The organism is Bacteroides sp. 214, assembly GCF_010501015.1.
GTDB lineage: Bacteria > Bacteroidota > Bacteroidia > Bacteroidales > Bacteroidaceae > Bacteroides.
Map to the genome: position 1 here is coordinate 1 of NZ_QVML01000012.1, position 57,671 is coordinate 57,671.

The window sequence follows — 57,671 nt, forward strand, 5'->3', positions numbered from 1 at the left end:
GAGGGTTCCACCTCTTCCCATTCCGAACAGAGAAGTTAAGCCTCGTCACGCCGATGGTACTGCGTAATAGTGGGAGAGTAGGTAGTCGCCGTTTTATGTTTCCCGTCCGGTTCTTCGATTGATAGAAGAAACAGGGCGGGAAACTTGTTTATATATAGGAGGCATGTATAAAGGAGTGAGGATGTACATGTTTGTCTGCTTAAACAAATTTAGTACCTTTGTCAACCTAATATGAGGTTTTTGAATATGAAAGGAATAGATAGGTCGCAATTGGTAAAAGCATCATTAGTCTTTTTAGCAGTGATTATTGCTGTTTCTTTCCTATATGTATCTCATTCGTTAGTTAGAGGGCTTTCGCTTGAAGAACGTACAAAAATGGAAGTATGGGCTGAAGCTATGAAAGAATTAAGCTCTGCCGATGAGGAAACAAATCTAAACTTAGTTCTTAAGGTCCTAAATTCAAACAACACTATTCCGGTAATTGTTGTTGCTGATGGAGTTGTTCAAATGTCGCGTAATGTAGAACTACGTAGCGATTCTGTTTCTTTTCTTTTGTTACAAGTAGAACGATTGGAAGATGCGGGAAAGTATATTACTATAGAAGTCTTACCTCAGGGAGCAACTCTCACTAAATTGAAGGTTTATTATGATGATTCCCTTATCTTAAAACGTCTTTCTATTTATCCCTATATACAATTAGGAATTGTATTTGCCTTTATTGTAATTGTTCTCTTAGCTTTGTTGAGTTTTAAGAGAGCGGAGCAAAACAAAATATGGGTGGGGCTTTCAAAAGAAACGGCACATCAGTTGGGAACTCCTGTTTCCTCGTTAATGGCATGGATTGAACTTTTACGTGCCAAATATCCTGCTGATGATCTCCTTCCCTCCATGACTGAAGATGTGGATCGCCTGCAAATAATTGCTAATCGTTTTTCTAAAATTGGAACTACACCCGAACTGACTGAAATAGATGTTCTTCCCTTATTAGAAGAATCAATATCTTATATTCGCCGCAGAATAACCAAGAATGTTGTGATAACCAAAGTGTTGCCTGATAATCCGGTATTGGTAAATGCAAATGCACCACTTTTGAGCTGGGTTATTGAGAATATAGGAAAAAACGCAGTTGATGCCATGGATGGGCTCGGCACATTAACCGTAAGAGTAAGTGAAAAAGACAATTGGGTGTTGGTTGATATTACAGACACAGGAAAAGGGATACGAAGAGATAAATATAACTCTGTTTTTCAACCGGGCTATACGACAAAAAAGCGTGGATGGGGACTAGGATTGTCGTTGGCTCGAAGGATAATTGAAGAATATCATTTTGGTAGGATATACATTAAAGATTCAGAGATTAATAAAGGTACTACATTCAGGATAGAACTTAAAAAGTGAAGTTTTCTTTCTGATTTGTAGAATATGCTGATTATTATTTGTAACTTTGTCGCCCGAATTCTATGTTGGTAACTGTGAATTGTTAACACATTTGATAGTTCCCAACTTTTTATTAAACGCTGAAATTGAAAACAGTGGGGAAGTTTGATATATATAAAATAGATTTGAAAGCAATGCAAGCGGACTCTATGACGTATGAGTTTAAGCTTGATGATTTGTTTTTTGCTAATATCGATAACCCCGATATTCAAAAAGGGAAAGTAAAGGTCGCTTTACAAGTGAAGAAGACCTCCAAAGCCTTTGAGTTTAATTTTCAAACAGAAGGAGTTGTTTGGGTTCCTTGCGATCGTTGCTTGGATGATATGGAGCAATTCATAACCAGTACAGACAAATTGCTAGTAAAGTTTGGAAGCGATTACGGTGAAGAAGGTGATAATATCATTATCATACCTGAGGAAGAAGGTTATATTAATGTTGCATGGTTTATCTTTGAATTTGTAGCTTTGGCAATACCAATGAAACATGTTCATGCTCCCGGCAAATGTAATAAAGATATGACCGGCAAACTAAACAAGCATTTGAGAGTAAGTGCTGAAGATAGTGATCAGGATGATTTCGGATCAATTGAAACCACACAAGAGGAAGAGTCAGATCAAATGACAGATCCTCGCTGGGATGAATTAAAGAAAATAATAGATAATAATTAAAGTTTGAAAAATGGCACATCCTAAAAGAAGACAGTCTAAAACAAGAACTGCAAAAAGAAGAACTCATGATAAGGCGGTAGCACCAACATTGGCTATCTGCCCAAATTGTGGTGAATGGCATGTTTACCATACTGTATGTGGCGCTTGCGGATACTACAGAGGTAAATTGGCTATTGAGAAAGAAGCTGCTATTTAATTAGCGCTGACACCTTATACTTAAGTAATCCATTTGTGAATACTTAAGTATAAGATTGCATACTTAAAAAGGGGTTAATGGAAAAAATAAACGCAGTAATTACAGGCGTCGGAGGTTATGTTCCTGATTACGTTTTAACGAACGAGGAAATATCCCGGATGGTCGATACAACCGATGAGTGGATAATGACCCGAATCGGAGTGAAAGAGAGACGAATCCTGAATGAAGAAGGTTTAGGTTCTTCTTATATGGCTCGAAAAGCTGCTAAGCAGCTTATGCAAAAAACAAACTCCAATCCAGACGACGTAGATCTTGTTATCGTAGCTACTACTACTCCCGATTATGTTTTCCCTTCTGTAGCATCTATCTTATGTGATAAACTAGGGCTGAAAAATGCTTTTGCATACGATCTTTCGGCTGCTTGCTGTGGTTTTCTTTATGCAATGGAAACTGCTGCAAACTTTATCCGTTCGGGACGTTATAAGAAAATAATCATTGTAGGAGCAGATAAAATGTCGTCGATAACGAACTACACAGATCGTGCTACTTGTCCGATTTTTGGTGATGGTGCAGCAGCTTTTATGCTTGAACCTACAACGGAAGAGTTTGGCATATTGGATACGGCTTTGCGTACTGATGGTAAAGGCTTGCCTTTCTTGCATATGAAAGCTGGTGGTTCTGTTTGCCCTCCTTCCTATTTTACAGTAGATAATCACATGCACACTGTTTATCAGGAAGGACGTACGGTGTTTAAGTATGCCGTGTCAAATATGTCGGATATAAGTGCTGCTGTTGCCGAAAGGAATGGTTTGACAAAAGATAACTTGGATTGGGTTGTTCCTCATCAGGCAAATATGCGCATCATTGATGCGGTTGCCAATCGAATGGGAGTTCCTTCTGAGAAGGTAATGGTAAATATTCAGAAGTACGGAAACTCGAGTGCTGCTACTCTGCCACTTTGTATCTGGGACTATGAAGATAAGCTGAAGAAAGGTGATAATATGATATTTACTGCCTTTGGTGGTGGGTTTACTTGGGGAGCTATCTACGTAAAGTGGGGCTACGATGGGAAAAAGCAATAACGAAATATCATCAAAACGATATAAAAACGCATCCTATTCCAATTTGGTGCGTTTTTTTGTCTGAATAAAGAAGAATTATGCATAAAGCTGGTTTTGTAAATATAGTAGGGAATCCAAATGTAGGGAAATCTACGCTAATGAATTTGCTGGTTGGAGAAAGAGTTTCAATCGCTACGTTTAAAGCGCAAACTACCCGGCATCGTATTATGGGAATTTATAATACGGAGGATATGCAAATAGTCTTTTCGGATACGCCCGGAGTGTTAAAACCCAATTATAAACTCCAAGAATCCATGCTCAATTTCTCTAATTCGGCATTGTCGGATGCGGATGTGTTGTTGTATGTGACGGATGTGGTAGAGACTGCGGAGAAGAATGAGGATTTTATTGAGAAAGTAAAAAGGCAAACCGCACCGGTATTATTGTTGATTAATAAAATAGACTTGAGCAATCAAGATGATTTAATCAAAACAGTAGAGGAGTGGCAGGAACTTATTCCACAAGCAGAGATTATTCCAATTTCTGCCAAATCCAAGTTTAATGTAGACTATGTGATGAGACGGATTCAGGAATTGCTTCCCGAATCACCTCCCTATTTTGGTAAAGACCAATGGACCGATAAACCTGCTCGCTTCTTCGTAACGGAGATTATTCGTGAAAAAATACTACTGTACTATGACAAAGAAATACCTTACTCGGTAGAAATTGTTGTTGACTCTTTCAAAGAAGAACCAAAGAAAATAAGCATACATGCCGTGATATTCGTTGAACGCGATTCGCAGAAAGGGATTATTATCGGTAAACAAGGAAAAGCTCTCAAAAAGGTTGCTACCGAAGCTCGTCGCGAACTAGAACGCTTTTTTGACAAAACAATTTTCTTGGAGGTCTTTGTGAAAGTGGATAAAGACTGGCGAAGCTCGGATAAAGAGTTGCGTAACTTTGGATATAATTTAGATTAATAGGAACAGACTGTGATAGTCGAAAAATATATTTTATGGGAAATTTAGTAGCAATAGTAGGACGTCCCAATGTAGGTAAATCTACATTGTTCAATAGACTGACCAAGTCTCGTCAAGCCATTGTAAATGATGAAGCCGGCACAACTCGTGACCGTCAATATGGAAAAACAGAATGGCTTGGCAAGGAATTTTCGGTAGTAGATACAGGTGGCTGGGTAGTAAATTCGGACGATGTTTTTGAAGAAGAAATTCGCAAACAGGTACTAATGGCAGTAGAAGAAGCGGACGTTATCCTTTTTGTGGTTGACGTATTGAATGGTATTACCGACTTGGATATGCAGGTTGCCACAATTCTTCGTCGCACTACCACGCCTGTGCTTGTTGTTGCTAATAAAACAGATACACATGATTTACAATATGGCTCGTCGGAGTTCTATGGACTTGGTTTAGGCGAACCTTACTGCATCTCGGCTATGACGGGAAGTGGTACGGGTGACTTGCTGGACTTGATTGTTGGTAAATTCACGAAAGAATCTTCCGAAATCTTTGATGAGGAGATTCCGCGATTCGCTGTAGTAGGTCGTCCTAACGCAGGAAAGTCTTCTATCGTCAATGCTTTCATTGGCGAAGAACGCAACATCGTAACAGAGATTGCCGGAACAACGCGTGACTCTATCTATACCCGTTACAATAAGTTTAATTTCGATTTCTATTTGGTGGACACTGCGGGTATCCGAAAGAAGACCAAAGTAAACGAAGACCTCGAATACTACTCTGTTATTCGTTCCATCCGCGCCATTGAAGCAGCCGATGTTTGCATACTTATGTTGGATGCAACGCGCGGTGTAGAAGCGCAGGATTTGAATATTTTTTCTTTGATACAGCGCAATTCCAAAGGATTGGTAGTGGTAATCAACAAGTGGGACTTGGTAGAAGATAAATCCAATAAAGCGATTAAAGAGTTTGAGAATGCCATTCGTACTCGTTTTGCGCCTTTCGTCGATTTCCCTATTGTTTTTTCTTCGGCGCTAACTAAGCAACGCATCTTGAAAGTGCTTGAAGAAGCTCGTGATGTGTACGAAAATAGAAAGATAAAAATACCTACCGCCAAGTTGAATGAGGAAATGCTACCGTTGATCGAAGCCTATCCGCCACCATCCAATAAGGGGAAATACATAAAGATAAAGTACGTTACGCAGTTGCCCAACACACAAGTTCCTTCTTTTGTGTTCTTTGCTAACTTGCCGCAATATGTGAAGGAACCGTACAAGCGCTTCCTCGAAAACAAAATGCGCGAGAAATGGGGTATGAGAGGTACGCCAATCAATATCTACGTGCGACAGAAATAAGACAAAGAAAGCGGCAATTGCCGCTTTCTTTGTCTTATTTCTCTTGTTCTTCCATGTTGTGAATCTCCAGTTCCTTGACCTTCTTGTAGAGGTCGGAAGCAAAAATGAAACTATTTAATCGTTTGTTGCTGGATGTAAAAATATCCTCTTTGCTACCTTCCCACTCTTTCTTACCTTCGAAGATAAAGTCTATTTTTTCGCCAATCGCCATTACCGAGTTCATGTCGTGAGTATTGATGATGGTCGTCATGTTATATTCCTGCGTAATACTGTGAATGAGATTGTCGATAACCAAAGACGTTTTAGGATCTAATCCGGAGTTAGGCTCATCGCAAAAAAGATACTTGGGATTGAGTGCAATGGCACGCGCTATAGCAACACGCTTTTGCATACCACCGCTCAACTCGTTAGGGAATTTGTTCTTCGCATCAATCAAGTTTACACGGTCTAAGCATTGCATCGCTTTTCTTTGACGTTCCCGCAGGGTGTCATTGCTGAACATATCCATCGGAAAGGTTACATTGTCCAGTACCGACATTGAATCAAAAAGGGCGGCACTTTGAAAAATCATCCCCATCTCTTTTTTCAACAGTTTGCGTTCTTTCTTTCTCATAGCAAGAAAATTGCGTCCGTCGTAAAGTAACTCACCTTTTTCGGGGGTTAAGAGACCTACGATACACTTCATCAATACCGTTTTCCCAGAGCCACTCTGACCGATAATCAGGTTGGTTTTTCCTGCTTCAAAAGCAATGTTGATGTCTTTGAGCACATCCTTCCCTTCGAAAGATTTATATAGTCCTTTGATTTCTATCATCCCATTAAAAGTTGAGTTAGCACTAAGTCGGCAAATAAAATGAGTACGCTGCACGATACAACCGATTTGGTTGAAGCCTTGCCCACTTCAATCGAACCACCCTCTACTGTATATCCATAATAAGAAGATACACTGGCTATAATGAATGCAAAAAACAGCGATTTAATAATGCCACACCACACAAACCATTCAACAAAGAGATATTGAAGGCCAAACTCCAGGTCGGCTGCCATGAGTACGCCGCCAAACCAGCATGTGGCAAATGCCCCTACGACTCCCGCGAATATACTAAAGGTAACTAAGATGGGAATAATGCAAACCAATGCCACTACCTTTGGAAATATAAGATAAGATGCGGAGTTTACACCCATTGTTTCCAATGCGTCAATTTGTTGGGTAATGCGCATTGTGCCCAGCTCGGACGCAATGTTGGAGCCAACCTTTCCTGCAAGAATTAAACACATGATAGAAGAAGAGAATTCCAGCAGCATGATTTCGCGCGTTACATACCCCACTGTCCAACGTGGCATCCATGGGCTTTCGATGTTCAATTTGATTTGAATTGTAATAACCGCTCCAATGAAGAACGAAATCAGGAGTACAATTCCAATAGAATCTACCCCGAGCTGGTCGGCCTCTTTGATGAATTGCTTGAAGTACATCTTTACCCGCTCCGGACGAGCAAAGGTTCGTTTCATGAGTACTACATAATTGCCGACTGTATTTAAAGCTTTAAACATACTTATATCTTTCAGGCAAAGTTACGGTATTTCAACCGATTTTACTACATTTGCCCCAAAATTAAGAAGGTAATGGAAGAAACTAAAATGGTACTTCGCTCTGAAGACTTGGTTAAGAAATACGGAAAACGAACCGTTGTAAACCATGTGTCGATCAATGTGAAGCAAGGCGAAATAGTTGGATTGCTCGGACCAAACGGTGCGGGGAAGACCACTTCGTTCTACATGACCGTGGGGCTGATAACTCCTAACGAAGGACGTATCTTTCTTGACGATCTCGACATTACCGATTATCCTGTATATAAACGTGCCCGTAATGGTATCGGTTATCTGGCGCAAGAAGCCTCCGTGTTTAGACAAATGACGGTCGAAGATAACATAGCCTCTGTTCTTGAGATGACCGATAAATCCAAAGAGTATCAAAAAGAGAAGCTCGAAAGCCTCATTGCAGAGTTCCGCTTGCAAAAAGTACGCAAAAACAAAGGTAACCAACTATCGGGAGGTGAACGCCGGCGTACGGAAATAGCCCGTTGCTTGGCTATTGACCCCAAGTTTATTATGCTCGATGAGCCTTTTGCTGGTGTAGACCCTATTGCGGTGGAAGATATTCAGCAGATTGTTTGGAAATTGAAAGATAAGAATATCGGTATTCTCATTACCGACCACAACGTGCAGGAAACCCTCAGTATTACTGACCGTGCCTACTTGCTTTTCGAAGGAAAAATACTTTTTCAAGGCACCCCCGAAGAACTTGCCGCCAATCAAATTGTACGCGAAAAGTATTTAAGTAACAGTTTCGTACTTCGTCGCAAAGATTTTCAGTTGAACGAGAAATAGTCTTTTGTCTCTTCTCCATTTTCTACTAGTCTATGTGTTTATGCAGAAATGCTATAAGCATTGAAGTATGAGCTTTAAGTCGTGTAATTTCTCACTGCATTTTACTTTGTTTCTCACTGTGTTTTTGGTCATTTCTCACTGCTTTTTGATGTAAAAAACACTGAGAAAATTAGGTGAATACCCTGTGAAGGTGAAGACCTATTCCGATAAACTGCATTAGGAGTGTGTATTAACCTGCTTGGGTTCCCGTAGATTCACCTTGCAAAGAATTCAGATTGTGGTATTGTGTGTCTCGAAGTTTGCGAATTCCTGGTATGGCGATTGATGATATTGGATTGCAACCCGATTTCTATTTGGATAAAACCATACCACAACATAAATGGGTGGAATATGTAAATGAAATATTGAATCAATAAAAAAGTAATTGGAATAGAAAAAGCCCCTCAGTTGCAAGCAACTAAGGGGCTTTAAGCAATTTCCTTATATTCTGTTAGAATTTCGGTCTAGCTTCTTTAACTACCATAGTACGTCCTTCGTATTCGGCTCCGTTCAATTCGGCGATAGCTTTAGACGCTTCTTCGTCGTTTGCCATTTCAACAAACGCAAAACCTTTAGATCTGCCAGTTTCACGATCCATAACAACTTTAACAGATGTTACTGCACCGTAATCTTCCATAACTTGTTGCAAGTCAGCTTCCCTAACACGGTAGTTTAGGTTTCCAATGTAAATGTTCATAAAATGAAAATGTAAAATAAATAAATGATAAAAACTCTCTAGACAGTGACACTAATAAGAAATAATACTAAAAACAGAGAGTTTACAAAAGCGTTGAGAAACGAAAAGTAAAAACTTGTAGTGTAAATCAACAAACTAATATGTCGTTGTCTGCCGCAAAGGAACGCATTAATTTTGGATAATCAACTGTTTTTCAATCTTTTTTCTCTTAATAAGTCTTATTCTCCAATTTGTAAGACAACTAGGACAATAGTAAAATGAAGGCCGGATGTGACTTAAAAACAACTCCCTAAAAGGCTGCGAATAAACGCGGAAAAGAGAAGACCTCGTGTGCAAATAATTCTTGTTCTAGTTTGATAATTAAAAGATTAAAGCTAATTTTGCACGCTAATTTATCCCGTAGTATATAATAATCAAATAAAAATAGGTGTCGAAATGAACGTTTCATTACAAAACATTGACAAGGTAAACGCTGTACTTACCGTAAAAATTGAAAAAGCAGATTATCAAGAGCAAGTAGAGAAGTCGTTGAAGAACTTCAGACAAAAAGCTCAAATGCCAGGATTCCGTAAAGGAATGGTACCGGCAAGCTTGGTGAAAAAAATGTATGGAAAATCAGTTCTTGCCGAAGAAGTAAACAAACTGGTATCAGAAAAAGTATACGGATATATCAAGGATAATGACCTGAATATTCTTGGCGAGCCACTTCCTAATGAAGAAAAGCAACCTGCTTTAGACTTCGACACCATGGAAGATTTTGAATTTGTATTTGACCTTGGTTTAGCTCCCGAGTTTGAGGTGAGTGTAAACGCAAAAGACAAAGTTCCTTACTACAACATTGAGGTAACGGAAGAAATGATCAACAGTCAAATCAAAAACTACACGCAACGTACAGGTAAGTACGAGCAGGTAGAAACCTATCAAGATAAAGATATGTTGAAAGGCTTGATTGCCGAACTCGACAAAAAAGGTAACACAAAAGAAGGTGGTATACAAGTAGAATCTGCTGTGTTGATGCCTGCATATATGCAAGACAAAAAACAAAAAGCATTGTTCGACGGTGCCAAAGTAAACGATGTACTGACCTTCAATCCTAACAAAGCATACGCCGGAAATGAAGCCGAAATAGCTTCAATGTTGCACGTGGAGAAAGAAGCGGTTGCCAATTTGAAAGCCGACTTTAGCTTCCAAGTACAAGAAATTACCCGTTTTGTAGATGGCGAATTGAATCAAGAACTGTTTGACATAGCTTTTGGTAAAGATGTAGTGAAAACTGAAGAGGAGTTCCGTGCGAAGATTAAAGAAAGTCTGGCAGAACAGTTTGGACCTGATGCAGATTACAAATTCTTATTAGATGCCCGCAAGGTACTTACCGATAAAGTAGGTAAACTTGAATTCCCCGATGCACTTCTTAAGCGTGTAATGTTGATAAACAACGAGGATAAAGGTGCGGAATTTGTAGAAGAAAACTATGAAAAGAGTATCGAAGAGCTTACTTGGCATCTAATCAAAGAAAAATTAGTGAAGGAGTATGATGTAAAAGTAGAACAAGATGATGTATTGGAAATGGCAAAAGGCGCAACAAAAGCTCAGTTTGCTCAGTACGGCATGATGTCTATTCCAGATGATATCCTTGACAATTACGCAAAAGAAATGTTGAAGAAAAGAGAAACCGTTGATGGTTTGGTGAATCGCGTGGTAGAAGCCAAATTGGCTAAAGCATTGAAAGAGAAAGTGAAATTGAATGCCAAAACCGTTACGGTAGAAGAATTCAATAAGCTTTTTGAATAAACAAAACCTTTGGCATAGGTTTTGTATAACTTCCTGAAAAGGGAGGCTTTTGATTAACCTTTGAGCTTTGTGCATTTGCATGGCAGTGGTATGAAATATTTTTGTACTTTTGTTAGTTTGAAGTTTATCGGGTCAATGGCCTCCTTTTTTATGTGATAACCTTTAATATAAAGTAATGATGGAAGATTTTAGGAAATATGCAACCAAGCATTTGGGTATAAACAGCTTGGTACTTAATGACGTAATTAATACGCAAGCCAATTATGTAAATCCATACATCTTGGAAGAAAGACAACTGAATGTAACACAACTCGATGTGTTCTCTCGCCTGATGATGGACCGTATTATATTCTTGGGTACGCAGATTGATGACACTACTGCTAATATATTACAAGCGCAGTTGCTCTATCTGGACTCGGTTGATCAAGGAAAAGACATCTCGATTTACATCAATTCGCCGGGTGGTTCGGTGTATGCCGGATTGGGGATATATGACACTATGCAGTTTATTGGTAGTGATGTTGCTACGATTTGTACCGGTATGGCAGCTTCTATGGCAGCCGTTTTACTCGTTGCCGGAACCGAAGGAAAACGCTCCGGTTTGAAACATTCGCGCGTAATGATACATCAACCTATGGGTGGTGCGCAAGGACAAGCATCAGACATTGAAATTACCGCGCGCGAAATACAGAAAATGAAGAAAGAACTTTATACAATCATTGCCGAACATTCGCATACCGACTTTGATAAGGTGTGGGCAGACTCGGATCGTGACTACTGGATGACTTCACAAGAAGCAAAAGAGTATGGAATGATTGATGAAGTTTTGATTCGTAAGCCGTAAGATATAGCTGAGGCAGGCACTTTTGATATATAAAAAGATGGAAGATAAAAAGAAATCAAAAAACAGTGGAAAACTAAAGTGTAGCTTCTGCGGACGTTCCGAAAACGAAGTTGGCTTCCTTATTACAGGTATGAATGGTTATATCTGTAATAATTGTGCCGAACAGGCGTATGAAATTACAACCGAAGCACTCGGTAAAAAGGGACAAAGTATACAGCAGACAAAAGCTAGCTTGGGCGAGCTGCCCAAGCCGGTAGAGATAAAAGAATTTCTTGACCAATACGTAATTGGTCAAGAGGATGCAAAGCGTTTTCTCTCGGTTTCTGTATACAATCACTACAAGCGATTGCTGCAACAAGATAGTGGTGATGATGTGGAGATTGAAAAGTCGAATATCATTATGGTAGGAAGTACTGGCACGGGGAAAACGTTGTTAGCACGTACTATTGCCAAGTTGCTGAAAGTTCCTTTTACCATTGTAGATGCTACCGTATTGACCGAAGCTGGTTATGTGGGCGAGGATATTGAAAGTATCCTAACCCGTTTGCTTCAGGTAGCCGATTACGATGTAAATCAGGCCGAACAAGGAATCGTATTTATAGATGAAATAGATAAAATCGCACGTAAGAGTGATAATCCGTCTATTACGCGCGACGTAAGTGGCGAAGGTGTTCAGCAAGGATTGTTGAAGTTGCTGGAGGGTGCCGTTGTGAACGTTCCGCCACAAGGAGGGCGCAAACATCCCGAACAGCGTATGATTGCCGTAAACACGAAAAACATCCTGTTTATCTGTGGTGGTGCATTTGATGGTATTGAGAAGAAAATTGCACAACGTTTGAATACGCGTGTTGTGGGTTATAATGCTTCGTTAAAAAGCAGCAAAGTAGATAAAGATAATCTGTTGCAATATATTTCTCCGCAAGACCTCAAATCTTTTGGTTTGATACCCGAGATTATTGGACGTTTGCCGGTTTTGACTTATCTGGAACCATTAAACAGAGGAGCACTTCGTGCGATTCTTACCGATCCAAAGAATTCAATCATCAAACAATACATCAAACTGTTTGATATGGATGGTATTAAGCTCACTTTTCAAGAATCGGTGTATGAATACATTGTTGATAAGGCGGTAGAGTTCAAACTTGGCGCACGCGGATTGCGTTCTATCGTTGAGACAATAATGATGGACGTCATGTTTGAAATACCTTCGCAGAAGAAGAAAAAGTACGAAGTGACGTTGGAGTATGCCGAAAAACAAATGAATAAGGCAAACTTGGAACGGCTGAAATCGGCTTAACACACTTCGTGACACCATTTTTCTGTTATTTGCATCTTTTTCGAAGAAAATATTGATATCTTTTTCTTGGAATATAAGAAGTTGTTTATAACTTTGTTTTGAACTCGCGTGAAAGCGTTTTTATACAGGCGAAGACGTTGAACAATAAAACACAGATATGGCAGGGAATTACAATCTGACAAGCCAATTAAAGAAACATTTTGGATTTGATAAATTTAAAGGTAACCAAGAGGCAATTATAATTAATTTGCTAAATGGGAACGACACATTTGTGTTGATGCCTACCGGTGGAGGCAAATCTTTATGTTATCAGCTACCCTCTTTATTAATGGAGGGTACGGCTATTGTAATATCTCCGCTTATTGCATTAATGAAGAACCAAGTAGATGCTATGCGCCACTTCAGCGAAGAAGATGGTGTGGCTCATTTTATTAATTCTTCCTTAAATAAAAGTGCTATTGATCAGGTTAAGTCTGATATAGTAAGTGGAAAAACAAAATTGTTGTATGTTGCACCCGAGTCGTTGACGAAAGATGAGTATGTGGAGTTTCTTCGGGACGTAAAAATCTCTTTCTATGCGGTTGATGAAGCGCATTGTATCTCGGAATGGGGGCACGATTTCCGACCTGAGTACAGACGTATTCGACCGATAATCAATGAGATAGGAAAGGCGCCTGTAATTGCACTTACTGCAACGGCAACGCCTAAAGTACAACACGATATCCAGAAAAACTTAGGGATGGTCGATGCGCAGGTTTTTAAATCTTCGTTCAACAGACCTAATCTATATTATGAGGTAAGGTCAAAGACCAATAATGTAGACAAGGATATCATTAAGTTCATCAAAAATAATACTGCTAAGTCGGGAATTATCTACTGTCTCAGCAGGAAGAAAGTTGAAGAACTAGCCGAAATACTTCAAGCCAACGAAATAAATGCGAGAGCTTATCATGCCGGTATGGATTCGGCGACACGTACCCAAAATCAAGATGACTTCTTGATGGAAAAAACAGATGTAATCGTAGCTACGATTGCTTTTGGGATGGGTATTGATAAGCCTGATGTGCGATATGTTATTCATTATGACATACCGAAAAGCTTAGAAGGTTATTACCAAGAAACAGGTAGAGCAGGAAGAGACGGTGGCGAAGGTCGTTGTATAACTTTCTACACAAATAAAGATTTGCAGAAGTTAGAAAAATTCATGCAAGGAAAACCTGTTGCCGAACAGGAAATTGGTAAACAACTATTATTAGAAACGGCAGCTTATGCCGAATCATCAATATGTCGTCGCAAGTCGTTATTGCACTACTTCGGCGAGGAATATTTAGAAGAAAATTGTGGTAATTGTGATAACTGTTTAAACCCTAAGAAACAAGTGGAGGCTCAAGAGCTATTATGTGCTGCGATCGAGGCAATCATTGCAGTAAAAGAAAATTTTAAGACCGATTACATTATTGATATATTACAAGGAAGAGAAACATCCGAAGTTCAAGCTCAAATGCATGATGAATTGGAGGTGTTTGGTTCTGGTATGGGCGAAGAGGATAAGGTTTGGAATGCTGTCATTCGTCAAGCGTTAATAGGAGGCTACCTAAGTAAAGATGTAGAACACTATGGTATCCTGAAAGTAACATCTGCCGGGCATAAATTCCTAAAGAAACCTCAGCCATTTAAAATAACGGAAGATAATGATTTCGAAGAGGTAGAGGAAGAAACACCGGCAAGGGGTGGAGGTTCGTGTGCTGTTGACCCGGCTTTATATTCAATGTTGAAAGACTTGCGGAAGAAAATGTCTAAGAAACTAGGCGTTCCCCCGTATGTAATATTCCAAGATCCTTCATTGGAGGCAATGGCAACAATCTATCCGGTAACACTAGAAGAACTGCAAAATATTCCCGGCGTAGGGGCAGGAAAGGCAAAACGCTACGGGAGTGAATTTTGTGTGTTGATAAAAAAGCATTGCGAAGAAAATGAAATAGAACGTCCGGAAGATTTGCGCGTTCGTACTGTTGCCAATAAATCGAAGATGAAAGTTTCCATTATTCAAGCTGTAGATAGAAAAGTGGCATTGGATGATATTGCCTTGTCTAAGGGTATTGAGTTTGGCGATTTGCTGGAAGAAGTAGAAGCGATTGTTTATTCCGGAACGAAACTGAATATAGATTATTTCTTGAATGAAATCATGGATGAAGATCATCTGTTGGATATTTATGATTACTTTAAGGAATCCACAACCGACAAGATAGATGATGCGTTAGAAGAGTTAGGTCCTGATTTTACGGAAGACGAAGTCCGCTTGGTTCGCATTAAGTTCATCTCAGAGATGGCAAATTAATAAAGTGTTGAGTTATAAGTTTTGATCTATGAGTTAAAGTGCTACAATAAACTCATGGCTCGTAACTTATAACTCAAATTTTATAATTATATTTGCACGCAATAAAATTTAAACATAATCTCCTATGTCATTTATTGCAGATAAAATAGTTATGGATGGGCTGACTTTTGACGATGTCTTATTGATTCCTGCCTACTCCGAAGTACTACCCCGCACTGTTGATTTATCAACAAAGTTTTCTAAAAACATTGACCTGAAAATTCCTTTTGTAACTGCCGCTATGGATACGGTTACCGAGGCGAAAATGGCTATTGCGATTGCTCGCGAAGGTGGTATTGGTGTTATCCACAAGAATATGCCGATACAAGAGCAAGCCAAATTAGTAGCTGTGGTAAAGCGTGCCGAGAATGGAATGATTTACGATCCGGTGACTATTCATAAAGATTCTACAGTAAGAAAGGCACTTGCTATTATGGCCGAATATAAAATAGGTGGAATCCCTGTAGTAGATGATGAGAAAATGTTGGTAGGGATTGTTACCAATCGCGACCTTCGTTTTGAACGGAACATGGATAAACAGATTGATGAGGTAATGACAAAAGAGAACTTAGTAACAACCAATCAATCTACCGACCTCGAAGCAGCGGCAGATATTCTGCAAAAGCATAAAATAGAAAAGCTCCCTGTTGTAGATAAAGATGGCAGACTTATTGGGTTGGTTACTTACAAAGATATTACCAAAGCCAAGGATAAGCCTATGGCATGTAAAGACTCAAAAGGTCGCTTGCGTGTTGCCGCAGGTGTAGGTGTTACTGCCGATACGATGGAACGCATGCAAGCATTAGTTGATGCCGGTGTGGATGCAATTGTTATTGACACAGCTCACGGACATTCTGCTTCTGTTATCGAAAAACTAAAAGAAGCTAAGGCTCGCTTTAAAAATATAGATATTATAGTAGGGAATATCGCTACCGGCGAAGCTGCCAAGATGCTTGTTGAGGCAGGTACTGATGGTGTGAAAGTGGGCATTGGACCGGGCTCTATCTGTACCACACGTGTGGTAGCAGGTGTTGGTGTTCCGCAACTTTCAGCTGTTTACGATGTTGCTAAAGCGTTAAAAGGAACTGGTGTTCCCTTGATTGCTGATGGTGGTTTGCGCTATTCGGGCGATGTGGTAAAGGCTTTAGCTGCCGGAGGCTGTTCGGTGATGATTGGTTCGCTGGTAGCGGGTACGGAAGAAAGTCCCGGCGATACAATTATCTTTAATGGTAGAAAATTTAAGTCATACCGTGGCATGGGCTCTCTTGAAGCTATGGAGAACGGTTCGAAAGACCGCTATTTCCAAAGCGGTGAAAGCGATGTGAAGAAACTTGTTCCCGAAGGTATTGCTGCGCGCGTCCCTTATAAAGGCACTCTAAATGAAGTAATCTACCAACTTACTGGTGGCTTGCGTGCCGGAATGGGTTATTGTGGTGCTGCTAATATTGAGAAGTTGCACGAGGCAAAGTTTACCCGTATAACCAATGCCGGTGTGATGGAAAGTCATCCACACGATGTAGCAATAACCAGCGAGGCTCCTAATTACAGTCGCCCGGTATAGAAGACAAATGTGAATCGTATTCTCTCTTTCTTCTTCCTTGTATCTTCTTCATTTTGTGCTCTTACGGCACAAACGGATGATTTAGTTTTGATGCGTATCAACGAAAAGCCTATCATGCGGTCGGAGTTTGTCTATGCTTATACCAAGAGTGTAGATGCTATCGGTCAAAATGAAAATGGCCTGAATCGCTTTGTTGATCTGTTTATCAACTACAAGTTAAAAGTTGCTGAGGCGGAAACGATGGGGCTTGATACGCTTGATTCTTTTCGTGCAGAGTTGCGTGCTTGTCGTAATGCCCTTTCTAAAAAATACTTTGCCAATAAATTGTGTGATGGTGTTGATGTGCAAAAGCTCTATGATCACCATCAACGCAAAGGGCAAACACACGAAGTCCTGATACGACAAGTGTTTAAAAAGATGGAACAAAACATATCAGGGATACAGCAACGGCAAATCGAAGCATTAATGGATTCGCTAAGTAAGGTAGTTGTGAATAATCCAAATACAGATTTTGCAGCATTGGTTTCTCAATTCTCTGATATGAAGGAAGAGCAATGGGTGGGCAGATTGGATGTTTCACAAACTACCGAACAAATTGTGTTTGCAATGGCAAAAGGCGAAATATCTAAACCATTCTACTCTTTTGATGGACTGCATGTGGTGCAGGTTTTAGATATGCGACTGCTGAAGCCTTTTGATGAAGTAGAAAGAGAACTAAGGAACTCAATGATAGACTGCACCCACGCGCAAACGACTTTCGTTGAGAGTCTTAAGAACGAGTATAATTACACAATAAATCAATCTGCCGTTGATGAACTTTTTGCTACAGGTACAACTACCCAAACACTGTTTACCTTGGATGAAAAGGTATATACTGGCAGTGATTTTGAGAATTTTGCGGCAACCTATCCTTGTGCCCTTCGTCTGCAATGGAATCACTTTGTTCGGAAATCTTTGTTAGACTATGAGGATAAGCAGTTGGAGAAGAAACATCCCGATTTTCGCCATTTGATGCAAGAATATTATGATGGTATTCTTCTTTTTGAGATTACCGAAAAGAACGTGTGGTTGCCTGCACTTGATGAAGAGCAGCAAAAGCAATATTACCTTGCGCATCGAAAAGAATACGAACAGCGTCGTACTGCCTTTGATGGTGTTGTGGTGCATGGACGACATAAAAAGGTCAAAAAACAGGTAAAAAGGCTACTTAAGAACTTACCACAAACTTACTGGGAGGATATTCTTCAATCGTACTTCAACGCAGATGGTACGCAACAAGTGCTTTATAAGGTTGGAACTTTTAAACGGGGTGATGATGAGTTTGTGGATCAGGCAATCTTCAGAGGAAGTAAAACTATCGCCCATAAAGAGTATCCATATACGGTTGTTGTTGGAAATAAAACACAACTGTCCGAGAATAGTTCAGCACTGAAAGAGCAACTTACTATGGATTATCAAAATCAGCTCGACGCCGAATGGGTTGCCCGGCTACGTAGTAGTAGCTTGGTTGAAATAAACGAAGAGGTTTTAAAAACAGTTAATAAAGAGTTACGGAATTGATTATTACATTATCTTCGTACTCTTAAATAAGTGTAATTTGTAAAGAATGCGAGCCACGTTCGTTCTGTTGCTTTTAATGCTGTTGATTTCTTCGTGTAAAAACGAGCGGAAGAACTGGGCAGATAACCTTCTTGTTGAGGTCGAGGGCAATTTTTTATATAAAGAAGAATTGGAATCCGCATTGCCACGAGGCTTATCTGCTGAGGATAGCTTGCAATTTGTGGAAAAATACATACGTAGTTGGGTGGAAAATTTATTGTTCTTTGATAAGGCAGAGTCCAATATACCCGATACAAAAGAAGTAGAAACACTCGTCGAAAATTATAGGAAGGCATTAATTGTCCATAGCTATCAGCAGGCATTAATCAACCAGAGACTCTCATCAACTGTATCCGAGCAGGAAGTAATCGATTTTTATGAAGCAAATAAGGACATGTTCATAGTAGATCGCCCGCTGATAAAGGGAGTTTACTTGAAAGTTCCACTAACTGCGCCTCAGATAAATAATGTACGCAGGTGGTATAAGACCGAAACGCACGAAGCCATTGAACATTTGGAAAAATATAGTTTCCAGTATGCTGTTACCTACGACTACTTCTACGATAAGTGGATTCAAATGTCGGATGTATCGGGTAAGATGCCATTGAAAACAGAAAATGTAGAGTCATTTATAGACAAAAACAGAAATGTTGAACTGAAAGATACAGCGTTTTATTACTTCTTGAACGTAACCGAACTTCGCAAAGCGGGCGAACATAAACCTTTTGACTTTGCGCGATTGGAAGCAAAGGAAATGTTGCTCAACTTGCGGAAAGTCGATTTTATTAAAGACATAAAAGAAGAGCTCTATCAAGAAGCTGTAAAACGAAACAAAATAATATATAACGATAAAGAATGAAAAACTTAGGACACTTTAGAACAATTGCTTTAATGGCAATACTGTTTTTTACATCGGTAGCATACGGACAAAGCAATGTCGTAGACGAAGTAATATGGGTTGTCGGTGACAATGCGATATTGAAGTCGGATGTGGAAGAAGTTCGGCTGCAATACCAATACGAAGGGCGCAAGTTCGATGGCGATCCGTATTGTGTTATCCCCGAAGAGCTAGCCATGCAAAAACTCTACCTGCACCAAGCTGTATTAGATAGTATTGAAGTTTCCGAAAATGAAATATTGCAGCGTGTGGACTATATGACCAATCAATACATTCAAATGATTGGGTCTAAAGAAAAGATGGAAGAATACTGGAACAAATCCTATACGCAGATTCGCGAAACTTTACGCGAGAATGTGCGCGAAGGTCTTACTGTTGAGAAGATGCAACAAAAGTTGGTAGGCGAAGTTAAAGTGACCCCAGCCGAAGTACGTCGCTACTTCAAAGATCTGCCCGAAGACAGTATTCCTTATATCCCTACACAAGTCGAAGTACAGATTGTTACACAACAACCTCGCATAACTACCGAAGAAATTGAAGATGTGAAGCGTCGTTTACGTGAGTTCTCAGACGACATCAATGAAGGAAAGAGTAGCTTCTCTGTATTGGCACGTCTTTATTCTGAAGATGGTAGTGCATCTCGCGGAGGCGAACTTGGCTTTAATGGAAGAGGAGAGTGGGTACCCGAGTTTGCTCGTGTAGCCTTTGAGTTGCAAGATCCCAAGAAGGTATCTAAAATTGTAGAAACTGAGTTCGGATTTCATATCATGCAGCTGATTGAAAGGCGTGGCGATCGTGTAAACGTGCGTCATATCTTATTGAAACCCAAAATAGCAGAGAAGGACTTGGAAGCGGCAACTGCACGCCTGGACTCTATTGCTGATGATATCCGCAAAGAGAAATTTACTTTTGAAAGTGCGGCTTCAGCACTTTCGCATGATAAAGATACCCGTAATAATCATGGTGTTCTACCTAATCCCCGTACAAACACCTCTCGTTTTGAGATGCAAGAACTACCGCAAGAAATTGCAAAAGTGGTAGATAAAATGAACGTAGGCGAAATATCCAATGCTTTTACCATGATTGGAATGAAAGACGGAAAAGAAGTGTGTGTCATTGTAAAGCTAAAGAATAGAATCAACGGACACAAAGCAACTATCTCCGAAGATTACCAACGCCTAAAGGATGTGGTGTTGCAGCAGCGTCAAGAGGAGAAACTGCGGAAATGGGTTTTGGAGAAACAAAAACAAACCTATGTACGCATCAACGAGAAGTGGAGAAACTGTGATTTCAAGTATCCGGGTTGGATAAAAGAATAAATATTAATGCACTGCAATATGCGGGATACGAATAAAAAAATATCTCTGAGCAGGCATAGAATTCTCTGGATGGGGATACTATGCCTGTTTAGTGTATGTATTGTTTGGGGGCAAACACCTAATGACTCGATACCCCAAAGAAAGAAAACACGTGTGGATTTGCTTCATGCCGACTTAGGTTATATGGACAAGAATAATCGTCCCGATGTACAGGTGTTGGTGGGTAATGTGCAGTTCAAACACGACAGCATGTATATGTTTTGCGACAGTGCGCATGTTTACGAAAGCACGAACTCTTTCGAAGCGTTTGATAATGTGCGTATGGAACAAGGCGACACACTTTTTACCTATAGCGATTATCTTTTCTACGATGGTATGGCGCAACTCGCCATGCTACGCAACAATGTGAAACTCATCAATCGCAACACAACTTTGCTGGCGGATAGCTTAAACTACGATCGTGTTTACGACTTGGGTTACTATTTCAATGGCGGTATGTTGATGGACGAAGAGAATGTGTTAGTGTCCGACTGGGGCGAATACAGCCCGGCTACCAAACTCTCTGTCTTTAACCATCAGGTAGAGCTTACCAATCCGCAGTTTGTGCTTACTTCTGACACCTTGAAATACAATACCTTTACCAAAGTGGCAACTATTCTCGGGCCATCTAACATTGTCAGCGATGATAATCACATCTATTCCGAACGTGGTATTTATCACACTGCCGAAGATGTGGCGGAACTGCTCGATCGTTCTGTATTAACCAATCAAGGAAAAAAACTAATAGGAGATAGTCTATATTACAATCGCAAAGAAAGCTATGGTGAAGCGTTTGATAATGTTTGGATGAACGATTCTATTAATAAGCAAATGCTCACGGGCGATTACTGCTATTACAACGAACTTACACAAAACGCTTATTCTACGCGTCGTGCTATGGCCGTGGATTATTCGCAAGGCGACAGTCTTTTTCTGCATGGCGACACGCTGAAAATGTTAACGTTTCATCTTGATACCGATTCCATGTATCGCGAAGTGCGTGCTTATAACAAAGTGCGTTTTTATCGTACTGATGGGCAAGGAGTATGCGATTCGCTGGTTTACAACATGAAAGATTCCTGTATTTCTATGTATAATAACCCTATCTTGTGGAACGAAAATATGCAATTGCTCGGCGAAGAGATAAAGGTGTATATGAATGACAGTACCATCGACTGGGCTCACATTATTAACCAAGCATTGGCGGTGGAGAATAAAGACTCTATACATTACAATCAAGTCTCCGGCAAAGAGATTAAAGCTTACTTTATAGATGGCGATGTGCGTAAGGTAGATGTTATAGCCAATGTACTTGTAATCTTCTACCCCGAAGAGGATGATGGGTCTATAACTATGATGAACACCTCCGAAACCAGTTTGCTGAATCTGTATTTATTTAACCGTAAAATGGAAAAAATGGTGATGAGCCCCAAGCCCAAAGGCACACTTTACCCCATGAGTCAGATACCTCAAGATAAGCTTTACCTACCTACATTTGTATGGTTTGATTACATAAGACCGCTGAACAAGGACGATATATTTAACTGGCGAGGCAAACGAGCCGGGCAAGAGTTGCGCACAACTACCCGAAAAACCGTAACCGCGCCAAGTCGTGAACTCATAAATCCAAGATAGTCATGGGAATGTTTACACAAAGAAAACCACGCCGTTTCAATCATCAGTATATCTACTACGATGAACGAAAGGAAAGATTGCAGAAAATGGAAGAAAGTGCTAAACGTGATCTGGGGATGCTGCCCGAGAAAGAGTTTAGTCCCGAAGATATTCGCGGAAAGTTTATTGAAGGTACTACACACCTTAAACGACGAAAAGAAAGCGGGCGTAAACCCATGAGTTTGGGAGTGGGACTAGTTGCTATTGTTTTACTCATTTATTTATTGTATTTCTTGTTGAATTCATGAGCGACATCATACATTTGCTACCCGATTCAGTAGCCAATCAAATAGCTGCCGGTGAAGTTATTCAGCGCCCTGCCTCTGTTGTTAAGGAGTTGGTGGAAAATGCTATTGATGCAGGAGCAACAACAATAAATGTATTGATTACCGATGCCGGCAAGACTGCTTTGCAAGTGATTGATGATGGCAAAGGAATGTCCGAAACCGATGCACGCCTTGCCTTTGAACGCCATGCAACCTCCAAGATAAGCACTGCCGCCGACCTTTTTGCTTTACGTACCATGGGCTTTCGTGGAGAAGCACTCGCTTCTATTGCTGCGGTGGCACAAGTGGAATTGAAAACGCGTCAGGAAAAGGAAGAACTCGGTGTCCGGATAGAGATCGCAGGTTCGCGGGTAGAATCTCAAGAGGTGGTTTCTTGCCCCAAAGGAAGTAGCTTTTCGGTGAAGAACTTGTTTTTCAATATTCCTGTTCGTCGTAAATTTCTCAAATCTAATACGACCGAGTTAAGTAATATCCTTACCGAGTTTGAACGCATCGTTTTGGTGCATCCTGATATAGCTTTTACATTGCATAGCAATGATTCGGAAATGTTTAATCTACCTATTACCTCGTTGAGGCAGCGCATTGTCGCTGTTTTTGGCAAGAAGCTGAATCAGCAACTGCTTTCTGTAGAGGTGGAAACGACTCTGGTAAAGATATCTGGTTATGTAGGTAAACCCGAGAGTGCACGCAAAAAATCGGCTAATCAATATTTCTTTGTGAATGGTCGTTACATGCGCCATCCTTACTTTTATCGCGCTGTGACCGATGCGTACGAACATCTTATCCCAACCGGTGAGCAGGTTCCTTTCTTCCTTTATTTTGATGTTGATCCTGCCAATATTGATGTAAACATACACCCTACTAAGACAGAAATCAAATTTGAGAATGAGCAGGCCATTTGGCAAATTCTCTCGGCAGCGGTAAAAGAAGCGCTTGGCAAGTTCAATGCCGTACCTTCTATTGACTTTGATACCGAAGGAATGCCCGATATTCCTGTGTTTGAACAGAATCGCCCTATAGAGCCGCCCAAAGTGCATGTGGATACAAACTATAATCCGTTTAAAAGCGAGAAACCTTCTTATACACGCTCTAAAGTAGACTGGGAGGAGTTGTATAGTGGTTTGGAACGTACAGCTACGGTTTGTCCTCCTTCTCTGATGCCCGATGAAGAAACTATTGGAGCAGAAAACACCGTAGAAAGTATACCGGCACAAACATCTCTTTATGCAACCGATTCTATAGAAAGAGGCACGCTTCATTTGCAATACAAAGGACGTTATATCCTTACCTCTGTAAAGTCGGGGTTGATGATTATAGACCAACATCGCGCGCACGTACGTGTATTGTTTGACCGCTATATGCAACAAATCAAGCAAAAGCAAAGTGCCTCTCAGGGTGTGTTATTCCCCGAGATATTGCAACTACCGGCATCCGAAGCTGCTGTTCTGCAAGATATTATGGAAGATCTCTACGACATTGGTTTCGACCTGAGCAATCTGGGTGGAGGAAGTTATGCCATCAATGGTATCCCATCGGATATTGAAGGCTTAAACCCGGTGGAACTGGTACGCAATATGCTGCATACTGCCATAGAGAAAGGTAGTGATGTAAAAGAAGAAGTACAATCCACACTCTCGTTGACTCTTGCTCGTGCGGCAGCTATTGTTTATGGTCAGGTACTGAGCACTGAGGAAATGACCTGCCTGGTTGATAACCTTTTTGCTTGTACAATGCCCAACTATACGCCCGATGGGAAAACAATATTAAGCACCATCCGCGAAGAAGAGATAGATAAGTTGTTCCGGTAAGGTTCTTTTTTTGCTTCATTTCTCACTGTTTTTTACCTCGTTTCTGACTGTGTTTTGCTTCACTTTTGACTGTGTTTTTACCACAAAAGCAGTCAAAAATTGCTGTGAAGACCCTGTGAAGGATTAAATAGGGGGTCTTCACACGCAACTTGCTTACTGTCATTCGTTTACAGCGATATGTGAATGTGAAGACCTATTTGCTAAAACTACATTTGGAATGTATATTAAGCTGTTAGGTTGGTAAAATATGCACTAATTAATTCCGCCAACGGGTATATAAAATATGATTGTTTAAATATTTAGTATTGCAGAAAGCTGTATATTTGTGAGTGGTCTAAATAATTAACGTAAGCAAATGAAATACTATCAAAAAACAATGCTGGGAATAACTCTTTGTGCGGTTTTCCTATCTTGTACGCAACAACCCCAGCTAACGGAAGTTAAAGGCGGTAGAATAGAAATAGATGCCTCGTGGAACGGAGCTGAAACTGAGGCTAACGCCATTTTTCTTGAGTACAAACAAGCCATTGATAGCATTATGACACCGGTAATTGGTGTAAGCACTCAAAACATGACTTCGGGGAGACCGGAGAGTCTGCTCTCCAACCTTATAGCCGATGTGTTGAGAGATGCAACTGTGCCTCACATAGGAAGAGCTGCGGATGTTGCTGTAATTAACTTGGGCGGATTGCGGAGTACACTTGCGGCGGGCAACATAACTTTTGGTAATGTGTTCGAGATACTTCCTTTCGAAAATGCTTTGTGTATACTTAAGATGAAAGGAAAAGACATAAAAGAACTGATGCAAGGTATTGCTGTAAACGGCGCGGGTGTTAGTAATGTGCAAATGGAAGTAAAGGACAAAGAGGTGATTAGTCTAAAGATTGGAGGCAAACCCATCAATGATAATCAACTTTACGAAGTTGCTACACTCGACTATCTTGCCGAGGGAAACGATAGAATGACTGCTTTTCTGAAGGCGGAAAAAATGAATTGCTATCCCGAGGAAACGATTCGCAACATCTTTATGCAATACATTCAAAACGAAACAGCTGCGGGAAGAAAGATAACTTCCAAACTCGATGGAAGAATAACCTTAAAATAGAATGAAACTATGATACATATCACATCACTTACCCGGCAGATATGCCTGACACTTTTTGTCCTTTGTCTGTCGTTATCTGCCTCGGCGCAAAAAACACTCACTATTCTGCATACCAATGATGTGCATAGTCGTATGGAAGCAGTAGACGCTAACTCTGCCGATACTGTTTCGGCAGATAAAGGTGGATTTATTCGCTTGGCTGCCTGCGTAGAGAGTATGCGCAAAATAGATCCCGGTTTGCTGCTTCTTGACGCGGGTGATTTCTCGCAAGGTACACCCTATTATAATCTTTTCAAGGGCGAAGTAGAGATAAAGATGATGAACTCAATGAAGTACGATGCGGGTACTATTGGTAATCATGAATTTGACTTCGGAATGGAGAATATGGCGCGTTTGTTTCGCATGGCAAATCACCCTATCGTGTGTTGTAACTATGATGTTACGGGCACAGTGCTCGAAGGCTTGGTACAGCCTTACGTTGTCATCGAAAAGAAAGGCATTAAAATAGGTGTTATCGGTGTGGGTTATCAGCTCGAAGGAATGGTGCAAGCCAATAAATGTGAAGGAGTAACATACCACATTCCTTATGAGCGGGTAACTCAAATAGCAACCGAACTGAAGGCGAAAGGTTGTGCTGTGGTTATCTGCTTATCGCACTTGGGGCTTCGTGCTTCGCGCACCAACCCTGTTTGCGACATAGAATTAGCGAAGCAATGCCGCAATGTCGATTTGATTATCGGTGGACATTCGCACACGCTGATGGAAGAGCCGCTTGTAGAAAAGAATCCGGATAATAAAGACGTATATATATCGCAAATGGGGAAAAGTGGAATTTTCCTCGGGCGGTTTGATTTAACACTCGAATAAAAGCAACAAACTCTATGAAGAAAAATGTGTTACTTGCCGTTTTATGTGGTTGTTTTCTGACCCTTAAAGCGCAGCAACAATCTGTATTTATGTGTAAAGATAACAATGAAGCAGCCAGCCGCTGGGTAAACGAAACTTTGGGGCGGATGAACTTAAAAGAAAAAGTAGGGCAACTGATGGTGTATACCATTTCTCCCTTTGGTGATGCAAAAACCAAGAAACGGGCGCAAGAAGTCATTAAGAAGTATAAAATCGGCGGGGTGCTCTACTACAAAGGCACGATAGAAGGACAAGCCAACCTCACGAACTATATGCAAGCTCTTTCTACTATTCCGCTGATGGTTACCTTCGACGGAGAGTGGGGTTTGGCAATGCGATTGCAAGATGCACCCGATTACCCTAAAGCTGCGGCACTGGGTTGTATCCAGAACAATGAACTACTCTTTGAATATGGACAGGAAGTGGCGCGACAGTTCAAAGAGCTGGGTGTGCACGTGAATTTTGCTCCTGTTGCCGACGTTAATACCAATCCCAAGAACCCCGTTATTCATCATCGTTCATTTGGCGAAGACCCCAAGAAGGTAGCCGAAAAAGTGGTAGCCTATGCACGAGGATTAGAAAGTGCCGGTATTCTCTCCGTAACTAAACACTTCCCCGGTCATGGAGACACGGATACCGACTCGCACCTCTCTGCTCCGTGGGTATCCTATCCGCGGGCACATCTCGATACGGTAGAACTTCATCCCTTTAAAACGGCGATTGATGCCGGGCTGGGTGGCGTTATGGTTGGTCATCTGAAGGTTACTGCGCTGGAATCCGACAGAAGCATTGTTTCTTCCCTTTCGCATAATATCATTACCAAATTACTCAAAGAAGAACTTGGTTTCAAAGGCTTGGTCTTTACCGACGCAATGGAGATGAAAGGTGTCTGTGATATTCCTCAATGCAACGCTAAAGCGGTAAAAGCGGGCAATGATATGATACTGGTGTCGAAGGATATTGAAACAGCGCAACGAGAGATTCTCGATGCTGTCAAGCAAGGTGAAATAAGCGAGGAGGAGATTGACGAGAAGTGTCGTAAAATACTTACTTATAAGTATATGATGGGGTTGGATAATCGTCCGGTGTCGATTAACCCCAATACTATTAAAGAACAAATAAACACTCCCACTGCCCGCAGCTTAGAGACAAGGCTACGGCAGGAAGCTGTTACTGTTTTGGGAAATCATGGAAATGTGCTGCCACTTGAGGCGGTAGAAGGTGGAATTGCTGTATTAAATGTTGGCGAAGCGGGCAGTAGTATACCGTTTATTGAAACAATGCAAAAGTTCGCGACGGTAACTACTTTTCAATTAAGTAAAGATACACCCGAAGCGCAATGCAACTCCATAAAAACGGAATTGTCTAAATATCGTCGTGTGGTAATTGCTTATACCGGTAGTGATAAAAACACGCAAGAGTACGAGGGCTTTCTCAACAATCTGGACTTGCCAAGGTCATCGGTCGTTTATGTTTTCTTTACTTCCTACCGGGCAGCAGTGCAGCTTGTTACTGCACAACGAAAATCGTCTGCTACGGTATTGGCACATTCCGGACAAACCGACATACAGCAGCATGTAGCTAATGTGTTGTTTGCTAAAGCACCTGCTAATGGCAAGACTTCCATGAGCATTGGCGATCTTTATCAAAGAGACGAAGGTGTAACTATTACCACAGACATGCTGCCTCAGTCCACCCCCGAAGATCTCGGCCTCAAATCTTATATCTTCAATAAAGGTGTAGATTCCTTGCTGCGCACTGCGGTAGCAGAAAAGGTATTCCCCGGCTGCCAGGTGTTACTGTTAAAAGGCGGAAGAGTGGTTTATGAAAAAGCGATGGGTACGCACACTTACCAAGGAACAACGCTTGTACGCTCTACCGACCTATTTGATTTAGCGGAACTGACGCAAACTACAGGTACACTCCTTGCCATAATGAAACTGTTCGATGAAGGGAAATTGGCATTAAATGATAAGGTCTCTACCTACTTACCTTTTTTACGTAGTACCAACAAGAAAGATATCACTATACGCGAGTTACTACTACATCAATCGGGGCTACAACCTTATATGCGTTTCTCGAAGGGCTTGATAGACCAGCGCTCTGTTCCGGGTCCTTTTATGCAAGGATTTGTTGACGATTGGCACTACACACGCGTAGGCTACTATACTTACGCATGTGCTACATTTAAGTTTAAAGCAGGTCTGGTTGCAGAGAACTACATGCCCAGCCACACTTTGCACATGGCAGATGGAATGTGGTTAAGTAATGACTTTAAGGCAAATATGATGAGCACTTTCGATAAATCGCAACTGGGCAAGAAGAATTATGTTTACTGTAGCGATGCCTTTATCTTGTTGCAGCAAGTTGTAGAGAAACTTGTAGACGATTCTATTGATCACTACCTTGAGCAAACGTTTTATCAGCCTATGGGGTTAGTCCGAACAAAATACTTGCCGTTGCGTTTCTTTGATAAAGATGAAATCATGCCTACAGTTGCTAATGATTACTTGCGTCGTCAGGATTTGCACGGTCACGTACACGATGAATCGGCAGCTTGCCTGGGAGGTGTTTCGGGAAATGCAGGATTATTCTCCACGGCAAACGAAGTGGGACAAGTCTATCAGATGTTGCTTAATGGAGGTGTATTGCATGGTAAACGCTATTTTAGTGAAGAAACCTGCGCGCTCTTTACTACAGAACAATCGACTCTTAGTCGCCGTGGATTAGGTTTTGACAAGCCCGATAAGCAAGATGCTATTGCTAATCCTTGTGCCCCTTCGGCGCCTGCAGAGGTGTATGGACATACCGGATTTACCGGAACGTGTGCATGGGTAGATCCTACCCGCCAACTTGTCTATGTGTTTTTGAGTAACAGCGTATGTCCCGATGTGTGGAATGACAAGTTAGTTACGATGAAGCTACGGGAGCAGATTCAAGAACTAATCTACAAATCTATGGAGTAATGATGAAGAGGCTCTTAATGATAATAACGCTCTTGGCAATGGTGTTTGCTGCGAAAGCACAAGTAGAACCATTGCTGTTGAGTAAGACCGACGACCACTGTGAGCAGTGGGTGGACTCGGTATTCGAAAAACTTACAGTAAAGGAAAAGATTGGGCAACTCTTTGTATTTACTATTGCCCCGGTAGAGAATAAACCAAATTTAGCCTTGCTACGCGATGTGGTCAAAGAGTATAAAGTTGGTGGACTCCTCTTCTCGGGTGGACAGATGGAGATACAGGCTAAGTTAACCAACCAAGCGCAACAACTTGCCGATGTGCCGTTAATGATTACTTTTGATGGAGAGTGGGGGCTTGCCATGCGATTGAAAGGCACGCCCAACTATCCGCGCAACATGATTCTGGGCTGTATTGAAGATAATCAATTGCTCTATGAATATGGCAGAGAGGTAGCCCGTCAATGTCGCGAACTGGGTGTGCACGTAAATTTTGCTCCGGTAGCCGATGTAAATATCAATCCTAAGAATCCGGTTATCAACACGCGCTCTTTTGGCGAAAATCCTCAAAGAGTGGCAGATAAAGTTGTTGCTTATTCCACAGGGCTGGAAAGTGGCGGTGTATTGTCCGTCTCCAAACACTTTCCCGGTCATGGTGATACAGAAACCGATTCACACCATTCATTACCATTTCTCTCGTTTAGCCGGGCACGCCTTGATAGTATTGAACTTTATCCTTTCAAACAGGCTATTAGCGCAGGGTTAGGCTCTATCATGGTAGGGCATTTGGAGGTTCCGGTGCTCGAACCACAGCGAGGATTACCTTCTTCTCTCTCGCGCAACGTGGTGCAAGGATTGTTGATTGATGAACTTGGCTTTAAGGGGTTGGTTTTTACCGATGCACTTGCCATGAAGGGAGTTGCTACGCATACAAATGTTTCGTTGAAAGCTTTGCAAGCCGGGAATGATATGGTATTGTCGCCACGGCAGATAAAGAACGAACTCGAAGCCGTTTACAGAGCGGTGAAGAATGGCGAACTAAGCGAGGAGGAGATAAATACCAAATGTCGCAAGGTGCTTACCTACAAATATGCATTGGGTGTGCATAAGCAAAAGCATATTCAGCTATCGGGTTTGGAACAACGTATTAATACTCCCGAAGCGCATAATCTGATTCTACGGTTGAAACAAGCGGCTGTTACTGTATTAAAGAACAAGAAAAACATCTTACCGTTGCATACCGAGTTGAACGAAATAGCATTGGTGCATCTTGGATTGTCAACAAACTGTGCCACATTTGAGCAAGCGTTAAAAAAACAAGTAAAGGTTACGACCATACAGGTGGCGGCTAATCTGCCAATTGTTGAGCGCAAGCGCATTCACGAGCAACTCGCGAATTATAAACGGATTATTGTTTGCACCGCCGAACGTCAGCTTACACCTTATCAGGCTTTCTTGAATGGGTTTATGCCCGAACAACACATCATCTACACATTCTTTACCAATGGAGCTAATATGCCGCAGATTGGCAAAGCGATTTCGGCGGCAAATAGTGTGGTGATAGCTCATAACAATGATACTGGTGTGCAAGAACATGTTGTTAATCTCCTTTTTGGTAAGGCAACTGCTCTAGGAAGGGCTTCATCGAGTATTGGAGACCTGTTCAAACCGGGCGACGGGGTAACTATCACTCCACAGACAGAACACCAGTTTATACCTGAAGAGTTTGGTATGAACGAAGATGTACTCAACGGAATAGACAGCATTGCTTTGGAAGGAATTAAAGGGAAAGCCTATCCCGGTTGCCAGATTGTGGTATTGAAAGATGGGAAAACCATGTATGATAAATGCTTCGGCACGTTCGATGGAAATGCGGAACATCCGGTAGTCCCGGAGAGTATTTATGATATTGCTTCGTTGACAAAGACTACTGCCACACTGCTTGCAGTGATGAAGTTGTATGACAAGGGACTGTTTAACTTGTCGGATAAATTGTCTGACCACCTGCCCGACTTTCAGCAGACAGATAAAGCTAACATTACCATTCGCGAATTGCTGTTTCATCAATCGGGTTTGCCGTCGAGTATCAATTTCTATTTGAAGGCAATCGATAAAGATAGTTACCCCGGACAGCTCTACAGTGCCCGAAGAACTGTAAACCATACAGTACAAATTGATTGGCGAACCTACGCGCAACCCAAGTTTAAGTTCTTACCGGGTTTAATCGCAACAGCACAAGATGACACTCATAGCCTGCAAATAACTGATAATATGTGGCTCAGCACATCTTTCAGAGACAGTATTATTACCGGAATCATTGATGCCAAGCTGCTCGATAAACGGTTCCGATATAGTTGCATCGGTTTTGTCTTGTTACAAAAACTGGTTGAGGAGAAGAGCGGTATGGCGTTGGATAATTTCCTCGCTAAAGAGTTTTATCAGCCCATGGGCTTGAAACGTACCACCTACTTGCCGTTGCATTACTTCCAAAAAGAAGAAATTGTACCGTCAACTATCGATCGCTTTATTCGTAAAACAACCCTGCAGGGGTATGTGCACGACGAAACGGCAGCTTTTCAAGGTGGCGTTTCGGGTAATGCCGGATTGTTTTCTACGGCAAACGAAGTTGCGCTCATCTATCAGATGATACTGAATGGCGGTACACTAGACGATAAAAGATACCTCAGTGAAGAGACCTGCAAACTATTTACCACTTCTGTTTCCAAGATAAGCCGGCGTGGGCTTGGTTTTGACAGACCTGATACAAAGTTCCCCGACCGTAGCCCTTGCTGTAAGCAAGCACCTGCTTCTGTATATGGGCATGCCGGATTTACCGGTACCATTGCTTGGGTAGATCCCGACAATAAGCTGGTTTATATATTCCTTAGTAACCGCATTTATCCCGACGTGTGGGTAAATCAGCTGTCCAAACTGGATATACGTAAGCGGATACAGGAACAAATCTACAAATCCATCCTATCGTAACTCGTTAAGTAAAACCCCTTACATCGCATACGACTTATTATCCGCCTCGGCTACCGCGTGCACAAATTCTTTGAAAGCATCGTACTGCTGAGGCGTGATAGTTTCAGACTTGCGTTGGAAGCGTCGTGTAATAACCATTTGGCCGGACGTTTGCGCGTCGAAAGTTAAATCATACACCGCGTTGTCGCATTCCAGATGAATATCCTTGGGAACCTCCATAAACTTGCGCCCTTCGGGGAGTATGGCGGTAACTTTCTCCTCGGTTTTGTCTTCGGGGGCAAGCATCCAGAATTCTATCGGATATTTACGGGTATCAAGTGAATACTCTTCGAGTGAGGCGAATTGGTCTGCCCAGTGAATCTTGAAGATTTTCATCCCTGCAATCTCTTGCATGATGTTTTTAGCTTCTACTTCGTAGCTGTACTCCAGCGTATCGGCAAGTGATGTTAATTCGTTGAACTGTAGGTTCGATACTTTTACCGGTGTGGTGTAGTCCGAAGAAATGGCTTGACTCATTTGTTTGAGCTGTTCCTCCGCACCCAAGTCGGCATACATATGGCGGAAGCCTGAGGCGGCGTCAGCCCAACGAACAGTTTGGGTACTAATCATCATGTCGTTGTTATTGAACTGATACTTCGAAGTACGCAAAACAGCGTTCGGCATCCGAAACGGCATATTCATACTCAGTAACTTGCCTTCCGAAACTTCGTCTCCGTAAGGAATAGGAAGAATGGGGGAGTGCAGGTCGTAAACGGGTGCGGAACCGAATGGAAGTCTGCTATCGGTAAGCTCCAGGTAATACACCTTGCTGTCTATGGTAAGTTGTGCGATACAATGGTTGAACGCATTGCTGGGTAGCGGCAGAATATTTCTGCCGTTGTCGCGCGATAACAACAATACCAGATTGGCTTTGATGCCGGCTTTGCGGCATAGTGCCACGAATAGGGTAGATACATCCTTACAATCGCCCAAACGTGTGGAAATAGTACGTGATGCAGCTTGCGGAATGTAGTTATTCTGCATAAAGGGCACGTTGGAGTATGTGATATTCTTAACAATGTACTCGTAGAATAGCTCGGCTTTCTCTAAAGGAGAAGCATTCTCTTTGCCTTTAAGTATTTCATCGAACGTATCTTGAAGGAGGTAATCGCTCTTGAATTTATTGGTGGTAAGGTCTTTATACCAATTGGCTATAAAGTGCCAGTCGGGGAAACTACTATACGCCAAGGTTGGTACCACATCAACAAAAGAACTCATGGCAGGCTCCATGCGCAAAGCAGGCTGATTATTGGATGTCCAACGATAGAGTTTCATATCGCCCATATTGGTAATAACAGGGTCTATTTTCCCATTGGCTACCACATATTGAAATTTCTTCTCTTTGGGTAATAATAAGGAGTTGCTTATTACCATGGATGGCATACTGTATTGAAAAATATCCTGCGAGTAGATATGCTTTGAAATCACATCGGTAGCATATTCCTTGATGCGATATTCCAGATAGAGCGCGTCGCCTGGTTCTATATTGGTAAAGACTACCTGTCCGCCATTGCGTTCTGCCTTTACACGTTGTCCGTTTGCTTTAATAATTTCGGATTTGTCAATAGTAACATCTTGTCCGCTGTAGGCCGATACGTTGTATTCCTTCCAGATTTCCACACCTGTCTGGTTGAGAATTTTCACGGCTATTTCCATATGATACTCCGAAGCTCCTTCCGGGTAGAACATTTGCTTGCTGTCATAAAGCACCAACATAGAGTGATCATCGGGATAAACTTCCGCCGATGGGGCAGCAGCTATCAGGCTGTCGATGTTATAGCGTGGGAAAAGATCCTCAATCTCTTTTTCCCCTTCCAATTGGCGTAGCTGTGTGCGCGCATCGAAAGCCACGGGGTTGTAGTGAATCGCTTTTTTGTAATACTCTGCCGCTTGCTTTTCGTTCTTCATCGCTTTGAGTATGTCAGCTTGCAGGGTGTAAACGGCCGATAGATAGGGCGTTTGTTTCTCCATCTGTTTGGCTATCGTTAATGCTTCGTCATAGCGTTGCATTTGGTACAGTGTGCGTGCAAAAGATTGCAAAAATCCGATGGCATAGGGCATACGGGCTATACGGTCGCGTAGTATCTGCAACCCTTTTTCTACCTCACCATCCTTGATGTAACGCCCCGAGAGTGTACCCATGGCAGCCGGACTGAAATAGTTTTCGCAATAATTCTTGATGATTTCTTCGGCAGCAGTACGATTCTTCAAGGTGTTCTCTTCTATATTATAGACGGCGTTCATGTAACCGTAGTTGTATGGGTACTTAGCGAAGTTTTCGCGCGCAATGGCTATAGATTCTTCCTGGTTGTTTTGCTTGTTGGCAAGCCATGCATCCAGCAGGCGGGTGTCGAGGCTTTCGCCGTACAAATCCTTTATCTTCTGATTCAGGCTCCGTACTTCGTTTATTTTGTTGGATGAGATAGCTTCGGAACTTAAATTTGAAAGTGCGTAGAACGATTCGGGGTCGTCACGTTTCAAATCCTCAATCTGCTTGGTGTAGTATGTTTGATTCTGGGCACGGGCATACGCTTCGGCAAGGCGAGTATGCACATACGACGATTTGGGCGCTTGTTTCTGTACCTCTCTCAATAGCAAGATAGCTTCGTCGGCTTTGTCATTGCGCAGATAGGTTTCGGCAAGTACCAAGGCATAGAGCGGGTTAGTAGCATCGGTCTTTATTCTTTCTTGCAGATAGGCTTCGGGGAAAAACGGCAACGAGTTGTTGTTGGTTTTGTTGCTTGCTTTGGTATAGCTGGCATAGTCGGCACTCTCTTGTAGTCCTGTGAGCGGGATGCCTTGTTCGTCGGTAAGCCGTGCCATAAAGTTAAGTGCCTCTATTTCGCTTTGTCCCACCTGTACTAAGATGCGGTTAACACCTTTGTTTAGATTGATTTTGTAACTGTACACATCCATGTCGCAATTACGTTCTTGCTGCACAGAACCAACGAGGGCATCATTGATCCATACTTTCAGCGAACCCGAAGTCCCTAAACGAATAAATGCCTCTTGTGGCTGTGGCGATGTAACGAAGCTTTGTGCGTAGACCACAATGTCGTTAATCATATAATAATAGGTGAAATCGAACCAACCATCGCTCTTGTTTAGTCCCGGAGCATACCATCCTACTGTTGCTCCAAGATGATTCTGGAAAATATCCTTGGTGCGTGCTTTACTCACAGCACCCCATTCTTTTTCAAAACCACTTCCCGATATGTTATTAAATGCCCCAAGTATTTGCCAGTTGCGTAGCGCACCCACCTTGCCAAAGTATTCGGCAGACTTTTCGAAGTCATTGCAACCTTCGTAGTGTTTGCCTAGTGTTTCGTAAATCATGGCACGTAGCGTACCATTGGTGGTTTTATCTACTATCTCTTCCAGAAACTTTAGCTTCTCTGGTTTTAGTATAGTGCCATCGGCAAAGGTGTAGGGGGTGGTGTATAGACCATATAAAAAAGCGTCCGGTTCGTGACACAGACGATAGAATTTGGTGAAGTCGGCAAAAGCATCTTCGAGTTTATTCTCGCTCCAGTCCAGAATGCTGAGTGCAAGGTATGCATCGGCTTGTGTGGCGGGGTCGTTCAAAGCCTCGTTAAAGCTATTTCGAGCTTGCACGCGATTGTTGGCAAAGAACTCTTCCCATGCTTTTTGATAATTAGTTGATGCGAAAGTAAATCCCGGTAACAGTAAAAGAATACCTAGTAGTAAGGTAAATAGTGTATGCTTCTTCATAATCATAACATTTTGTCTATAATACAAAGGTGCATAATGAAAGTGATTCTCACAAATAAGGCGCTGATTAATTTTATTTGTACAACGTCTATTCGCAATAAAAAGAATAGTTGAGTCACAATTTAGGAGCGGCTGTTTTTCTCAAAAGATTTTATCGTTTTGAGAATAAATTCTCAACATGGTGAGTATTCATTCTCAACAAGGCGAGTATTTGTTCTCAACAAGGTGAGAATTTCTTCTCTACAGGGTAAGAATAGACGTAAAATTCAGCTCCTACTCAAAACACTACCCTAAACCCCAAATTCCCCACCGTAGCATCCGGTTTCAAGGCATATCGTGCCGCCGAACGGCAATCAGCAGCAGTGCTATCAAACCCGCCCCCGCGAAGCACACGCTTGCCCGAGGAAGGGTCAGTGTAAACAGGATCAGTACCGGGCGAAGCAGTGTAATCGCCATACCAATCCAGGCACCACTCCCACACATTACCCATCATATCGCAAAGATGGTAAGGGTTGTAATATTTCTGTCCTACCTGCTTGGTGCCGATACCGTTGCCGGGAGCATTGTTATTGTTAGCTTCGTACCAAGCATACCGGCTTAGTAATGTATCTTCGAGGCGAATGTAATAGGGTGTCAGCGTACCGGCCCTGCAGGCATACTCCCACTGGGCTTCGCTGGGCAGGCTGCCGCCTTGCCAACGGGCAAAGGCATTGGCACCATACCAGCTAACACCCGCTACCGGATGATTTTCGTACCCATCGGCAACATGCCAGCCGGGCGAACTGCCCGTAACTGTATGTGCCAGATAAGGATGGGGAACGGCTATCAGCCTGTTGCCTTCATATAATCCCGAAGCAGGAACGCCCACCGTACTGAGAAAAGCGGCATACTGTGCATTGGTCACCGGATAGCGACTGATGCGAAATCCACTTACCGTAATCAAACGCTGCTCTTCATCTACACGACGGTCGGGGTCGGTATCCGGACTGCCCATCAAAAAGGTGCCACTTGGAATAGTCACCATCTCAATAGCAGTGGGCGTAATAGAAATGTTCTCCCAATCTGAAATAGTAACCCCGGCAAACCGAAGTCCGCTACTATCCAGAATGAAGATAAATGTATAGTCTTTACCGGTAAGGAAATCACTATCGCCGGTAATATCCCAACTCTGGCTTTCGCCCATATTGGGCGACGAAAACGTAATAGACCGTCCGGGATAATCGGCTCCCAGATGCGGGATAATGATAGCCTGATAATGGGCTCCTTCTGCCAGCATGTGAGCAGCAATCGTTCCCGTTTCGCGAACACCGACCTCGTTCCGGTGGTCGAAAGTGGCGCGACTCAGTGAGAAACCTGCCGCCAACGGCATACCGTTAATCGTAATCCGCATATCTTTCAGTATCGACGCATCGCCCCCCGCCTTGCGTTCTATCTTCACCTGCATTTTGCTCAGGCGATGGGTTAATGGCAACGCTACGGGGTTAGAGAGTTTAGTCTTGCCCGTAACCGTACCGTACAGCAGGTCGATAGCGGCAGGGTTCGACTGATTGTCCACCCGCACCGGGTAGGTATGGTTATCGAGCATCCCTCGCCCTTTGCCGGTGGCCTTGAATGGACTATATCCCACAAAGTCTACCACCGAACCATCTACCGGAAAATAGATCTCCTGTTGCGAGGTGTGCGAAAGCAAAACCGTATCGCCCGGGCTGATGGACACAATATACCGGCGATTATCGGCATCGTTCACAATATGATCGGGCAACAAACCACCACGACCAAGCATATAGATGCCAAAGGCAAGACCATCGGTAAGTCCGCTGCTGGGTATATGGGTGGTTGTTTGCTCGATACGGGGAATTAAACGCACCGCCACACGAACCTGTTCGGGATTATCCAGATCGCGCTTGGTGCACGACACCAGCAACAGCGCCGCAAATATGCAGGCTGCCAATCTGGTGAAAGGCCATTTGTTGTGGGGAGGTTTCATTAGGTTTTTAGTTATAAGTTTAAATTATGGGTTGATTATGTTAGTTTTCAATTATAAGCCCGCAGGGCTTTAACTATGATAACCTTGGGTGAGCAAAGCGTAACCCGAGGTTGGTAAATATCCACTCACAACAACCCTAAAGGGGTTGAACCCATTTAGGGTTCAGGAAATCGAGGGAGTTATATACCTCGGGTTACGCTTTGCTCACCCGAGGTTATAGAAGTGTTACCCCTATGGGGTAATTGCTTACGTCAGTTTTCAGTTACCGGCTGCTTTAGCTGCCGGATTTGGAAGAAATTTCCTATCTTGGCTTTAGCCAAATGATTTTAGTTTTGGCTAAAGCCAGAAATGAATATTGCTCTTAAACCGTCAGCTAAAGCAGACGGCAATTGATGATTGAAATACCAACAAAAAAGGTATCTAAATGTACACTTAAGCATTTATAAATTAGTCAAAGAACGATGGGGTGGGGCGAAGCCCCACCCGGGGAAATGGTTATTCGATGGAGAATGCTACGCGGAAGCCGAGATAATCATATACGCCATCCTCTTTAACACCATTACGATAATTTAAACGGGATGTAAACATAGTGCTAGAAAAACAACCTCCACGTGCATGATGATGTTGTAATCCTTCAACAGGTTCATTTGGCCCAGTGGGGTCTACTGCTATGCTACCGGCGAGGTCTTTGTAATAATCTATATAATACCAATCGTGACACCATTCCCAAACGTTACCCGCTATATCATATAAACCGTACCCGTTGGGTAATTTTTTTCCAACCGGTTTGGTGCCAGCAGGATAGCCGTCTATGGTTTCACCTGCTGCTGCATTATTAAAACCAGACCAAGCATAGTTCCAATGAGTATCTTTACTGCCTCCAAGTCCAAAAATAGGGTCATCACCAATAAAGTAATTACCTCCATAAATTGCATATTCATACTCAGCCTCGGTAGGAAGCCTGCCATTTACCCATTCGCAGAAAGCACGGGCACCAAACCAAGTTACAAACATCATGGGATAATCCGAATAATCCAGACCATCACGCACATTAGGAAGCCACAGCTTGTCATCGTCATTATATGTTATGCCCCGATAACTGGTAGCATTGACGTTTCGGGCATAGATCTGCTTAACGCCATCTACCATGTAGTATGCTCTGGTAACTGCCCCGTCAGTCTCTACACTATAATCGGGGTCATTGGCAGCTGCCAACGCATTTAGGAATGCACAATACTGGGCATTGGTAACTTCGTATTTACTCAGGTAGAAATCCTTACTAATACGAACTTCGTGTAAAGGCACTTCGCGACCATCACTATTTCTGAGTTCGTCTTCCGTTGGCGTAAAGGTTCTCCCGCTATAGGTAATTTCTGTCTGTCCATCGGATGCACCCATCCAGAAGGTTCCTGCCGGAATGCGCGCTACCGGAAATACCAAGCCACTATCGCTATCTTCCCAATCGGTAATGGTAACACCATTGAACGCCAGATTGATGCCACGCAGGGTAAACGAACAGGTATACATTTTGTTGCTTTCAAAGTCGATATTATCGGGCATCGTCCAGGTATAATCTACGCTACCGGTGCTAAAGGTAATAGTGCGCCCATTATGATCGCTACCTTCGTGCGGAAGCACAATGGCATTGAACACCGCCACAGCATTATTCATGGTGTTTTTAGCAATAACAATGGGAGTATCGTCTGAATCGGGATTTACCGTCAGCAAGCCGTCTGCCAAACTAAATGATGCCCGTGCGGGCATACCCCCGAGGGTAGCGTAAATAGACGACAGATCATCGTTCATTCCCACATCCTGCTTTAGGTTAATCACCAACTTAGATAGTTTATGGGCAAAGGTCAATGTACCCGCAGGAGTCGTATTGCTCCCTTTAGTACCGGTACTATAAAGCAAATCGAGGCTTTGTTCGCCCTGCTCAGCTATATTCACCGGATACACGTAATCCTGGATAGTAGTACTATAAGGATAATAGGCAACAAAGCTTACTGTGCTGCCATCATCGGGATAAAACATATTGTGTTCAGGCATTGAAGGAATTAGCTTGAATCCCGTACCTGCATCGTTGCGAGCAATACTATAACGCCGATTATCATTTTCACCTACGATATTATCAGGCAATGATCCATTCTCGGTTAGCATATAAACTCCTACCTGATCACCATAGTCAAAACTATCACCGGTAACCCGGGTAGTAATCACCGTGCTGGTGGAGGCACGCGACTTGCTAGACGACCCAATCTGAGCCGTAAACTCCACCAGATCGCCGGGAGTAGAGATTTTTCTGTTTTCCTCGTGTACGCACGAGTCAGAAAGGAACGCCACAATCAATAATAATGCGGCAGTCCGAAAAATATAATATATTGTTTTCATTGTTTACAATTTTAAGTTCATTGGTTTCGCTTTCAGGGAGTGGCTGGCTGTATAGGGAACACAACACGGAAACCATATGCAACATTATTACTAACCCTTGAGGACGGATAACGTGCTGTTACTCGAGTTTCTCCGTGATTAGAATTAAACGCTCCTCCTTTACACACTCGTAGAGTACTTGAAGTTTCATCTTCTGTAGGTCCCGTAGGGTCTATTGCCAAACTTCCAGCAAGTGTTTTATAATAATCTATATCATACAAGTCGGAACACCATTCATGCACATTGCCTTCAATATCATACAATCCATAGTTATTGGGTTGTTTCATGCCGACGGGTTTAGTTCCAGCGGGATAACCTTCGCCAGTCTCAGGCGTATTATTGTAACTATTCCAGAAATAATCTATTACTTCGGTATATCCAGTTCCATTCGGAGTAGCCCATCGATAAGGGAGGGAGCCATCGCTATTGCCTGCAAAATATAATCCACCCCGGCATGCATATTCCCATTCGGCCTCAGTAGGTAGACGGGCACCTATCCACTTGCAAAAATCATTGGCTGCTTGCCAAGTCACACGACCGGCAGGATAGTTGGAGTAATCAATAGCATTAGCCTCACTCGGATACCAAATGTTGGTTTTAGGGTTATAGTTAGCTGTCCAGGGATAATCCTCCGGAAGTGGAGCGTAATAATTTTCCCATCCTTCATCCGTTCTACGATAAACAGTCATAGCTCCATTGACATAATCCGTCATAAAGTCCGGATGGTTTCGTATGCTGTTCAAGTAGGCACAGAACTGTTCTACCGTAACCTCGTACTTACCCATATCGAACGCATTGGATATTTGTACTTGGTGCATAGGTACTTCTCTACCATTAGCAGCTTTAAATGGATCACTACCCGGTACAAATGTATTCCCATCTATCGTAACAGATGTAGTTCCATCGGCCGCTCCCATCCAGAAAGTTCCTGCAGGTATTCGTATTCTTTCTATATCATCGGGCGAGAATTTAATGGTAGTGGTACTTACCCATCCTTCGGAATCGGTAAATACTCCTCCATCTTCCCAGGGGGTAATGGTTAGATTTACCATTTCCAATCCGTCGGCAGTCACTGCCATTTCGTAGCTATAGCGTTTGCTTTGCTCGAAGGTGGCTCCATCAGGGAAGGCCCATTGGAATGTTTTTCCGTCAATCGATATATCTACGGTACGGTTTTGGTATGTTCCCACTGTGGGTTGCGGCAACACCATGAATTCGTACACAGCACCGTCATCACTTTTTGGGCGGGCTTTTATATCGGCTACTGCCAAGTCGCTAAAGGTAGCTTCGCCCAAACTAAACTTAGCCGTGGCGGGCATACCTTTCAGGATTACGGTCTTTGCCTGGAAAGCATCGTCGGTAACGCCATACCCCCGAGATATAGCGATGGTAATGTTGGTAAGCATGTGCTTAAACCTCAGTGTAACAGCATTGTTGTTGCTGCTTCCGCTGGCACCGATACTGTATAATAAGTCGTGCGCCGAGGCTGGGTTCTGTGCCACCAGGTTTACGGGATAGAGGTATTCTGCCGTCAGCTCCGCTGTGCTTTTAAACGGGTGGTAGGCTACAAAATCCACGGTGGAGGCATCCATTGGGAAATAGATAGCCTGGTCGGCGCTGGCGGGTATTAATACATCTTTGGCGTCAGTTCCTTCGGCCGTTACTTTATACTGGCGGTTGATACCGTTGCTTAATACATCGCCGGGCAATTTCCCGTCTTTGGTCAGCATAAATATGCCGACTTCATCGTCTTCTTCCCAAGAATCGCCCACAGCGCGGGTGGTTGTTCCTCCGTCAATCTCGGTGTTAAAAGTAACAGCGAGCGGATCGGGTGGATTGGGATCGTCGCTCTCGTGTTTCACACACGAGTTCATCATCAGCATGGAGCCCATCAGGACGCCCATGCACATCAGTTTGGTCTTTGAATTCATCTTCATTAATTTTTAGGTTAATCATCAACATGTAAGAGATTGGCTTGGATTCTTTTCCACTCATCTCTTTTCTATTTATTAGTTATTCAGCGTCCTATCCGGAACACCAGTGATACGACCAAATCGGTAACCATAATCTTCCGGTAGTCTTCATATTTATTCAGGTATGCATACGGAGGTTCTTCCGAGTACAGTGCTTTTTTACTGCTCATGTAGCCTCCGCGTGCTCCCAACTCCAGTCCGAGGAAAGAGGTAATAGGGATGTAGAACCCCACGGATAATCCTGCATCCCAGTAATCGGCCGTATAGTTTCGTCCGTTGAACAGCTCTTGCGGAGCGCCCTCGGCACTACGGATATCATAATCGCCTACCCGTCCGTAAACACCCACATAAGCGATGTGCCGAAAGTTAGGAAGGGTAATCCAATAACGCGCTTCGAGGCGATAGCCGGAAAGCCCCCAGAACTTACGGTCGTTATCGTAATGCCAGTAGGCATATTTACCTTCGAACTCGGCCGACCAGTGACGGTTGAAGAAATATTCTACCGACAGGTTGGGAGTAAAGGCTACGTGACGCACCTCGGCAGTGATGCCTCCCCACAGAAGCAGGTTGCTCTTAATCGCCAGTAACGGCGAACTGTAACGACGTGAGGGATACTTGCCTTGATAGACAGAAAGAGTATCGGCGTAATACCCCACGGCTACCCGAGTAGATATATTCTTAGCACGGTGACGGGTGTCTACAGGAGCAACCTGCTGTTGTAAGTGAGGATCGTCTTCCATCAAGCTCAATACATCATCCATAAGCCCGGGATCATCGCGAAGCATGCGGGGGACGTCGTAGACTACGGCAATCTCGACGCGTCGCAGTTGCGGAAACAGTTCGCTCAGCATGATGCGGTAAGGAGTGCCATTCTTTAGCTTCATGAGCTTCCGTTCGCGTTCGTCGGCATCCTCTACTTCGTTGATAATCTCTAATACATCTTTCTTGGATGGGATATCTGATACGCTAACCAACGACATCAGTTTATCCCAGTCTTCGCCCAGCCAATTCAGGCAAATCTTGTGATTAGCCAGTGCAGAATATGCATTTAATAAGTAGTTATGGAAACCTTTGACACGGTTATAAGAAAGCTCCTCGTTTAGAAAACGGCTTCCCTCTATCGAACAATGACCCGACAGATGCACTTCCTTGATGTAGACCGACTTTTCGCCAAGCACCACATCCATAAACGAAGCGAGTTTGTCGAGCTCGTATGTATTGTTACCCCAGTGATTAAAAATCACAGCACTGCCCTGCGGATATCCGAAGTAGAAATCCTGCTGAAGAACACCATCAAGGATGATGCGCCTGTAGATGGAGTCCGTCGGTGATACCCCGGCAAATGTGCTGAAAGGCATGGTCAGCAGAAGGCAGAGGATAAGTAGCGTATATATTCTAAATTTCTTCATATCAGGGCGTGTTTAGGTTTTGTTCTTTGTTAAAGATTCCCGTTTCGGGACAGTAAGGCATTTAAGGCCCTTCGTGCCTGATCGACACCGGCAGAAGCTGCCATGCGGAGGTAAACTTCGGCTTTGTCGGAGTTGCCTTCGAGCAGATATAGAATACCCATGTTGTTGTAAGCAAGCGGGTGTTCGGCATAAGGCTCGAGATATCCGCGTGCCTTGGGGGCATTGCGCTGCATCAGGGCTACGGCAGCCGCGTTGATAGCGGCTTCGGCACTGCTGGGGTACAAGCGGGCTGAGAGGTCGAGCAGGTCGTTATAGTTCGACGAGCCAACGGGCGATTGTATGGCCAACTGGTAGAAATTCTCGAGGCTGATATACGTAGCTCCACCCTGTGCGCCGGGAGAAGAAGGCATGGATACCGAACGGATGTAACCAATTTCGTACGAAAGACGCGGGACGCGGGGAAACACCTCGCCGCAGAGGTAGCGGTAAGGGATGCCGTCGGCAAAGGTCATCAACATATTTTCGCGGCCGCGGGTTACGGAAACGCTTTCTATTATATTAAGGACAGACTCGCGGAACTGCATGTGGGAGTTACGAACAAAGTTGGCGATGGAGTCCCAGTCTTCGCTGACCCAGGTAACCTCCAAAGGTGCTTTGCCTGATAGACGGTAGTCGTAAAGAACTTCCTTCAACTCGACACTGCGGATGGCTGCCGTGCGCCCATTCTTCTGATAATCGCCGATGGGATAGCCGTAGCCTGTAAGATGAATGTAGGCCAACTCGGCACCGGGCTGGTTGAGTATCTTATTTACCTCGGTATTGAGCAGTCGGTAGACATCGTCATAACCTGAGCGTTCGCGACGCTTGTTTTTATGGGCGGGCCCGCAGAGATACTCCGAAATCAGCAGGTTACCGGCATGAGTAAAGACTTCGTTCCTCGGCGGTACTATATTAACAAGGGAAAGTAACTGGTCGTCGATCACAACAGGAGAATGGGGTCTCTTCGACTGAAGAGGGGTATCGGCGATTTTGTCTTCGAATATGCTTGTTACCAGACCCTTTTGTTCCAACTCTTCGGTGCGAAGAAATAGAACAGCATCGTGCATCCAGCTTTGGTAAGCCACAGATGTAAGATACGATATGTGACGGGATGATTTGCGGTTGTCGACGATCACTGCGTACGGCAACGGATCATTGGCTTTCGCCAAGCTATCCGCTTTCGAGAGGCGATGGCGGTACGAACGATGCATTTCAGAACCATTAATCAACACACCGGGGAGTGCGAAAGAGTAGTTACCGGAGCGGAGAATGGGGATAAGCATCACAGCACGGTCGGTAGCAAGCGATAACCCCTCGAAGTTGATATCCATTTCAAGGACAAGATCATCTCCCGAAGAGACAAGAGATTGGCGTGTAATGTAGAGTTGGCCTTTATACGCCTCTTGGGCGGTCATCGGCCAAGCTACAAACAACAGAAACAGGCTAAATAATATCTTTTTCATCTTAATAAATTGTTTATATGTTTGAGCCAAGAATTTCAGACTAATATCGGTTACCACAACTAAGAAAAGAACACTTTCACCTAATTATAATATAAGGACTGATACAAATATTACAATTAATTAAAGCGATTTCCTAATCGATTTCGCAAATAGGAAATAAGAACAGAGGAACAGAATAATAATAGATGAAAATATCCCTGCTTACAGTGAAAAAGAGGAATAAGTTGGAGAGTTATAGGACTAAATAGATAGAGGATGTATACGTGGAAGAGTATCTGAAGATTTATTTCGTAAAATCATTTGGCTGTCTTGTGATAATTTCGTTTCTTTGCACCGCTTTCGCGCAATCGCTGTCATGAAGAGTTGCTTGATATGTTGCGTTGTAACGATAAAACAATTAAAAAATAGAACAATGGATCTTATTAAAATTGCTGAAGAAGCATTTGCTACCGGTAAGCAACATCCAAAATTCAAAGCGGGTGATACAGTAACTGTAGCATATCGTATTATTGAGGGTAACAAAGAGCGTGTACAGTTGTATCGTGGTGTTGTTATTAAAATTGCAGGTCATGGTGACAAAAAACGTTTTACAGTTCGTAAAATGTCGGGCACTGTGGGTGTAGAAAGAATTTTCCCAATCGAATCACCAGCTATCGATAACATCGAGGTGAACAAGATTGGTAAAGTGCGTCGCGCTAAACTTTATTACTTGCGTGCACTTACTGGTAAGAAAGCCAGAATCAAAGAAAAAAGAGTTAATCGTTAAGTATACTCTAATTCATAAAAAAAGCGGGAATTATAAATTCTCGCTTTTTTTATGAATTAGAGTTTTACTTATTTCAATTCCCAAGCCAATGCACTTGCCCCAAGTACTGCAGCGTCGGAGTCTTTCAACTCTGAAACAAGTAGCTTAGTCTTACCTTTGAATATATCCAGCAAGTTGGCTTCCATTGATTCGTAGATTGGTTTCATAATGTAATCGCCGGATTTTGCCAAGCCACCAAACAAAACAATCGCTTCCGGGCTGGAGAATGCGATGAAATCTGCCAATGCTTCGCCCAACAATGTTCCTGTTGCCTTGAATATCTCTTGTGCCAGCGCATCGTCTTGAACTGCTGCTTCGTACACATCTTTAGATGTAATACTCTCAGAAGGAATGTTTCTCAACAAAGAGGGTTCGGTTCGGGCTGTAAGTAGTTCGCGCGCAGTACGTGCCACACCTGTTGCCGAGCAATAGGCTTCTAAGCAACCTTTACGACCGCATCCACATACACGTCCGTTTTCGCGACGCATAATAACATGTCCAAGTTCTCCGGCAAATCCATCATGACCGTAAACCACCTGGCCATTCACAACGATACCACTGCCTACACCTGTGCCTAATGTAATCATAATAAAATCCTTCATGCCACGCGCGGCTCCGTAGGTCATTTCGCCTACAGCGGCGGCATTTGCATCGTTGGTCAATGCAGCAGGTAATCCCAATCTGTCTTGAAATAATTGTGCCAATGGGATAATGCCTTTCCAAGGAAGGTTGGCTGCCAATTCAATGGTTCCTTTATAGTAATTGCCATTGGGCGCACCGATGCCAATACCTTTTATTTTGTCAATGCCACCATGTGCATTGATTAGCGGAAGCAGGTTCTCGCAAACTTCATCAATGTACTTGTTGATGTCGTTGTGAGTTTGTGTTTTTACAGAACCATTGGCGAGAATAGTACCGCGTGTATCAACGACGCCGAATACGGTGTTGGTTCCACCTATATCAATACCTACCACATAGGGCTTTTCTAAATGTGAATTCATACTTGAAATAAAATTAAAAGGGTTAGTTAATAAAATTGTACCTACAAATTAAGGGAAGAAATCCGGTTTAGCAAAATGTTTTGAAAAAAAACACACCTCGTTGCAACTTTTCATATATACCGTGCGTCTAATGAAGTAAATGAAACAGAACACAATCTTTAAATAACAATTAAATAGCGTGATACACCTCGAAGACATCAACAAAACGTACTATAACGGCGCGCCGTTGCACGTACTAAAAGGAATCAGTCTGGATATAGAAAAAGGAGAGTTTGTCTCTATTATGGGTTCTTCCGGTTCGGGAAAATCAACATTACTCAACATCCTTGGTATTTTAGATAATTACGATACAGGTGATTATTATTTGAACAACGTATTAATAAAAGATTTGAGCGAACGCAAAGCTGCCGAGTATCGTAACCGTATGATTGGTTTCATCTTTCAGTCTTTCAACCTCATTTCTTTCAAAAATGCGATGGAAAATGTAGCCCTGCCTCTTTTTTATCAAGGAGTGAGTCGTCGTAAAAGAAATAAACTAGCGCTCGAATACCTTGATATGTTAGGCTTGAAGGAATGGGCACATCACCTGCCCAACGAAATGAGTGGTGGACAAAAACAGCGCGTAGCTATTGCCCGTTCATTGATAACCAAGCCGCAGATAATTCTTGCCGACGAACCTACCGGTGCACTTGATAGTAAAACCTCTGCAGAAGTGCTTGATATTCTTAAAAGTCTCAATGAAAGTGGTATGACCATCGTTGTTGTAACGCACGAAAGTGGCGTCGCAAATCTTACCAATCGTATCATTCGCCTGAAGGATGGAATTATTGAACGGATAGATGATAATCGTAACCACGACTCCATCTCCTTCGGACAAAACGGATTAATGAAATAACCATGATTGAAATTTGGCAAGAAATATACAGTACCATCCGGCGGAATAAGTTGCGTACTTTTCTGACGGGTTTTGCCGTTGCGTGGGGAATCTTTATGCTGATTGTACTACTTGGCGCAGGAAACGGATTGATACATGCCTTCGAAGAAAATTCTTCCGAAATGGCAATGAATTCCGTGCGTGTTTCGGGTGGAAGGACCAGTAAAGCCTACGACGGGCTGAAAGAGGGAAGGCGCATTGAGTTGGATAACGACGACGTAAAAACAACGGATACCTACTTTCCCGAAAACATTATCAGTACCGGTGCACGAGTACGCCAAGGCGGAATTACATTGAGCTATGGACAAGAATATGTAAGTACCAGCTTTAACGGAGTGTACCCAAACTATACGGAAGTAGAGCGAGTGAAATTGCTTGAAGGACGTTTCATTAATGACCTGGACCTGCGCGACCGCAGAAAGGTGGTTGTTCTTAATAAAAAAACTGCCGAGCTTCTTTTCCCTAAGGAAAATCCTATCGGAAAGTTTGTTATAGGAAACAGGGTCGCTTATCAAATCGTGGGACTCTATACTGACAGGGGGGATAGTGACTCACGTGAAGCGTATATCCCGTTTACTACCCTTCAGGTTATTTACAATAAAGGCGATAAACTCAACAACATTCTCTTTACAACCAAAGGACTGGCTACAGAAAAAGAAAATGACGAGTTTGTTGAAAAGTATCGTAAGGTAATCAATGCGGCACACCGTGCCGACCCCGCAGATACAGGAGCCTTGTGGATTTGGAATCGATTTTACCAGCAACTGGGGCAGCAGAAAGCCCAGAGTGTGTTACGTATCGCAATTTGGGTTATCGGTATATTTACGCTGCTAAGCGGTGTTGTAGGAGTGAGCAACATTATGCTTATTACAGTGAAAGAGCGTACGCGCGAATTTGGTATACGAAAAGCGTTGGGTGCCAAGCCCGCCTCTATTTTATTTTTGGTTATTGTAGAGAGTGTTTTTATAACAACATTGTTTGGTTATATAGGAATGGTGGCAGGCATCGGTGTTACAGAACTTATGAATATGGTAGCCGGAAACCAAACCATGGATACAGGCATGTGGCAGGAAACTGTTTTTCTGAACCCTACGGTGGATGTGGGCATTGCCATTCAGGCAACCCTGACGTTGGTAGTGGCGGGCACGATGGCTGGATTCTTTCCGGCGCGGAAAGCAGTGAGTATCAGACCTATTGAAGCACTAAGAGCCGATTAAGTTATGAGAATGGATATAGATACGTGGGAAGAAATCTTAATAACGATTACCCGCAATAAAACAAGAAGTTTGCTTACGGCTTTTGGAGTCTTTTGGGGCATATTTATGTTAATCGCATTGATTGGCGGAGGTAATGCAATTGAAGGATTCATGAAAAGTAACTTTGAAGGTTTTGCCAGTAATTCTTGCTTTGTATGGCCACAACGCACCAGCAAAGCTTACAAAGGCTTCCGAAAAGGACGCTGGTGGAACTTAGAAATAGATGATGTGGACAGGCTTAAACAAAATGTGCCCGGTATAGATGTAATTACCCCTACGGTAAATTATTGGGGAAGAACAGCTTCATTCGAAGATCGTAAAAGCACCTGTATCATCAAAGGACTTTATCCTAATTATGACGCGATAGAGCAGCAACGAATGAGTAAAGGACGCTTCATTAACGATATAGATATTCTCGAAGCACGCAAGGTTTGTACGATAGGAACACGTGTTTATGAAGAGTTGTTTCGCAAAGGTGAGAATCCACTCGGGAAGTTTATCTTGTTGGATGGGGTCTATTACCGTGTAATCGGCGTGTGCGACTCGGAAGGAAATATTCAGATAAACGGTAGTGCTTCCGAAAGTATTGTGATCCCTTTTACTACCATGCAGCAAACATATAATCTTGGACGCTACATAGATATGGTATGCGTAACGGCAAAACCCGGTGTGAAGATTACTGAGTTGCAAGACGATATTGAAGCGATTGTGAAGCAGGTGCATTTGCTCGCTCCCGAAGATAAACAAGCGGTGATGTTCCTCAATGCCGAGGCTATGTTCTCCATGGTTGACAATCTATTGGTGGGGATTAATATCTTGGTGTTTATCGTAGGATTGGGAACATTGTTTGCCGGTGCTATCGGCGTAAGTAATATCATGATGGTAACAGTTAAGGAACGTACCATGGAAATTGGTATTCGTCGTGCAATCGGTGCCCGTCCACGCGACATCATGCAGCAGATTCTTTCGGAAAGTATGGTGCTTATGACCATTGCCGGACTAGTGGGTGTGTCGTTTGGTGTATTGATATTGCAAGCTGCTGAGATATTAGTAAACGCGGATGCTACATACCCGATGAGTTTCCAGATTAATTTCTGGACAGCCATTGGTGCAACATTTTTGTTGCTTGTGTTAGGCATGCTTGCAGGGTTGTTCCCTGCCTATCGTGCCATGGGCATCAAACCAATCGAAGCTATTAGAGAAGATTAATAACGAAATAAAATATAAATTCAAAATACGCATAATATGAAAAAGTTCTTTAAAATCGCACTCCTAGTGCTACTGGCATTTGGCTTTTTGTGGACATTCGTTTTCCTGTATAATAAGTCGAAACCTAAAGTTGTTGTATACGAAATAGTTAAACCGGCGGTGGGCGACCTCGAAAAAAGCACGGTTGCTACAGGAAAGGTGGAGCCACGTGATGAAATCCTTATCAAGCCACAGATCTCGGGCATTGTAGATGTGGTGTACAAAGAAGCCGGACAAAAAGTGAAGAAAAATGAAGTGATTGCCAAAGTAAAAGTAATCCCTGAGTTGGGACAACTGAACTCAGCCGAAAGTCGTGTTCGCTTAGCCGGAATCAATCTAAAGCAAGCCGAAACAGATTTTGGACGCAGCAAGAAACTTTTTGAGGACAAACTTATTAGTAAAGAAGAATTTGAAAAAGCGGAAGTTTCTTTCAAACAGTCAAATGAAGAATATGAGAATGCCAAAGACGCTTTGGATATTGTAAAGGAAGGTATTACACAAAAAACGGCATCGTATAGCAACACTATGATACGCTCTACTATCGATGGACTGATACTTGATGTGCCTATTAAAGAAGGTAACTCGGTAATTATGAGCAATACGTTCAATGATGGTACCACCATTGCAACTGTAGCCAATATGAATGACTTAATTTTCCTCGGCAAGATAGATGAAACGGAAGTAGGTCGCCTGCACGAAGGAATGCCGGTGAAACTAACTATAGGTGCGCTGCAAAACTATAAATTCGATGCGGTTTTAGAGTATATTTCACCTAAAGGAGTAGAGGAAAATGGAGCTAACCAGTTTGAGATTAAAGCGGCTGTTCATGTACCCGATACAGTAGTGATTCGCTCAGGATACTCTGCTAATGCAGAAATAGTACTGGCTAATGCAGAAAATGTGTTGACTATTCCCGAAAGCACCCTCGAATTTAGTGGAGACAGTGCTTTTGTATGGATAATGACTGATAGCGTTCCCGAACAGAAATTTGTACGTCGTAATATTAAAATAGGTATGAGCGACGGTATTAAGATTGAAGTAAAAGAGGGTATCGAACTGAGTGATATGCTTCGTGGTATGGAGAAAAAAGATAAAAAGTAAAACGGTATGAAATATAAAATAGTACTGATAGTAGTAAGTGCCCTGTTGTTGGCGAACCATTCGTACGGGCAACAAGCATGGACTCTGCGCGAGTGTATAGATTACGCCATAGAGCATAATCTCAATATACAGCAATCCGAGAATGCGGTTAATCAATCGGAAATTGAAAAGAACACTGCCAAATGGGCGCGGTTACCGAACCTGAATGGTAGTGCCAGTCAACAATTTGGCTGGGGACGCGAAAAATCGCCGAAAACGAATACTTATGTTGATAACTTAAATACAGCGAATACAAGCTTTAGTCTGAATACAAATGTACCGCTATTTACCGGTTTTGAGTTGCCTAATCAATATGCCCTCTCTAAACTAAATTTGAAGGCAGCTATCGAAGACCTCAATAAAGCAAAGGACGATATTGCAATAAATGTAGCTTCTTATTATGTGCAAACACTCTATACTAAGGAGTTGAGTAAAGTTGCTAAGGAGCAAGTGTTGTTAAGCAATGAACAACTCAATCGTGCTACCCGTCTTGCCGAACTAGGCAAAGCCTCTCCTGCGGAAGTCGCCGAGGCAAAAGCACGCGTAGCACAAGACGAAATGAGTGCTGTGCAAGCAGAGAATGACTATCACCTGGCTGTTCTTGAATTAACACAGTTGCTCGAGCTCCCTACACCTGATGGCTTTGCTGTTGCCGACCCCAATATAGAACCGGATTTTATAACTCTGAGCCCACCGGATGATATTTATTTAACTGCCGTAAGTAATAAGCCAAGTATTATGGCTGCTCAATATCGCTTAGAAGGAAGCGAAAAAAGTATTCGCATTGCGCAAAGTGGTTATTATCCAGATTTGTCATTTAGTGCGGGTATTAGTTCGGGTTACTTTACTGTAGATGGTGTTTCGGAATTTGGTTTCTTTGATCAATTGGACAAGAACCAAAACAAGTCTTTAGGCTTTAGCTTGAGCATACCTATCTTCAATCGTTTTGCTACGCGCAATAGAGTGCGTGCAGCGAAGATGCAACGCGAGAATCTTTCTATTCAGTTAGATAATGCCAAGAAGGTGTTGTATAAGGAAATACAACAAGCTTGGTATAACGCATTGGCTGCTGAAACAAAGTTTAAATCGAGTGGTACGGCTGTAGAGGCTAACGAAGAATCTTTCCGTTTGATGCGCGAAAAGTTTGAAAACGGGAAATCAACTTCAATAGAGTATAATGAAGCCAAATTGAACTTAATGAAAGCACTGTCGGATCGTATACAGGCGAAGTACGACTATATGTTCCGTACAAAGGTGCTCGACTTCTACAAAGGGATTCCGATAGAATAAGAAACTTTTCATAAATTCCAAAAATGTGTGTCTAAGCACAGGGTCAAGAGCGTAACAACCTCTTGGTTCTGTGCTTTTTAATCTTTTAAAGTAGGGCTATTACAAAAATAACCTCTATTTTTGTAATACATCTAAAAAATAACTTTATGAAGAGACCAATATCATTTAGTTTTATAGCTATCTTTATTAGCACACTATTTGCACAACAACAAGTTGTTTTTCCTGATGATTTTACTGATGCACTTTTAAACCAAACCGTAACTGTAACCAATATTCTTACCGTTACTAATACTAATGGGGTAGAAACTTATGGAGGTGTTTACCTTTCCAATGGTAGATTATGGATTCCCACAGAGACCAATGCGCCGGGTATTACAATGTTTACAACTGCTAATGCTACTAATGTTGCCAATCAGTTGCTATTGCAGAAGGGGAAAAATAACTATAACTATATCGCAGCTGATGGTAGTTGCCGTACCGGGCAATTGGTAAGTAACATAACCGGCACTGTGAGCAAAGTGAGTGGCAAGTATGCCATAACTCCTACTGTAGCACCTGTATTTGCTGGTAATGAACGCCCCACGACACATGGCGATTTAGGAACGTATAATGTAAAGGTTGTTAGCTTTAATGTGGAGAATTTTGGGAACACTACCGCAACGACAGACGTGCAACGGAGGAAGATTATAGCCGGCATGAAAGCACTTGATGCGGATATTTATGCATTAATGGAAGTGTACGGAAACACTTACCTCGAAGATTTGGCAAATGCGTTGACGGCAGCCATGAACTCGCCAGCCTATGATTATAAGTTCATAACCAATATCAATAATCAAGTGATGTGTGGTTTTATCTACAATAGCGTGACCGTTGTACCTTACAAAGAGATGCAGAAGAATACACTTGTACCTAATACCAATACAGCTTCTTATCTTCCTTATCGAAAAATAGCACAAGCCTTTGACTTGCGTAGCAATAACGAACGATTCATAATCTGCGCTAACCACTGGAAATCAAAGAGCGGGAGAGATATTCCTGCTGACCAAAAAGACATGAAAGATGGACAATCTGCTTATAATCCACGCCGGGTGCAGGAAGCTACTAAAACACTAGAGTTCATTAATAACATGATAGCATACTACGAAGATCCTGATGTGCTCATTGTAGGCGACCTCAACTCGTATACCAAAGAAGATCCCATAGAAGTACTCATAAATGGTGGCTTTATCAACCAGTTACAGAAACATTCGCCAATCGGATATAGCTACAACTTCTACACAGAAGGCTATAACAGTGCCGGATATTTGGACCATAGTTTAGCTACTCCTTCGCTCGACCAACAAATAACAAAGGCAGAACCTTTCCCGATAAACTCAGATGAGTCAAGTTACATGAAAATATCATCTACCAGCACGGTGGATCCCTATGCGAAGAGTAACATGTATCGTTGCTCAGACCACGACCCTATTGTAACAGCCATCTTTTTGGATAGTAGTACAGGTATAAAAACACCGGATGAGGAAGAAGAAGGAGAAATTCTCTTTGGTAACCCGCGAGATGGTTTCCTGACGTTGAAGGGCGAATATATTAATAAGGTAGAGCTACTGGATATTACCGGACAATTGCTCTCTGTTTATAAAAAAGACGCTGCCGATTTGTATTTTACTTTACCGTTGACGGGTTTACCGGCCGGCGTTTATTTTGTTCGTATAAACAATGGAATAGGTGGCGCTACATATAAATTTGTCATTTCATAAAGTGCTATAATAAATGTCGCAACCACTGTTAAGCATCATCGTACCTTTCTATGGCAATGCCGACAGGCACTTGTTGGAGCGCTGCCTGGAGTCTTTCAAAAGACAAAAGATAGCCGAAGAAAAGTTGGAGGTGCTTGTGGTTGATGGCGACAGCTTGGGAAATGCACGCAATAGAGGCATTGATCAAGCTCGGGGTAAGTATCTTCTCTTTATCGATGCAGATGATTATCTCTTTGATAATAAACTACTTCTCTGCCTTCATTCACTCGAAAAACAAAATGCCGATTTACTTGCCTTTGCGCATAAACGGGTATGTGGTGATTTGCACAAATCACTGCACTTGCCGCAACCACTCAAGGAAGATCATTATAAAATAGCCGCAGATTATTCGGCAAACAATAATTTCCTCTACACAGCCTGGGGGTATATTATGCGTAAAGATCTGCTCGATCGGCATCAAATTCGTTTTAGAGAAGGAGTTTACCACGAAGACGAGTTCTTTACAACCTCAGTTTTCTATTATGCCAACTACACCATCATTACCGATCTGGTGGTTTATGCCTATAGCAAACAGGTGGGTTCTATCTTGCATACCATAGATGAGGAGTCACGAAAGAAACGAATTGCCGATTTCAAAACGGCTCTTTTTGATGTAAGCAACTTTCTAAACACGAATGCTGTTGCTGATGAGGTTCTTCTTCCTTATTGGGATACTCGCCTCTTAGCCCTTCATCGTAAAAAGGCATTCCTTACAATAGACTATGTGGTGCAATTATTTCGCAATCGTTGTACACTGCGCTTCATTTATAAAGAACTTTGCTATTTGAAACGGGCATCTCTTTTGCCGTTGTCTGGCAAAGTCTATTCGTGGAAATATTGTATAGCTCGTGTACTATCACACCTGATATAACTTATGAAGATATTACTGATAGGAGAATTTAGTCGTTTACACTGGACACTGGCCGAGGGACTTAGAGTACTTGGACATGAAGTTTGCGTGGCATCCGATGGTGGTGGTTGGGGGAAATATCCGTGCGATATTTTATTGGATCGTCCTACCGATAGCTACAAAGATGGATTTCGTTGTCTTGCAAAAATCTTATATCATCTTCCCTCTTTTACAGGTTTTGATGTGGTGCAGGTTATTCATCCCTACTTCTTGCGAATTCGTGCGGAGCGTACTCTGCCTATTTATCGTTTCTTGCGGAGGCATAATGAAAAGGTATTCCTCGGTGCCTTTGGTACAGACTATTACTATGTGAAAGCTTGTATGGAAACCAATACCTTTCGCTACTCCGATTTCAAAATAGGCGATGTGTATAGAAATATAGATTTCAACCGTATTGATATTGAAGAGTGTCTGCATGGTGGTGTAGCTAAAGCTAACAAGGAAATTGCCGAAAGTTGCGACGGCATCATCTCTTGTTTGTACGAATATGATGTCTCTTATCGCCCTTACTTTCCTGATAAAACGAAATTTATACCATTGCCCATCAATCGCTCGTTGGTTACTCCGCGTGTACGTTATGTTTCCGATACAATCAACTTTTTCATTGGTATTCAGGCAGCCAAGAACGAATTAAAAGGAACAGATGTAATGCTTCCTGTATTAGAAGCATTGCACCACAAGTATCCCGACCAATGTACCATAACAAAAGTTGTTTCTGTTCCGTATGATGAATATCAACGTTTACTAAATGCAGCCGATGTGCAGTTAGACCAGTTATACTCCTATACCCCTTCAATGAATTCGCTCTTGGCTATGGCAAAGGGTATCGTTGTTGTAGGTGGGGGTGAGGAAGAGAACTACGAAATACTGGGCGAAACAACTCTTCGTCCCATTGTCAATGTATTGCCCGATGCTGATGATGTGTATCGTAAATTGGAGGAGTTGCTACTGCATAAAGAGCGTATTTCTGAGCTCTCTGCACAGGGTATTGAGTATGTAGAGAAGTATCATGACCATGTAAGGGTAGCCCAGCAGTATCTTGATTTTTGGGCTTCTCGCTAATCAAAAAAATGCTTATGGTTCATTGACCAAATGCTTATGGCATTTGCATCGTTTGCTTATGGTATTCGGGTCAAATGCTTATGGCTCTAGCAGCAAATGCCATAAGTAAAAAATGGACTTGCAAATGAATACATTTGGACTTTGTTTTGGGTTAAAATGAACTTCAAAACAATCCTCTTCTAAGTGCATTTATCTAGTGTGTTATGTTCCGCTTTCTTCTTTTTGCTATATTTGTACTTCAAAACGCATGAATATATTATGAGATTCTTTTTATACACTGTCATTTTGTTTTTTCTGTATGCCTGTACGCCTTCTCACACAAACACTCAGTTGGTTACAGCCGAATCTCTTATGTCTCAATACCCCGACAGTGCTTTGCAAATTCTTCAATCTGTAGTTCATCCACAGGAACTGACGGGCAGGCAGCAGGCGGATTATTGTTTGTTGCTCTCGCAGGCAATGGATAAAAATCACTTGTCCCTGAACGACTCTTTACTACAAATTGCCCTTGCTTATTATGCAGATCGGTCTGACTTAACAAGAAAAGCAATGTCATATTTCTATAAAGGGCGATATCATTATACACAAGGTGAATTTAAAGAAGCAACATTAGCTTTTAAGGAGGCGGAGAAGTGGGCGGTAGCTGATGCTAATGATGATTTAACCTCAATAATATTCAACTCTTTGGGCTATATCAACAAGAACGAACTTGATTTTGATAAGGCGTTGTCCTACTTTAAGCAATCGTTTCGTGTTTCTGAAAAAATGAATAATATAGAACGAGCCGTTTATAACCTGCAGGAAATAGCTAACGTGTTTTTCTATATGGAACAGCCGGATAGTGTGTTGCATTACCATGAACAGCTTATTTCAAAACTCGAATTGTGTAA

At 42.5% G+C, this 57,671-nt stretch carries 42 protein-coding genes and 1 rRNA gene (1 of these 43 running past the window's edge); 33 read left to right on the forward strand and 10 right to left on the reverse strand.

What is annotated here, in order from left to right; translation table 11 throughout:
• The 7 genes from rrf to der form a co-directional block, all read left to right on the forward strand.
• Window positions 1–94 (forward strand): 5S ribosomal RNA (rrf, locus tag D0T50_RS09240); the annotation flags it as partial.
• Window positions 95–246: 152 nt separating this feature from the next.
• Complete coding sequence (locus D0T50_RS09245) at window positions 247–1,398, forward strand: HAMP domain-containing sensor histidine kinase (RefSeq protein ID WP_239058244.1); 1,152 nt, start codon at window positions 247–249, stop codon at window positions 1,396–1,398.
• Window positions 1,399–1,532: 134 nt separating this feature from the next.
• The gene (locus tag D0T50_RS09250; protein WP_163223246.1) at window positions 1,533–2,105 is read left to right on the forward strand and encodes a DUF177 domain-containing protein; all 573 of its coding nucleotides are present in this window, start codon (window positions 1,533–1,535) and stop codon (window positions 2,103–2,105) included.
• 10 nt (window positions 2,106–2,115) lie between these two features.
• Window positions 2,116–2,301: a 50S ribosomal protein L32 gene (rpmF, locus tag D0T50_RS09255; protein WP_122126550.1), complete on the forward strand. Its 186-nt coding sequence runs from the start codon at window positions 2,116–2,118 to the stop codon at window positions 2,299–2,301.
• Between the two features lie 77 nt (window positions 2,302–2,378).
• On the forward strand, window positions 2,379–3,383 hold the full coding sequence (locus D0T50_RS09260) for a beta-ketoacyl-ACP synthase III (protein ID WP_163223247.1): 1,005 nt from the start codon (window positions 2,379–2,381) through the stop codon (window positions 3,381–3,383).
• Window positions 3,384–3,460: 77 nt separating this feature from the next.
• Complete coding sequence (gene era, locus D0T50_RS09265) at window positions 3,461–4,342, forward strand: GTPase Era (RefSeq protein WP_163223248.1); 882 nt, start codon at window positions 3,461–3,463, stop codon at window positions 4,340–4,342.
• 35 nt (window positions 4,343–4,377) lie between these two features.
• Window positions 4,378–5,691: a ribosome biogenesis GTPase Der gene (gene der / locus D0T50_RS09270; RefSeq protein WP_163223249.1), complete on the forward strand. Its 1,314-nt coding sequence runs from the start codon at window positions 4,378–4,380 to the stop codon at window positions 5,689–5,691.
• A gap of 34 nt (window positions 5,692–5,725) precedes the next feature.
• Here the strand turns inward: der and D0T50_RS09275 are convergent, their stop codons facing one another.
• The gene (locus D0T50_RS09275) at window positions 5,726–6,505 is read right to left on the reverse strand and encodes an ABC transporter ATP-binding protein (protein ID WP_163223250.1); all 780 of its coding nucleotides are present in this window, start codon (window positions 6,503–6,505) and stop codon (window positions 5,726–5,728) included.
• Window positions 6,502–7,245, reverse strand: a complete 744-nt coding sequence (locus D0T50_RS09280) for an ABC transporter permease (RefSeq protein ID WP_163223251.1) — start codon at window positions 7,243–7,245, stop codon at window positions 6,502–6,504. The genes D0T50_RS09275 and D0T50_RS09280 overlap by 4 nt, the downstream gene beginning before the upstream one ends.
• A 72-nt stretch (window positions 7,246–7,317) precedes the next feature.
• Between D0T50_RS09280 and lptB the strand changes: the two genes are divergently transcribed.
• Window positions 7,318–8,082 carry an LPS export ABC transporter ATP-binding protein gene (gene lptB / locus D0T50_RS09285; RefSeq protein WP_163223252.1) on the forward strand — a complete coding sequence of 255 codons (765 nt, stop codon included), beginning with the start codon at window positions 7,318–7,320 and terminating at the stop codon, window positions 8,080–8,082.
• A gap of 490 nt (window positions 8,083–8,572) precedes the next feature.
• On the opposite strand, the gene D0T50_RS09290 is transcribed toward lptB, so the two are convergent.
• Window positions 8,573–8,818 carry an RNA-binding protein gene (locus D0T50_RS09290; protein WP_163223253.1) on the reverse strand — a complete coding sequence of 82 codons (246 nt, stop codon included), beginning with the start codon at window positions 8,816–8,818 and terminating at the stop codon, window positions 8,573–8,575.
• A gap of 435 nt (window positions 8,819–9,253) precedes the next feature.
• Between D0T50_RS09290 and tig the strand changes: the two genes are divergently transcribed.
• The 15 genes from tig (at window position 9,254) to D0T50_RS09365 (ending at window position 32,267) form a co-directional block, all read left to right on the forward strand.
• Window positions 9,254–10,609 (forward strand): trigger factor, encoded by a 1,356-nt coding sequence (gene tig, locus D0T50_RS09295; protein ID WP_163223254.1) that lies wholly within the window; start codon window positions 9,254–9,256, stop codon window positions 10,607–10,609.
• Window positions 10,610–10,787: 178 nt separating this feature from the next.
• A complete protein-coding gene (gene clpP, locus D0T50_RS09300; RefSeq protein ID WP_163223293.1) occupies window positions 10,788–11,453 on the forward strand; it encodes an ATP-dependent Clp endopeptidase proteolytic subunit ClpP in 666 nt (221 codons plus the stop codon).
• Window positions 11,454–11,490: 37 nt separating this feature from the next.
• On the forward strand, window positions 11,491–12,750 hold the full coding sequence (gene clpX / locus D0T50_RS09305) for an ATP-dependent Clp protease ATP-binding subunit ClpX (protein WP_163223255.1): 1,260 nt from the start codon (window positions 11,491–11,493) through the stop codon (window positions 12,748–12,750).
• Between the two features lie 157 nt (window positions 12,751–12,907).
• Window positions 12,908–15,088: a DNA helicase RecQ gene (gene recQ, locus D0T50_RS09310; protein WP_163223256.1), complete on the forward strand. Its 2,181-nt coding sequence runs from the start codon at window positions 12,908–12,910 to the stop codon at window positions 15,086–15,088.
• A gap of 124 nt (window positions 15,089–15,212) precedes the next feature.
• On the forward strand, window positions 15,213–16,688 hold the full coding sequence (guaB, locus tag D0T50_RS09315) for an IMP dehydrogenase (protein ID WP_163223257.1): 1,476 nt from the start codon (window positions 15,213–15,215) through the stop codon (window positions 16,686–16,688).
• 9 nt (window positions 16,689–16,697) lie between these two features.
• Window positions 16,698–18,248 (forward strand): peptidylprolyl isomerase, encoded by a 1,551-nt coding sequence (locus tag D0T50_RS09320; RefSeq protein ID WP_163223258.1) that lies wholly within the window; start codon window positions 16,698–16,700, stop codon window positions 18,246–18,248.
• A gap of 46 nt (window positions 18,249–18,294) precedes the next feature.
• Window positions 18,295–19,146, forward strand: a complete 852-nt coding sequence (locus D0T50_RS09325) for a peptidylprolyl isomerase (RefSeq protein ID WP_163223259.1) — start codon at window positions 18,295–18,297, stop codon at window positions 19,144–19,146.
• Entirely contained in the window at window positions 19,143–20,504 is a 1,362-nt protein-coding gene (locus D0T50_RS09330; protein ID WP_163223260.1) for a peptidylprolyl isomerase, read from the forward strand. The genes D0T50_RS09325 and D0T50_RS09330 overlap by 4 nt, the downstream gene beginning before the upstream one ends.
• An 18-nt stretch (window positions 20,505–20,522) precedes the next feature.
• Complete coding sequence (locus D0T50_RS09335; protein WP_163223261.1) at window positions 20,523–22,178, forward strand: OstA-like protein; 1,656 nt, start codon at window positions 20,523–20,525, stop codon at window positions 22,176–22,178.
• Between the two features lie 2 nt (window positions 22,179–22,180).
• Window positions 22,181–22,465: a hypothetical protein gene (locus tag D0T50_RS09340; protein WP_163223262.1), complete on the forward strand. Its 285-nt coding sequence runs from the start codon at window positions 22,181–22,183 to the stop codon at window positions 22,463–22,465.
• Complete coding sequence (gene mutL / locus D0T50_RS09345; RefSeq protein WP_163223263.1) at window positions 22,462–24,312, forward strand: DNA mismatch repair endonuclease MutL; 1,851 nt, start codon at window positions 22,462–22,464, stop codon at window positions 24,310–24,312. The genes D0T50_RS09340 and mutL overlap by 4 nt, the downstream gene beginning before the upstream one ends.
• Window positions 24,313–24,667: 355 nt before the next feature.
• A complete protein-coding gene (locus D0T50_RS09350; protein WP_163223264.1) occupies window positions 24,668–25,417 on the forward strand; it encodes a 5'-nucleotidase C-terminal domain-containing protein in 750 nt (249 codons plus the stop codon).
• Window positions 25,418–25,426: 9 nt separating this feature from the next.
• Window positions 25,427–26,284, forward strand: a complete 858-nt coding sequence (locus D0T50_RS09355) for a bifunctional UDP-sugar hydrolase/5'-nucleotidase (protein ID WP_163223265.1) — start codon at window positions 25,427–25,429, stop codon at window positions 26,282–26,284.
• Window positions 26,285–26,298: 14 nt separating this feature from the next.
• Window positions 26,299–29,289 carry a glycoside hydrolase family 3 N-terminal domain-containing protein gene (locus D0T50_RS09360; protein WP_163223266.1) on the forward strand — a complete coding sequence of 997 codons (2,991 nt, stop codon included), beginning with the start codon at window positions 26,299–26,301 and terminating at the stop codon, window positions 29,287–29,289.
• Between the two features lie 2 nt (window positions 29,290–29,291).
• Entirely contained in the window at window positions 29,292–32,267 is a 2,976-nt protein-coding gene (locus D0T50_RS09365) for a glycoside hydrolase family 3 N-terminal domain-containing protein (RefSeq protein WP_163223294.1), read from the forward strand.
• An 18-nt stretch (window positions 32,268–32,285) separates the two neighbouring features.
• On the opposite strand, the gene D0T50_RS09370 is transcribed toward D0T50_RS09365, so the two are convergent.
• The 6 genes from D0T50_RS09370 to D0T50_RS09395 form a co-directional block, all read right to left on the reverse strand.
• Window positions 32,286–36,038, reverse strand: coding sequence for a DUF3857 domain-containing protein (locus tag D0T50_RS09370; RefSeq protein WP_163223267.1), 3,753 nt, complete (start codon window positions 36,036–36,038; stop codon window positions 32,286–32,288).
• Window positions 36,039–36,315: 277 nt separating this feature from the next.
• Window positions 36,316–38,025 (reverse strand): SUMF1/EgtB/PvdO family nonheme iron enzyme, encoded by a 1,710-nt coding sequence (locus D0T50_RS09375; RefSeq protein WP_163223268.1) that lies wholly within the window; start codon window positions 38,023–38,025, stop codon window positions 36,316–36,318.
• 495 nt (window positions 38,026–38,520) lie between these two features.
• Window positions 38,521–40,416, reverse strand: coding sequence for a fimbrillin family protein (locus D0T50_RS09380; protein ID WP_163223269.1), 1,896 nt, complete (start codon window positions 40,414–40,416; stop codon window positions 38,521–38,523).
• A 32-nt stretch (window positions 40,417–40,448) separates the two neighbouring features.
• Window positions 40,449–42,392: an SUMF1/EgtB/PvdO family nonheme iron enzyme gene (locus D0T50_RS09385; RefSeq protein ID WP_163223270.1), complete on the reverse strand. Its 1,944-nt coding sequence runs from the start codon at window positions 42,390–42,392 to the stop codon at window positions 40,449–40,451.
• Window positions 42,393–42,472: 80 nt separating this feature from the next.
• A complete protein-coding gene (locus D0T50_RS09390; protein WP_163223271.1) occupies window positions 42,473–43,837 on the reverse strand; it encodes a DUF3575 domain-containing protein in 1,365 nt (454 codons plus the stop codon).
• Window positions 43,838–43,866: 29 nt separating this feature from the next.
• Window positions 43,867–45,339 carry a DUF3868 domain-containing protein gene (locus D0T50_RS09395; RefSeq protein WP_163223272.1) on the reverse strand — a complete coding sequence of 491 codons (1,473 nt, stop codon included), beginning with the start codon at window positions 45,337–45,339 and terminating at the stop codon, window positions 43,867–43,869.
• A gap of 412 nt (window positions 45,340–45,751) precedes the next feature.
• On the opposite strand from D0T50_RS09395, the gene rplS reads away from it, so the two are divergent.
• Entirely contained in the window at window positions 45,752–46,105 is a 354-nt protein-coding gene (gene rplS, locus D0T50_RS09400; protein WP_163223273.1) for a 50S ribosomal protein L19, read from the forward strand.
• A 68-nt stretch (window positions 46,106–46,173) separates the two neighbouring features.
• On the opposite strand, the gene D0T50_RS09405 is transcribed toward rplS, so the two are convergent.
• Window positions 46,174–47,145, reverse strand: a complete 972-nt coding sequence (locus D0T50_RS09405) for an ROK family protein (RefSeq protein WP_163223274.1) — start codon at window positions 47,143–47,145, stop codon at window positions 46,174–46,176.
• Window positions 47,146–47,323: 178 nt separating this feature from the next.
• Between D0T50_RS09405 and D0T50_RS09410 the strand changes: the two genes are divergently transcribed.
• The 9 genes from D0T50_RS09410 to D0T50_RS09450 form a co-directional block, all read left to right on the forward strand.
• Window positions 47,324–48,040, forward strand: a complete 717-nt coding sequence (locus tag D0T50_RS09410; protein ID WP_163223275.1) for an ABC transporter ATP-binding protein — start codon at window positions 47,324–47,326, stop codon at window positions 48,038–48,040.
• Window positions 48,041–48,042: 2 nt separating this feature from the next.
• Window positions 48,043–49,296: an ABC transporter permease gene (locus tag D0T50_RS09415; RefSeq protein ID WP_163223276.1), complete on the forward strand. Its 1,254-nt coding sequence runs from the start codon at window positions 48,043–48,045 to the stop codon at window positions 49,294–49,296.
• Between the two features lie 3 nt (window positions 49,297–49,299).
• Entirely contained in the window at window positions 49,300–50,544 is a 1,245-nt protein-coding gene (locus D0T50_RS09420) for an ABC transporter permease (RefSeq protein ID WP_163223277.1), read from the forward strand.
• 36 nt (window positions 50,545–50,580) lie between these two features.
• Entirely contained in the window at window positions 50,581–51,684 is a 1,104-nt protein-coding gene (locus D0T50_RS09425) for an efflux RND transporter periplasmic adaptor subunit (protein ID WP_163223278.1), read from the forward strand.
• A gap of 6 nt (window positions 51,685–51,690) precedes the next feature.
• The gene (locus D0T50_RS09430) at window positions 51,691–53,013 is read left to right on the forward strand and encodes a TolC family protein (protein WP_163223279.1); all 1,323 of its coding nucleotides are present in this window, start codon (window positions 51,691–51,693) and stop codon (window positions 53,011–53,013) included.
• Window positions 53,014–53,159: 146 nt separating this feature from the next.
• Window positions 53,160–54,770 carry a T9SS type A sorting domain-containing protein gene (locus tag D0T50_RS09435; protein ID WP_163223280.1) on the forward strand — a complete coding sequence of 537 codons (1,611 nt, stop codon included), beginning with the start codon at window positions 53,160–53,162 and terminating at the stop codon, window positions 54,768–54,770.
• Window positions 54,771–54,783: 13 nt separating this feature from the next.
• Window positions 54,784–55,680 carry a glycosyltransferase gene (locus D0T50_RS09440; RefSeq protein WP_163223281.1) on the forward strand — a complete coding sequence of 299 codons (897 nt, stop codon included), beginning with the start codon at window positions 54,784–54,786 and terminating at the stop codon, window positions 55,678–55,680.
• 3 nt (window positions 55,681–55,683) lie between these two features.
• The gene (locus D0T50_RS09445; RefSeq protein WP_163223282.1) at window positions 55,684–56,781 is read left to right on the forward strand and encodes a glycosyltransferase; all 1,098 of its coding nucleotides are present in this window, start codon (window positions 55,684–55,686) and stop codon (window positions 56,779–56,781) included.
• A gap of 375 nt (window positions 56,782–57,156) precedes the next feature.
• A protein-coding gene (locus tag D0T50_RS09450) for a hypothetical protein (protein WP_163223283.1) crosses the window boundary here: on the forward strand, window positions 57,157–57,671 show its beginning. It continues 1,039 nt past the right edge of the window; only the first 515 of its 1,554 coding nucleotides appear in the window; the start codon lies at window positions 57,157–57,159; its stop codon lies off the right edge, out of view.

What these genes read in the sequence shown, in the direction of transcription:
- D0T50_RS09245 (WP_239058244.1), top strand. Translation starts at nt 247, where the DNA reads ATGAAAGGAATAGATAGGTCGCAATTGGTAAAAGCATCATTAGTCTTT.
- rpmF (WP_122126550.1), top strand. Translation starts at nt 2,116, where the DNA reads ATGGCACATCCTAAAAGAAGACAGTCTAAAACAAGAACTGCAAAAAGA.
- D0T50_RS09260 (WP_163223247.1), top strand. Translation starts at nt 2,379, where the DNA reads ATGGAAAAAATAAACGCAGTAATTACAGGCGTCGGAGGTTATGTTCCT.
- era (WP_163223248.1), top strand. Translation starts at nt 3,461, where the DNA reads ATGCATAAAGCTGGTTTTGTAAATATAGTAGGGAATCCAAATGTAGGG.
- der (WP_163223249.1), top strand. Translation starts at nt 4,378, where the DNA reads ATGGGAAATTTAGTAGCAATAGTAGGACGTCCCAATGTAGGTAAATCT.
- D0T50_RS09275 (WP_163223250.1), bottom strand. Translation starts at nt 6,505, where the DNA reads ATGATAGAAATCAAAGGACTATATAAATCTTTCGAAGGGAAGGATGTG.
- D0T50_RS09280 (WP_163223251.1), bottom strand. Translation starts at nt 7,245, where the DNA reads ATGTTTAAAGCTTTAAATACAGTCGGCAATTATGTAGTACTCATGAAA.
- lptB (WP_163223252.1), top strand. Translation starts at nt 7,318, where the DNA reads ATGGAAGAAACTAAAATGGTACTTCGCTCTGAAGACTTGGTTAAGAAA.
- D0T50_RS09290 (WP_163223253.1), bottom strand. Translation starts at nt 8,818, where the DNA reads ATGAACATTTACATTGGAAACCTAAACTACCGTGTTAGGGAAGCTGAC.
- tig (WP_163223254.1), top strand. Translation starts at nt 9,254, where the DNA reads ATGAACGTTTCATTACAAAACATTGACAAGGTAAACGCTGTACTTACC.
- clpP (WP_163223293.1), top strand. Translation starts at nt 10,788, where the DNA reads ATGGAAGATTTTAGGAAATATGCAACCAAGCATTTGGGTATAAACAGC.
- clpX (WP_163223255.1), top strand. Translation starts at nt 11,491, where the DNA reads ATGGAAGATAAAAAGAAATCAAAAAACAGTGGAAAACTAAAGTGTAGC.
- recQ (WP_163223256.1), top strand. Translation starts at nt 12,908, where the DNA reads ATGGCAGGGAATTACAATCTGACAAGCCAATTAAAGAAACATTTTGGA.
- guaB (WP_163223257.1), top strand. Translation starts at nt 15,213, where the DNA reads ATGTCATTTATTGCAGATAAAATAGTTATGGATGGGCTGACTTTTGAC.
- D0T50_RS09325 (WP_163223259.1), top strand. Translation starts at nt 18,295, where the DNA reads ATGCGAGCCACGTTCGTTCTGTTGCTTTTAATGCTGTTGATTTCTTCG.
- D0T50_RS09330 (WP_163223260.1), top strand. Translation starts at nt 19,143, where the DNA reads ATGAAAAACTTAGGACACTTTAGAACAATTGCTTTAATGGCAATACTG.
- D0T50_RS09335 (WP_163223261.1), top strand. Translation starts at nt 20,523, where the DNA reads ATGCGGGATACGAATAAAAAAATATCTCTGAGCAGGCATAGAATTCTC.
- D0T50_RS09340 (WP_163223262.1), top strand. Translation starts at nt 22,181, where the DNA reads ATGGGAATGTTTACACAAAGAAAACCACGCCGTTTCAATCATCAGTAT.
- mutL (WP_163223263.1), top strand. Translation starts at nt 22,462, where the DNA reads ATGAGCGACATCATACATTTGCTACCCGATTCAGTAGCCAATCAAATA.
- D0T50_RS09350 (WP_163223264.1), top strand. Translation starts at nt 24,668, where the DNA reads ATGAAATACTATCAAAAAACAATGCTGGGAATAACTCTTTGTGCGGTT.
- D0T50_RS09355 (WP_163223265.1), top strand. Translation starts at nt 25,427, where the DNA reads ATGATACATATCACATCACTTACCCGGCAGATATGCCTGACACTTTTT.
- D0T50_RS09360 (WP_163223266.1), top strand. Translation starts at nt 26,299, where the DNA reads ATGAAGAAAAATGTGTTACTTGCCGTTTTATGTGGTTGTTTTCTGACC.
- D0T50_RS09365 (WP_163223294.1), top strand. Translation starts at nt 29,292, where the DNA reads ATGAAGAGGCTCTTAATGATAATAACGCTCTTGGCAATGGTGTTTGCT.
- D0T50_RS09370 (WP_163223267.1), bottom strand. Translation starts at nt 36,038, where the DNA reads ATGAAGAAGCATACACTATTTACCTTACTACTAGGTATTCTTTTACTG.
- D0T50_RS09375 (WP_163223268.1), bottom strand. Translation starts at nt 38,025, where the DNA reads ATGAAACCTCCCCACAACAAATGGCCTTTCACCAGATTGGCAGCCTGC.
- D0T50_RS09380 (WP_163223269.1), bottom strand. Translation starts at nt 40,416, where the DNA reads ATGAAAACAATATATTATATTTTTCGGACTGCCGCATTATTATTGATT.
- D0T50_RS09385 (WP_163223270.1), bottom strand. Translation starts at nt 42,392, where the DNA reads ATGAAGATGAATTCAAAGACCAAACTGATGTGCATGGGCGTCCTGATG.
- D0T50_RS09390 (WP_163223271.1), bottom strand. Translation starts at nt 43,837, where the DNA reads ATGAAGAAATTTAGAATATATACGCTACTTATCCTCTGCCTTCTGCTG.
- D0T50_RS09395 (WP_163223272.1), bottom strand. Translation starts at nt 45,339, where the DNA reads ATGAAAAAGATATTATTTAGCCTGTTTCTGTTGTTTGTAGCTTGGCCG.
- rplS (WP_163223273.1), top strand. Translation starts at nt 45,752, where the DNA reads ATGGATCTTATTAAAATTGCTGAAGAAGCATTTGCTACCGGTAAGCAA.
- D0T50_RS09405 (WP_163223274.1), bottom strand. Translation starts at nt 47,145, where the DNA reads ATGAATTCACATTTAGAAAAGCCCTATGTGGTAGGTATTGATATAGGT.
- D0T50_RS09415 (WP_163223276.1), top strand. Translation starts at nt 48,043, where the DNA reads ATGATTGAAATTTGGCAAGAAATATACAGTACCATCCGGCGGAATAAG.
- D0T50_RS09420 (WP_163223277.1), top strand. Translation starts at nt 49,300, where the DNA reads ATGAGAATGGATATAGATACGTGGGAAGAAATCTTAATAACGATTACC.
- D0T50_RS09425 (WP_163223278.1), top strand. Translation starts at nt 50,581, where the DNA reads ATGAAAAAGTTCTTTAAAATCGCACTCCTAGTGCTACTGGCATTTGGC.
- D0T50_RS09430 (WP_163223279.1), top strand. Translation starts at nt 51,691, where the DNA reads ATGAAATATAAAATAGTACTGATAGTAGTAAGTGCCCTGTTGTTGGCG.
- D0T50_RS09435 (WP_163223280.1), top strand. Translation starts at nt 53,160, where the DNA reads ATGAAGAGACCAATATCATTTAGTTTTATAGCTATCTTTATTAGCACA.
- D0T50_RS09440 (WP_163223281.1), top strand. Translation starts at nt 54,784, where the DNA reads ATGTCGCAACCACTGTTAAGCATCATCGTACCTTTCTATGGCAATGCC.
- D0T50_RS09445 (WP_163223282.1), top strand. Translation starts at nt 55,684, where the DNA reads ATGAAGATATTACTGATAGGAGAATTTAGTCGTTTACACTGGACACTG.